The 57,671-nt window shown below is 38.7% G+C and carries 47 protein-coding genes and 3 tRNA genes (2 of these 50 only partly in view); 27 read left to right on the forward strand and 23 right to left on the reverse strand.

Annotated elements, in window-relative coordinates:
* Positions 1-469, reverse strand: partial view of a patatin-like phospholipase family protein gene (locus tag M2419_RS08050; protein ID WP_259254754.1) — the start only. 587 nt of this gene lie to the left of the window's left edge; the window shows 469 of its 1,056 coding nt (coding positions 1-469); the start codon lies at positions 467-469; the stop codon falls past the left edge of the window.
* 461 nt (positions 470-930) lie between these two features.
* Positions 931-2,649 (reverse strand): lysine--tRNA ligase, encoded by a 1,719-nt coding sequence (gene lysS / locus M2419_RS08055; protein ID WP_259254755.1) that lies wholly within the window; start codon positions 2,647-2,649, stop codon positions 931-933.
* Positions 2,650-2,975: 326 nt separating this feature from the next.
* Here lysS and M2419_RS08060 point away from each other — a divergent pair, with 326 nt between their 5' ends.
* Positions 2,976-3,581 carry an RNA polymerase sigma factor gene (locus M2419_RS08060; protein WP_075992756.1) on the forward strand — a complete coding sequence of 202 codons (606 nt, stop codon included), beginning with the start codon at positions 2,976-2,978 and terminating at the stop codon, positions 3,579-3,581.
* Positions 3,582-3,595: 14 nt separating this feature from the next.
* Positions 3,596-4,960, forward strand: a complete 1,365-nt coding sequence (locus M2419_RS08065; RefSeq protein ID WP_259254756.1) for a hypothetical protein — start codon at positions 3,596-3,598, stop codon at positions 4,958-4,960.
* A gap of 80 nt (positions 4,961-5,040) precedes the next feature.
* Here the strand turns inward: M2419_RS08065 and M2419_RS08070 are convergent, their stop codons facing one another.
* The 9 genes from M2419_RS08070 to M2419_RS08110 all read right to left on the reverse strand — a co-directional run bounded on the left by M2419_RS08070 (position 5,041) and on the right by M2419_RS08110 (position 14,520).
* Complete coding sequence (locus M2419_RS08070; protein WP_153844589.1) at positions 5,041-5,652, reverse strand: HAD family phosphatase; 612 nt, start codon at positions 5,650-5,652, stop codon at positions 5,041-5,043.
* A gap of 131 nt (positions 5,653-5,783) precedes the next feature.
* On the reverse strand, positions 5,784-8,954 hold the full coding sequence (locus tag M2419_RS08075) for an efflux RND transporter permease subunit (RefSeq protein ID WP_153844588.1): 3,171 nt from the start codon (positions 8,952-8,954) through the stop codon (positions 5,784-5,786).
* A 38-nt stretch (positions 8,955-8,992) separates the two neighbouring features.
* Positions 8,993-10,150: an efflux RND transporter periplasmic adaptor subunit gene (locus M2419_RS08080; protein ID WP_075992753.1), complete on the reverse strand. Its 1,158-nt coding sequence runs from the start codon at positions 10,148-10,150 to the stop codon at positions 8,993-8,995.
* Between the two features lie 26 nt (positions 10,151-10,176).
* On the reverse strand, positions 10,177-11,502 hold the full coding sequence (locus tag M2419_RS08085; RefSeq protein WP_153844587.1) for a TolC family protein: 1,326 nt from the start codon (positions 11,500-11,502) through the stop codon (positions 10,177-10,179).
* A gap of 8 nt (positions 11,503-11,510) precedes the next feature.
* Positions 11,511-12,098: a TetR/AcrR family transcriptional regulator gene (locus M2419_RS08090; protein ID WP_158638758.1), complete on the reverse strand. Its 588-nt coding sequence runs from the start codon at positions 12,096-12,098 to the stop codon at positions 11,511-11,513.
* A 291-nt stretch (positions 12,099-12,389) separates the two neighbouring features.
* Positions 12,390-12,809: a cytochrome c gene (locus M2419_RS08095; RefSeq protein WP_153844586.1), complete on the reverse strand. Its 420-nt coding sequence runs from the start codon at positions 12,807-12,809 to the stop codon at positions 12,390-12,392.
* A gap of 1 nt (position 12,810) precedes the next feature.
* Entirely contained in the window at positions 12,811-13,458 is a 648-nt protein-coding gene (locus M2419_RS08100; protein WP_120334303.1) for an SCO family protein, read from the reverse strand.
* 101 nt (positions 13,459-13,559) lie between these two features.
* On the reverse strand, positions 13,560-13,982 hold the full coding sequence (locus tag M2419_RS08105) for a transposase (RefSeq protein ID WP_153844585.1): 423 nt from the start codon (positions 13,980-13,982) through the stop codon (positions 13,560-13,562).
* A gap of 40 nt (positions 13,983-14,022) precedes the next feature.
* Positions 14,023-14,520 (reverse strand): DUF4442 domain-containing protein, encoded by a 498-nt coding sequence (locus M2419_RS08110; RefSeq protein WP_153844584.1) that lies wholly within the window; start codon positions 14,518-14,520, stop codon positions 14,023-14,025.
* 91 nt (positions 14,521-14,611) lie between these two features.
* Here M2419_RS08110 and M2419_RS08115 point away from each other — a divergent pair, with 91 nt between their 5' ends.
* Entirely contained in the window at positions 14,612-15,844 is a 1,233-nt protein-coding gene (locus M2419_RS08115) for an MFS transporter (protein WP_153844583.1), read from the forward strand.
* Positions 15,845-16,088: 244 nt separating this feature from the next.
* On the opposite strand, the gene purN is transcribed toward M2419_RS08115, so the two are convergent.
* Positions 16,089-16,661: a phosphoribosylglycinamide formyltransferase gene (gene purN / locus M2419_RS08120; protein WP_159726569.1), complete on the reverse strand. Its 573-nt coding sequence runs from the start codon at positions 16,659-16,661 to the stop codon at positions 16,089-16,091.
* Between the two features lie 157 nt (positions 16,662-16,818).
* On the opposite strand from purN, the gene M2419_RS08125 reads away from it, so the two are divergent.
* Positions 16,819-17,313 carry a thioredoxin family protein gene (locus M2419_RS08125; RefSeq protein WP_153844581.1) on the forward strand — a complete coding sequence of 165 codons (495 nt, stop codon included), beginning with the start codon at positions 16,819-16,821 and terminating at the stop codon, positions 17,311-17,313.
* 60 nt (positions 17,314-17,373) lie between these two features.
* Here M2419_RS08125 and clpB read toward each other — a convergent pair whose 3' ends face one another.
* On the reverse strand, positions 17,374-19,974 hold the full coding sequence (gene clpB / locus M2419_RS08130; RefSeq protein ID WP_259254757.1) for an ATP-dependent chaperone ClpB: 2,601 nt from the start codon (positions 19,972-19,974) through the stop codon (positions 17,374-17,376).
* 271 nt (positions 19,975-20,245) lie between these two features.
* Here clpB and M2419_RS08135 point away from each other — a divergent pair.
* From M2419_RS08135 to M2419_RS08145, 3 genes are all read left to right on the forward strand, one after another.
* A tRNA-Thr gene (locus M2419_RS08135) sits at positions 20,246-20,318 on the forward strand.
* A gap of 34 nt (positions 20,319-20,352) precedes the next feature.
* Positions 20,353-20,425: transfer RNA gene (locus tag M2419_RS08140), tRNA-Thr, on the forward strand.
* A 33-nt stretch (positions 20,426-20,458) separates the two neighbouring features.
* A tRNA-Thr gene (locus M2419_RS08145) sits at positions 20,459-20,531 on the forward strand.
* Positions 20,532-20,573: 42 nt separating this feature from the next.
* On the opposite strand, the gene M2419_RS08150 is transcribed toward M2419_RS08145, so the two are convergent.
* The 3 genes from M2419_RS08150 to M2419_RS08160 form a co-directional block, all read right to left on the reverse strand.
* Positions 20,574-21,986 (reverse strand): alkaline phosphatase, encoded by a 1,413-nt coding sequence (locus tag M2419_RS08150; RefSeq protein WP_182331968.1) that lies wholly within the window; start codon positions 21,984-21,986, stop codon positions 20,574-20,576.
* Positions 21,987-22,077: 91 nt separating this feature from the next.
* Positions 22,078-22,731, reverse strand: a complete 654-nt coding sequence (locus M2419_RS08155) for an NAD(P)H-binding protein (RefSeq protein WP_153844579.1) — start codon at positions 22,729-22,731, stop codon at positions 22,078-22,080.
* 84 nt (positions 22,732-22,815) lie between these two features.
* Complete coding sequence (locus M2419_RS08160; protein ID WP_153844578.1) at positions 22,816-23,058, reverse strand: hypothetical protein; 243 nt, start codon at positions 23,056-23,058, stop codon at positions 22,816-22,818.
* Positions 23,059-23,266: 208 nt separating this feature from the next.
* Between M2419_RS08160 and M2419_RS08165 the strand changes: the two genes are divergently transcribed.
* Complete coding sequence (locus M2419_RS08165) at positions 23,267-23,452, forward strand: hypothetical protein (RefSeq protein WP_046673540.1); 186 nt, start codon at positions 23,267-23,269, stop codon at positions 23,450-23,452.
* Between the two features lie 51 nt (positions 23,453-23,503).
* Here the strand turns inward: M2419_RS08165 and M2419_RS08170 are convergent, their stop codons facing one another.
* Complete coding sequence (locus tag M2419_RS08170) at positions 23,504-23,956, reverse strand: Lrp/AsnC family transcriptional regulator (RefSeq protein ID WP_153844577.1); 453 nt, start codon at positions 23,954-23,956, stop codon at positions 23,504-23,506.
* A 122-nt stretch (positions 23,957-24,078) separates the two neighbouring features.
* On the opposite strand from M2419_RS08170, the gene rocD reads away from it, so the two are divergent.
* From rocD to M2419_RS08200, 6 genes are all read left to right on the forward strand, one after another.
* The gene (rocD, locus tag M2419_RS08175; protein WP_153844576.1) at positions 24,079-25,338 is read left to right on the forward strand and encodes an ornithine--oxo-acid transaminase; all 1,260 of its coding nucleotides are present in this window, start codon (positions 24,079-24,081) and stop codon (positions 25,336-25,338) included.
* Positions 25,339-25,341: 3 nt separating this feature from the next.
* Positions 25,342-26,307 (forward strand): arginase, encoded by a 966-nt coding sequence (locus tag M2419_RS08180; protein WP_153844575.1) that lies wholly within the window; start codon positions 25,342-25,344, stop codon positions 26,305-26,307.
* A gap of 202 nt (positions 26,308-26,509) precedes the next feature.
* On the forward strand, positions 26,510-28,132 hold the full coding sequence (locus M2419_RS08185; protein WP_153844574.1) for a tetratricopeptide repeat protein: 1,623 nt from the start codon (positions 26,510-26,512) through the stop codon (positions 28,130-28,132).
* Between the two features lie 206 nt (positions 28,133-28,338).
* Positions 28,339-31,125, forward strand: a complete 2,787-nt coding sequence (locus M2419_RS08190) for a TonB-dependent receptor (RefSeq protein WP_153844573.1) — start codon at positions 28,339-28,341, stop codon at positions 31,123-31,125.
* A 150-nt stretch (positions 31,126-31,275) separates the two neighbouring features.
* Positions 31,276-32,538 (forward strand): right-handed parallel beta-helix repeat-containing protein, encoded by a 1,263-nt coding sequence (locus tag M2419_RS08195; protein WP_153844572.1) that lies wholly within the window; start codon positions 31,276-31,278, stop codon positions 32,536-32,538.
* Positions 32,539-32,551: 13 nt separating this feature from the next.
* Positions 32,552-33,622 carry a phytase gene (locus tag M2419_RS08200; RefSeq protein ID WP_153844571.1) on the forward strand — a complete coding sequence of 357 codons (1,071 nt, stop codon included), beginning with the start codon at positions 32,552-32,554 and terminating at the stop codon, positions 33,620-33,622.
* 97 nt (positions 33,623-33,719) lie between these two features.
* On the opposite strand, the gene M2419_RS08205 is transcribed toward M2419_RS08200, so the two are convergent.
* Entirely contained in the window at positions 33,720-35,747 is a 2,028-nt protein-coding gene (locus M2419_RS08205; protein ID WP_182331974.1) for an ATP-binding protein, read from the reverse strand.
* A 341-nt stretch (positions 35,748-36,088) separates the two neighbouring features.
* Between M2419_RS08205 and M2419_RS08210 the strand changes: the two genes are divergently transcribed.
* Entirely contained in the window at positions 36,089-36,757 is a 669-nt protein-coding gene (locus M2419_RS08210) for a response regulator transcription factor (protein ID WP_153844569.1), read from the forward strand.
* A 64-nt stretch (positions 36,758-36,821) separates the two neighbouring features.
* On the opposite strand, the gene lgt is transcribed toward M2419_RS08210, so the two are convergent.
* On the reverse strand, positions 36,822-37,640 hold the full coding sequence (gene lgt, locus M2419_RS08215) for a prolipoprotein diacylglyceryl transferase (RefSeq protein ID WP_259254759.1): 819 nt from the start codon (positions 37,638-37,640) through the stop codon (positions 36,822-36,824).
* 506 nt (positions 37,641-38,146) lie between these two features.
* Here lgt and M2419_RS08220 point away from each other — a divergent pair.
* The 6 genes from M2419_RS08220 to M2419_RS08245 all read left to right on the forward strand — a co-directional run bounded on the left by M2419_RS08220 (position 38,147) and on the right by M2419_RS08245 (position 47,325).
* A complete protein-coding gene (locus tag M2419_RS08220) occupies positions 38,147-40,024 on the forward strand; it encodes a sensor histidine kinase (RefSeq protein WP_159726595.1) in 1,878 nt (625 codons plus the stop codon).
* A gap of 12 nt (positions 40,025-40,036) precedes the next feature.
* Complete coding sequence (locus M2419_RS08225) at positions 40,037-40,771, forward strand: LytTR family DNA-binding domain-containing protein (RefSeq protein ID WP_159726597.1); 735 nt, start codon at positions 40,037-40,039, stop codon at positions 40,769-40,771.
* A 124-nt stretch (positions 40,772-40,895) separates the two neighbouring features.
* Entirely contained in the window at positions 40,896-41,636 is a 741-nt protein-coding gene (locus M2419_RS08230; RefSeq protein ID WP_259254760.1) for an ImuA family protein, read from the forward strand.
* 2 nt (positions 41,637-41,638) lie between these two features.
* Entirely contained in the window at positions 41,639-43,138 is a 1,500-nt protein-coding gene (locus M2419_RS08235) for a DNA polymerase Y family protein (RefSeq protein WP_153848551.1), read from the forward strand.
* A 9-nt stretch (positions 43,139-43,147) separates the two neighbouring features.
* A complete protein-coding gene (locus M2419_RS08240; protein ID WP_153848550.1) occupies positions 43,148-46,288 on the forward strand; it encodes an error-prone DNA polymerase in 3,141 nt (1,046 codons plus the stop codon).
* 89 nt (positions 46,289-46,377) lie between these two features.
* Positions 46,378-47,325 (forward strand): hypothetical protein, encoded by a 948-nt coding sequence (locus tag M2419_RS08245; RefSeq protein ID WP_259254761.1) that lies wholly within the window; start codon positions 46,378-46,380, stop codon positions 47,323-47,325.
* Positions 47,326-47,384: 59 nt separating this feature from the next.
* On the opposite strand, the gene M2419_RS08250 is transcribed toward M2419_RS08245, so the two are convergent.
* Positions 47,385-48,788: an MFS transporter gene (locus tag M2419_RS08250; RefSeq protein ID WP_259254762.1), complete on the reverse strand. Its 1,404-nt coding sequence runs from the start codon at positions 48,786-48,788 to the stop codon at positions 47,385-47,387.
* A 118-nt stretch (positions 48,789-48,906) separates the two neighbouring features.
* Here M2419_RS08250 and M2419_RS08255 point away from each other — a divergent pair, with 118 nt between their 5' ends.
* Entirely contained in the window at positions 48,907-49,245 is a 339-nt protein-coding gene (locus tag M2419_RS08255; RefSeq protein WP_083663640.1) for a helix-turn-helix domain-containing protein, read from the forward strand.
* 4 nt (positions 49,246-49,249) lie between these two features.
* Here the strand turns inward: M2419_RS08255 and M2419_RS08260 are convergent, their stop codons facing one another.
* Together M2419_RS08260 and M2419_RS08265 are read right to left on the reverse strand one after the other, a co-directional pair.
* Positions 49,250-50,161: a DMT family transporter gene (locus M2419_RS08260; RefSeq protein WP_259254763.1), complete on the reverse strand. Its 912-nt coding sequence runs from the start codon at positions 50,159-50,161 to the stop codon at positions 49,250-49,252.
* Between the two features lie 35 nt (positions 50,162-50,196).
* Entirely contained in the window at positions 50,197-51,189 is a 993-nt protein-coding gene (locus M2419_RS08265) for a 2-hydroxyacid dehydrogenase (protein ID WP_259254764.1), read from the reverse strand.
* Between the two features lie 178 nt (positions 51,190-51,367).
* Between M2419_RS08265 and M2419_RS08270 the strand changes: the two genes are divergently transcribed.
* The 4 genes from M2419_RS08270 to M2419_RS08285 all read left to right on the forward strand — a co-directional run bounded on the left by M2419_RS08270 (position 51,368) and on the right by M2419_RS08285 (position 56,272).
* Positions 51,368-52,447, forward strand: a complete 1,080-nt coding sequence (locus M2419_RS08270; RefSeq protein WP_153848545.1) for a nitronate monooxygenase family protein — start codon at positions 51,368-51,370, stop codon at positions 52,445-52,447.
* Between the two features lie 167 nt (positions 52,448-52,614).
* Positions 52,615-52,995: a PleD family two-component system response regulator gene (locus M2419_RS08275; protein WP_153848544.1), complete on the forward strand. Its 381-nt coding sequence runs from the start codon at positions 52,615-52,617 to the stop codon at positions 52,993-52,995.
* Positions 52,996-53,247: 252 nt separating this feature from the next.
* On the forward strand, positions 53,248-55,428 hold the full coding sequence (locus tag M2419_RS08280; RefSeq protein ID WP_259254765.1) for a DUF4838 domain-containing protein: 2,181 nt from the start codon (positions 53,248-53,250) through the stop codon (positions 55,426-55,428).
* 127 nt (positions 55,429-55,555) lie between these two features.
* Entirely contained in the window at positions 55,556-56,272 is a 717-nt protein-coding gene (locus M2419_RS08285) for an MIP family channel protein (protein ID WP_153848542.1), read from the forward strand.
* 94 nt (positions 56,273-56,366) lie between these two features.
* Here the strand turns inward: M2419_RS08285 and M2419_RS08290 are convergent, their stop codons facing one another.
* Complete coding sequence (locus M2419_RS08290) at positions 56,367-57,392, reverse strand: low specificity L-threonine aldolase (RefSeq protein WP_153848541.1); 1,026 nt, start codon at positions 57,390-57,392, stop codon at positions 56,367-56,369.
* A 260-nt stretch (positions 57,393-57,652) separates the two neighbouring features.
* On the opposite strand from M2419_RS08290, the gene M2419_RS08295 reads away from it, so the two are divergent.
* Positions 57,653-57,671, forward strand: the 5' portion of a protein-coding gene (locus tag M2419_RS08295; RefSeq protein WP_200845516.1) for a VOC family protein. The gene runs 500 nt beyond the window's last position; the window shows 19 of its 519 coding nt (coding positions 1-19); its start codon is at positions 57,653-57,655; its stop codon lies off the right edge, out of view.

A 57,671-nucleotide genomic window follows, 5' to 3' on the forward strand; every position in this document is an offset into this window, starting at 1 on the left:
CATGCGTAATTGCCTTTTGTTGTCTAAAAAAATGATTCTTCCGTAATTCAATGTTATACGCAGTGATGATACAGGGTTTGATAAGATGGCTCAATCGTGCATTTTGAAAATACTCATCCAAAACGTCTGATAATGTATTTGACGAGTAGAGCTCGCTGACAAGACCAAATCCACCTAAAAAACGCCGCCATTTGGAAGCGTTGAAAATTTCAGTGCCATGATTAACAAATAGATTTAAGGCATCTCGCGCAGAAAATTTCGGATGGGCGGGATTACCTTCTTCCGGATACAAAAGAATGCTAGTCAGAATTCCGCCGCTGCTTGTACCTGCAATAAAGTCAAAGTAGGAGGCAATCCGTGCATTGGGATCCATGGTCTGCTTTTGTAACTTCTCTTCTAGAGCGACGAGAACCATTGCCGGAATAATACCCCGGATACCACCACCATCAAGCGCGAGAATATTCTTCATATGCTAAAAACTGATTTAGTTAACGATATGTAAATATAATAAATGTCTACAATTGGCAGGAGTCATATATTGGTGACAATTGTGTCATATATCCTGTGATTAAAAGCTATTCAATATTTTTCGTAGATCACCTTGGTCAGCATATCACTATCTTCTTACTAGATTCTAGACTAATAGAGAGCTAGCAGTACTTTTATAGGGGTATAACAGGGGGTTAACTTGGGTTTACCCCTGTTATACCCCTGTTAACCCCCTGTTAACCCCGAGTAATACCCCTGTTAATATAGAGGCTGATGAGCTGATTATACAAATCTGATAGGATCGGAGATACTACAGAAAGGAATCTCGGGGTTTGTGGGTCGTATTGGACCATTGTAAACATTTTTACAAGATCACTTTAAACAAAAAAAGCTGCCTCAAATTTTATTGAGGCAGCTTTTTTAGCTAGCATAGATGCCGATTTAATTGAACCAAGCAAATACTTCGTCTTTCGTTGGCATATTGATATCTAGTTTCATTTTTTTACGCATACCACCAAGGTCATTAAAAACCTTGTTCGGATTCGCTTCTTTTAAAGCTTCAATGGTTGTAAAGCCCATTTTTTGTAAGGCAGGAACCCAAGCTGCAGGAATACCTTGTTCCTCATAATCTTTCACTTCTGCTACTTTGGCGACTTTTTCAGGTCTCATTTGTGGGAAGAAAAGAACTTCTTGGATTGACGCATTATCGGTCAAGAACATGATTAAACGGTCCATACCGATTCCAAGTCCAGAGGTCGGCGGCATTCCATATTCCAATGAACGAAGGAAATCCTGATCAATAAACATGGCTTCATCATCACCTTTTTCAGAAAGGCGCAATTGATCTTCAAATCGTTCACGTTGATCAATTGGATCATTAAGCTCTGAATAGGCATTGGCAATCTCTTTTCCGCAAACCATCAGCTCAAAACGCTCGGTTAAATCAGGATTATCTCTGTGCTTCTTCGTTAAAGGAGACATTTCTTTTGGATAATCTGTAATGAATGTTGGTTGGATGTAGTTTCCTTCACATTTTGCGCCGAAAATTTCATCGATCAATTTGCCTTTACCCATGGTTTCGTTTACGTCGATGCCCATTCCTTTGGCAGCAATACGGATTTCGTCTTCAGATTTTCCAGTAATATCAAATCCAGTGAATTCCTTAATGGAATCTGTCATCGATATCCGTTTATACGGTGCTCTAAAGTCAATTTTATGTTCTCCGAAGGTAGCTTCAGTCGTACCGTTCACAGCCAACGCACAATGTTCTAACAGACGTTCTGTAAAGTCCATCATCCAGTTGTAGTCTTTATAGGCTACATAAATTTCCATTGCGGTGAACTCTGGATTGTGGGTACGGTCCATTCCTTCATTACGGAAGTTTTTAGAAAATTCGTATACACCATCAAATCCACCAACGATTAGTCTTTTTAAATAAAGCTCGTTGGCGATACGAAGATATAATGGAATATCTAAAGCATTATGGTGTGTAATAAACGGACGTGCTGCAGCACCGCCTGGAATGGATTGTAGGACAGGTGTTTCTACTTCCATATACCCCGCGTCGTTAAAGAACTGACGCATCGCATTGAAAAGCTTTGTACGTTTGATAAATATGTCTTTGTTAGTTGGATTTACGATCAAATCTACATAACGCATTCTATAGCGTTGCTCTGGATCTGTAAAGGCATCAAAAGTTTTACCTTCTGCAGATTTAACGACAGGTAGGGGACGTAGCGATTTGGATAAAACGGTAAGTTCTTCTACGTGTACTGCAATAGCCTCGGTTTGTGTTGTGAAGACATAGCCTTTGATACCAACGATATCTCCGATATCCAATAGCTTTTTGAAAACGACATTGTATAGGTCTTTATTCTCATCAGGACATACATCGTCACGCTTAATATAAGCTTGAATACGTCCGGTAGAGTCTTGAATTTCAAAGAATGAAGCACTACCCATCACACGACGACTCATGATACGTCCAGCAATGGTAATGTTCTTATAATTCAATTTATCTCTATCGTAATTTTCTAAAATATCAGCAGCATGTGCATTGACGACAAATTCGTTTGCTGGAAATGGATCAATTCCCATATCCAACAACGATTGCATCGCTTGTCTTCTAAGTTGTTCCTGTTCGGATAATACAGTACTCATTCGGTATGAATAATATTTAAAATGTGAAAATCACGCAAAAATAGCCATTTTTTTCAATTCTTTTTATGGATTTTTTTTGAAAACGCTGTAGCGAAAGGAAATGGCATTCCGTTATATGGGATAAAAATAGTTAAATAGTGATATTATTACAAGGGGACATTCGACTATTTGATTTTGAGTTTTATAATTTTAATTTCGTTATCTCCTCGAAAAAAACGTTCATAATGAAGGGGAGAATTCGATAGATTGTTTACATGGCATGTGTTATTGATTGCATATGAAAGGCAATTTGTCTAAGTTTGAAACTTAATAATTAAATGGTTTAAGTGGGTATAATTCGGTCATATTTTTATAACAAGAAGCTATCATCTTTACATGATGCCTTAGAGCGTTGCTTGCGCGATCGTGAAGACGGCAAGGCTTTCGTTTATAAGAAGTATTATGGTTATCTCATGGCTATTATTATTCGTTATGTAAAACAGGATGTGGACGCGGAAGAGCTCGTGAATGAAAGCTTTGTTCGGGTATTTCGAAAATTGGAATCATTTAATAGGGATATTGAAGATGAAAATCTCGAAAAATCGTTTAGAGCCTGGATAGGACGAATTGCTGCCAATATTTCGATTGATTTTTTACGAAGTAAAAAGCAGTTTTATTCGGTTGAAGATTTGGGAGAAGGGGATATGCATACACCGGCAGTACAATTGGACAGTCGACTGGAAGTCAATGAGATTATGCGTCTGCTCGATCAGCTCCCTGAAATTCAAAAAACTATTTTTAATCTCTATGAAATTGAGGGGTATTCACATGATGAAATTGCCCAGATGCTTAACATACCAGATAGTACGTCAAGGACTTATCTGACTAGAGCGAAACAAAAACTTAGAAAATTATACTTGGATTATACAGGCGTAGTTCAAGAAATAAGATAAATATTGTTGTTACGATGAAAGACAATAAGAAAAAGGAATTGATAGAAGAAATCATTGGACAATTAAAAGACCATGAACTACCTTATAAAGAAGGTTCCTGGGAGAAATTTGCCTCAAATTATGGCGTTTCAGCACATCGTTCCTCTAATTGGAAGTATTGGAGTGCTGCTGCGGCTGTGTTATTGTGTTTTGGTGTAGGATATTGGGGGCTAAAGACGAATGTGGAGACTGATATACCTGCTGTCGTTTTAACACATCTGTCGGAACGCGAAGATGTGTTAGGTGATCATAAGGATTTAAAAGAATCGATACAGCTGTCGTTATCAGATGTTACGGGCGATAGGATTGTGAGTGCAGAGGTATTATCGGCGAAGAAGCCCTATACCTATTCTGTGCCAGCGGACCATTCAACTGAAAATTTGGACAATCACCACTTGGTATTGAGTACTGGGCAATTAATGCGGGGCCACGATGTGGCTGTATCAGCCGATTTAAGAAGGCTGCAGTCCATGCAATTGAAAAATAATTCATTTTCAGCGCAGGTTGGTTTAACGGAAAGTGAAGTGGAACGAGTAAGCGCTTCAACAAATACCACTGTGACGAATAGTAGTGCCGTTATTGCTTCGACCAATTCAGGGTTTATGTCGCCTGTTAATCAAACGCAACGCGATGCTGCAAAACTATCACAATTGTATGCTGCGCAACAAGGGGGGGCAAGGAATAGTGTTGTACACACGAACGTTAACCAAGATAAGAAATGGGAAATGGGCGCTTTTGTATCACCTGCCTCTACGTCAGAAAGTATAACGCTGGGGGGCGGGGTCGCACTAGCCTATAATATTTCGAGTAAGGTAAGTCTTCGCTCAGGAGCTTCTATTCAACATTATGGAGCTATTTCGGGTAATTCACCCATTACTCCTGCAATGGGATCAAATTCTCTTAATGCAGATGCGCCAAATTATATTTCTCAATCGAATTTGAATAATTCCTTTGCGATGCGGGTAGCAGATGCAAAAGATGCAAAGAGTAATGAACGGGTTTCAGGTAAAATCTTAACAGTTGATATCCCATTGGATGTTAGATACGCGATCAACAAGAATTTCTATACCTCAGTCGGTGTATCCTATGTTGGTGTATTGGATCAGGAACGGGCAACGATCTATGAAACAAATAATACGGAGTACAGACAAAAATCCCAAGACAAAAATGTCGATGATAAAGGTGTGAACGGCTTTATTAATTTTTCAGTTGGTCGGAAACAGAAAGTTGGAAAATTATCCATTTCTGTAGAGCCTTATTATAAAGCTCCAATCGGAAATTTGAAATCATCCGATTTGAACTATAGCAACGGGGGAGTGAAAATAATTACTAGTTTTTAAAGAGTATAATGCTATAAAAAAGCCGCAGTAAGCTTGAAGTTTACTGCGGCTTTTTTTTATAGTCTGCAAATCGGGGTTTATTAAATTTCATCAACGCGAACCCAACCCATCCCTGCGGCTTTCGCACCTTCAACTCCTGGGATCCCGTCTTCGTAGACCAGGCATCTTTCCGGAGCAATATTCAATTGAGCAGCTGCCAAAAGAAAGGGTTGTGGTGAAGGTTTTCCCTCCGCTGTATCTCCAGCACAAACCAGTGTTTCCAAATCATCCCACACACCAATGGTGGTTAAGGTCATGGATAAGGTTGTTCTGGTTCCTCCTGAAACGGCAGCGATATGTTTTTTACCTTTCTGATATTTTAGATGTTCAACAACGTAATCTACAGGCTTAGTCTTGAAGACATATTCGTCTCGAAAAATGGTAGACTTTAGTGTGGAAAATTCTTGATAATCGAAATCTACCCCATAGCGTTTGCTGATTTCCTCTGCAACAGCAACAGTGGGCCATCCGGCAGTTTCATCAATCAAATTGACGTCCAACTCGACCCCATATTGTTGAGCTGCGGCCTTATACGATTGCTTGTGTGCGTCCATATTATCTGCCAGGGTACCATCGACATCAAATAATAGTGCGTCATAGGATTCGGCAAGAAGGTTTAGTAATTCAAATTTTCGTTGTGATTCAGGTGACATATACTTTTAATAGTGAGCGGTAAAAATAAAAAAATATAATTGGACGAGCAAAAAAGAAGCCTTCCCCTTGTTACAAGGAAAGGCTTCTTGCTGTTAGCTCCGTGTGGATTCTTCACAGAGGCAGCGTATAATTAGTGTGAACTTAAATTTTTCGCTTTCTCTTCATCGAAATTAGCTTCTAATTCAGCCAATTTTTTCTTACCGTATGCCATACGTGTAATCACAACGAATAGCACTGGAACGATAAAGATCGCTAGGAGTGTGGCTGCAGTCATACCACCAAATACCGTCCAACCGATTGTTTGGCGAGAAATTGCTCCAGCTCCATGGGATAGCATCAATGGAATAATCCCCAAGATGAAGGCAAAGGACGTCATGATAATTGGGCGTAAACGCAATTTTACAGCATCTAATGTCGCTTCATAAAGGTTCATCCCGATATCAACCCGTTCCTTAGCAAACTCAACGATTAGAATCGCATTCTTAGCAGCAAGTCCAATGATGGTGACCAGACCAATCTGTGCATAGATGTTATTATCCAATGTAGGGATTAATGTTAAGGTTAATATAGCCCCAAATACACCTAGTGGTACAGATAACAAAATGGAGAAAGGTACAGACCAACTTTCGTATAAGGCAGCCAATAGTAAGAACACAAATAGGATACACAAAGCAAAAATTTGAATGGTCTTTGACCCGGATTGCATCTCTTGAAGAGATAGACCGGAGAACTGATAGTCAAAACCTTCTGGCAATGTTTGTGCAGCCACTTCTTGCAAAGCTTTCAATGCATCTCCTGATGAGAAACCGGGAGCCGAACTACCATTGATCTCGATACTTCTAAAGATATTGTAGTGGTTGATGATTGAAGGCATTGTCATTAATTCATACTTGACCAGTGTACCCATCGGTACAGGGTTCCCTGAAACATTGTTGACATACAATTTGTTGATGTCTTCAATATTCATACGGTACGGAATATCAGCTTGTGTCACGACACGGTAGCTACGACCATACTTTGTAAAGTCATTGACATAGCTACTTCCCAAATAGGATGATATTGTCGAATAAATACTTGAGATAGGTACCCCCATACGTTTTGCCTGTTCACGATTGACTTCCAATTTGTAGTTTGGAGAATTGGTATTAAACATCGTGTAGGCCATTCCAATTTCTGGACGTTGGTTGGCAGCCATCAAGAATTTACCTACTGTTGCTTCGAAATCTTTGATATTTACAGTTTGTAAATCCTGTACCTGCATAGAGAAACCACCAGATGTACCTAGACCCGGAATTGCCGGTGGTGTTACCGCCAATACCCTTGCTTTGGTATAACCCATGTATTTACCCATAATCATTCCCGCGATATCGTTTGCAGTACGTGTACGGGTTTCCCAAGGCTTAAGAGAAACGAACACTGTTGCACCATTGGATTTAAACGCGCGGTTTAGGATATTGATACCAGAAATTGCGGTAACATACTTGATTTCAGGAAAAGTCTTGTGTAGATCGGCTTCAATCTCTTTAAGGACTTCATTTGTACGTGCGGAAGAAGAGCCTTCCGGTAAAGTAATACCTGCAAAAAATGCACCACCATCTTCCGAAGGAATAAATCCTGTCGGTTTGGTTGTAAACATCCAACCTGTTCCGATAAAAATACACAACAGAATGATCAATACAAGTGGTGCTTTTTTGATCGCTTGTTTTACACCATTGGAGTATCTGATGGTCACCTTTTCAAACCATACATTAAATTTGTAGAAAAATTTATTCAAACCTTTGGCACCTTCATGTACTGCTGTTGGTTTTAATAAAATCGAACATAATGCTGGAGTTAACGAAAGTGCAATAAATGCCGACAACATAACGGACACAGCGATCGTGATGGCAAATTGTTGGTACAATTTACCGACCATTCCAGGGATAAAACCTACTGGAACGAATACGGCAGCCAAAATTAATGCAATTGCAATAACCGGAGCGGTGATATCGCCCATGGCGCGACGTGTCGCTTCTTTAGCATCCAGTTTATAATGGTCGATATAATGCTGGACAGCTTCCACCACAACGATGGCATCATCCACCACAATACCGATGGCCAATACAAAGGCAAGCATGGTCAGGTTGTTGACCGAAAAGCCAAACATCAGGAAGAAGATGAATGTACCGATGATGGATACCGGAATTGCCAATACGGGGATTAATGTTGCCCTCCAGCTTTGAAGGAAGAAAAATACCACTACTGTTACCAGGATCAATGCTTCAACTAGGGTATGGATAACCGAAGAAATTGAGGCATTTACTACCGAAACTGTCTCGTAACTGATTGTATAATCTACGTCAGTTGGAAAAGATTTCTTTAATTTTTCTAAAGCAGCGACGATACCGTCTGCAGACTCTACAGCGTTTCCTCCCGGGGTCTGGTTAATCATCATCGCAGATGAGGTCATACCATTTACCGTAGATGATGTACCATAATTAAATTGACCTAATTCAACACGTGCAACATCCTTTAAAAGTACGATAGATCCATCTTTGTTGGTTTTTACAACGATGTTTTCAAAGTCTTCCGGATTTGAAAGGTCACTATCGGTAATGATTGGATATTCAAATACTGTCGAAGACTCTTGTGGACGTCCACCAACACTACCACCAGGTATACGGGAGTTTTGTTCCGCAATTGCTGTTGATACATCGGCCGGAGTCATGCTTAGATTAGCTAATTTGTTTGCGTCTAGCCATACACGCATTGAAAACGGCTGCCCAAAAGCGGTTACGTCACCGACACCTTTCACACGTAAGAGCGCGTCTTTAACGTATAAGTTGTTGTAATTGGCCAAGAAATTTTCATCTCTCGTTCCTTTTGGTGAAGTTAAGGCAACCAACATCAGGATATCGTTATTGGCTTTACGGGTCGTAATTCCCAGACGTCTCACAGCTTCGGGGAGGGCTGGTTCAGCAATTCCCACGCGGTTTTGTACGTCTAAGGTCGCAATATCGATATCCGTACCTACTTCAAATGTCACCGTAATTGTTGCTTGACCATTTGACGTACTATTGGACGACATATAAATCATGCCAGGTGTACCATTGATCTGACTCTCGATAAGAGTTGTCACGGTTTGTTCAACCGTCTGTGCATCAGCTCCGGTGTAATTGGCCGTAACCGTTACTGTTGGAGGTGCAATAGAAGGATACTGGCTAATTGGCAACGTGGATACTGCAATGATCCCGATAATTGAAATCAATATCGAAATAACGATTGCGGTAACTGGCCTCTTAATAAATACTTCTGAAATCATTCTATATCTTTTAGATTCTCTTTAAAAAATTAATGGTGTTATTTTCCTTGAGGTGCTCCTTTCGCAGCCTGTTGGGCAGCGACAGCAGCATCAACTACTTTAACTCCATTTTGGACATTCATGGTACCGTCGACGATAATCTTTTCACCGTCTTTGACACCTTCTTTAATCACAATTTTATCACCAGCTTTAATACCCAATTTTACTTGACGTATTTCGGCTTTACTGCTATCATTCACAGCATAGAGGTTAAATACCCCGAGCTGTTCAAAGACAGCTTTGTAAGGCACAACAACTTCTTCTGTAGCCGAGGTTGTTGATACATTCATCGTAATATTCATACCAGCCCGCAATTCGTTGGCATTGTTCGGGAAAGTAGCACGCACTTTGATTGTTCCGGTAGCAGGGTCAACTGCGCGGTCAATGGTTGTGATCGTTCCTTTTCCTTCATAAGTACTTCCATTTGGCAATAAAAGAGAAAGGTCCGAAGATGAATGGCTGCTTTGCAATTGGGTAAATTTGGCAATATCCTTTTCATTTACCTGAAACTCAACAGCAATTGGGCTAGTTGAAGACAAGGTATTTAAAAGGGTCGTACCAGGGTTAACCAAGGCTCCCAAACGTACCTGTGATATCCCTACAGTACCACTGAAAGGAGCGCGAATCGTCGAACGTGATAAGTTTGTATTTGCAGTGACCAATGCCGCACGAGCCGACTCTACCTGTGCCTGAGAAGCCGCTACATTTGATACTGCATTGTCAAAAACCTGCTTTGCAATCGCATCTTTATCGGCCAATGTTTGGTAACGTGCTAAATCTCTTTTTTGTCGGTCCAAATCAGTTTGTGCGACCTGTAAGCTTGCTTTAGCTTGTTGGACAGCTGCGTTGTAGCGCGTTCCATCAATTTCATAAAGAGCTTGTCCTGCGGAAACTACTGCACCGTCAGAAACATATATTTTTGTGATATAGCCGCTTACTTCCGCATATAGATCTGCTTCGTTCAACGGTTTGACTGTTGCTGGATAACTGATTGTACCTGTAACAGTCTCATGTGATGCGACACCAAAGCTGACAGGGACAACTTTTTCAGCCTGAGCCTGTGCTGCACCTTGCTTTTTTGCATCTTTATTTCCACAAGAGGTCCATACTAATGCCGTCCCAAGGAAGAAAGCGAATAATAATTGTCTTTTATTCATGATTTGTATTAGTTTCCGTTTATTGATTAATTTGTGTGGATTGCCCCAACTGCTTTCTGAACATCCAATTTACTTGATAATAGCGCGTAAAGAGAGTTCAAATAATTGAGCTGTGTTGTTTTGAGATCAGTCTCTGCTGTCATTAAATCGAGATAAGTTTTGATACCTTCGTCATATTGAAGTTTGATTGTCTCGTATACTTCTTTGGAGAGATCCACATTTTCTTTAGCTGTTTTCCAGTCATTTAAATTCGCATTATAGGTTGCCTTTGCCAACGAATATTCTGTGTTAATGCTGTTTTCTAAATTTTTGATGTCCCAGTCAATTCTTTCTTCCTGCAATCTGGATTTATTGATTTGTTTTTTACGTTTAAATCCGTCGAAAATTGAAAAAGAAACATTTAGGCCAGCTACTGAACCCGGGAAATTGTCGGAATAAAGCTTACTGAATTTATCATTTCTATAGTTGAATGCGTAATTATAAAAAGCACTTACGCTCGGTAAATATGTCCATTTATAATACTGTGTGCTCAACTGTTGAATCTTTTTCGATGTTTCCAATTGTTGGAATTCAATTCGATTAGAGATAGTCATTCCTGCAGTTGTATCAAGTAGAATCTCTGATTCCATACTGCTATTATCAAATGAAAGCGTCAAATTTTTGCTTTTATCCAAAGCTAGCAATTGTTTAAGGTATTCGTATTTATATTTACGAAGCTCAACCGTTCTTTTCTCGTCCGCATTCGAATTTGCCAAAGCAATTTGCGCTCTCTTATAGTCGGTTTTATCAACTAAACCCACATCATATTGTGACTTTGCATCTTTCAATTGTTTTTGGAGGCGAGCGATATTTTCGCGTACAATCTTGATCTGCTCTTCCGAGGTCAGGATGTCATAATAAGCTTTACTTACCTCTACAACAGCTGTTATTTTTTTGTTCTCCGTATTTTGTTTATTACCGAGACGTACGAGCTCAGCGGCTTTTTTCGCTTGCATTAGCTCAGGATTGAGGATCTGTTGGTCTGCTTGAAGCGTTAAGGCACTCGCATTGTTCTGCCCCATTTTGATATTATTTCCGCCAATATTTGCTAATGGAACAATGACATTATAATTATAACTTCCTTTTAGACCCAATTGTGGGTACCAACCTGAAAGGGAGATGTCGATATCTTTTTCACCGATGGCCTCGTCCAATTGTGCTTGTTTTACAGAGATTTGATTACGTAAGGCGTAATCAATCAGCTGCTGAAGTGTTGCATTTGCCGGCAAGTTTTCAGATTGCTGTTGTGCAAATCCTGTATTACTCAAAAGCGACAGGGCCGCCAAGGAATAAACGATTTTATTAAACTTCATATATGTAATTAATTATTTTTTTCTCTATTAATAGCTCCATCCCAAATAATCCCAATTAAATCTTCTACATTCTGTTCAGAGAATTTGAGATCTTTAAATTTGATACTGTGAACAGTCGATAAGGCTACACCAATATAACTGGCCACCAAAAGATGGACGTCTACCTGTTTCAATATTTTTCGATCAATGCCTTCCTGTAAAAAATCAACTACTTTATTTTGTCCACCTACAGGTTCTTGTATCTCAGCTTTGTTTTTCTCGTAATAAGGAGACGAAAAAAACTGTTCAAAAAAACTGAAGATATGCCCATTTTCTAAATAGAACTTGACAAAGTTGCGCCAGATATGAATAAAGGAATCTTTATAATCGAAATCATCTTTTATACCATCAAAAATATAATCATTCAGTAATGTTCTACAATGTTTGAACAGTGCAAAGATTAGGTCATCTTTTGATGGAAAATAATGGTAGATAGTTCCTATTGCTACATCAGAATCTTGTGCGATTTTGCTCATCGGCGTTCCATGGAAGCCGTTTGTTTGTATAAGTTTTAGTGTGCTGGCAAGTACTGCCGCAATTTTTTCATTGGAATTCATCAATCGAACGTTCATTCGGTTGCAAAATTAACGATTAATTTGGATCCAAAATGTCAGAATATTGTTATAAATCAATAAATATAAAACTATTTGAATCAATAATACAATAAGGAAAAAAAGGTGAAATTGTTTTCAACTTTTTATTTTTTTTGATGGATGGAGGGGAGGTACCTTCAAGAAGGTCAAGGTTGTAGCGTGGGTTTCGCTAGCAAATTGGCCTGAAGATCTTTATTAAAGGAGGTGGAGCGGTTGCATAGAAAAAGCGTTGGTTTTATAAAACCAACGCTTTTTCTATTTACAGTTTTTTAAATTTTTCTCCACTTCTTCCAGAGGATATAGATTCTTCCCTTTATTGATCTTGGTATTGATATATGTTAATACATAAGCGATATCAATTGCGGAAAGATTTGAAGCGGGCATGGTATTATTAAACTTTTTGCCTGCTACTTCAAGTTCTCCTGAAGTCCCGTTCTTGATAATGCAAGCAAGATCTTGACGATGGGTTTGCAGAAAGGTGGTATCGGTTAGGGGAGGATAGAGATTCCCCAATCCTTCACCTTTCTCTCCGTGGCAATTTTGGCAATGTGTCCGGTATACCTTTTGACCATTAACAGCATATTGTGCCGTTTTGATATCGACTTCATGCTGACAGCCTATCAAGATGGATAGAATAACCCCGATCGTTATACCTGTTGTTAAGAGAATGCGCATGTTATTTTTTAGCCCCACTCAAGAGTAAAGGTAAATCGTTCATCAATTTTTTTACTTGCTCATCGTTTGTGCCGTCGTAGGCACCCCGAATTCTTTTATCCTTGTCTATTAAGACAAGGTACCCTTGATGATCGTAACCTCCAGGTGCATTTTTATCTTCAGCGGTATAAACCAGGTATTGATTGGCTAGACCATATATTTCTGCTTTAGTCCCCGAAACAAATTGCCAGTGATTATTGGTTACGCCCAATTTATTGGCATAATCTTTCAGTACGTAGGGTTGATCGTATTTAAAGTCTATACTATGGGACAGGAAACGAACTTCTTCATTATCCTTATATTGCTGGTATATCTTTAATAGGTTGCGATTCATCGTCGGACAGATACTTGGACAATGGGTAAAGAAGAAGTTGGCGATATATACTTTACCCTCAAAATCTTTGTCTGAAATCATTGTACTATCCTGATTGAGCAGTTTAAAAGGCGGAATAGTATGATAGACTGTATCTACGATTTGTTTTCCATCAACTGTTTTTTCTACAGCTTCTCTTTCGCCATAGATGGGTAAGCTTGTCTGGCTATTGTTTTTACAGGAAAATAAACCGAGTAAAAGGCCAGTTGCGCAGTAAAATTTAGTTATGGATCTCATGTGTTTAATAGTTTTGTTTGTTAAGCTTGATCCCATCTTTTTGATTAACAATTTAATGTTACTTGCAAAATTGGAGGGCTTAGTTATTTGAATTTTTAGATTTAAAAATTCTTTAATTTGTCTTGGCTTTCTTTAGAAACACTATCAAATATCTTTTTCATATCACTTACTTTTTGAAGCTCTGTTTCAAAATATTTAACATCTGTTGAATCGGGGTTATATCCTTTCATCCAGTCCATCATATGGTCTGTAGCGCTTTCTAAATTAGCTTTCAATGTACCTAGCTCTTTTCTTGTTAAATTGGTATCTAAATCAGCCTTAGCTATTTTTAGGTTTTTTAAATTTGCCAAAATGGAATCTATCTTAACAGCATCGCGGTCGAAATGAGCGATTTGAGGCATGATTTCATCATGTATCTTAATTGTTGAATCTTGCAAGGCTTTTACACCTGTTGCACCATTTCCCTGAGTTCCACATGCTGCTATTGCCAAGGATGCGATAGCTACAAACGCGATTTTATTCATGTTTCTTATTTTTTGGTAATTGGACAAATATATTAATTTCTTATGGCTCAATATTTCGATTTCTGGAAGGGAATGTAAAATTCAAGTCACGAATATACGTTTCACAGCGCACCGTGGCACAGAGGTCGCCAGACTTATCTTTAATTTCCAAGGTAAAATCCTTTACTACTTTGCCTTTTGTTCGAATAATATGGGCACATTCTTCAAGGATTTCCTCGGAGAGTTGCACAGAATATTCCACGCTGGTTTTGCCAGGTTTCTTAAAAATGATCTGTGATGATTTTAACCAGGCCACCGTTTTCTTAAATCCAATCTTTTGAAGATACTGATCAATGAGGATAGGGAAGATAGGATCTGCTGCAGAAAAGATCGTTCCTCCAAATAATGTTTTGTTGGTATTGATATTGAATGGTGTCTTATAAATTTTTACTTTGGCGCCTTGGAAGCCCGGGCTAATTTTTTTAACCCAGATTCCCTGAAATAGAAATGGTGGGTAAATACGTAATAGCCATGTTAAGGCAAGTGGACTATATCTCATGATACAAAAATAAAACAATGTGTCGGATTATTTTTCGAAATCTTGGTTTTATAGCTTCACTATGGTATTTTTACAGATCAAAAAACCTAAAATGTCAACAATAAAAGAAAAACAATCCAGTAGAAAAGTATGGTTACTGGTTATGATTGCGTCATTGGGCTATTTCGTCGATATCTACGATTTGATTATTTTCTCCATAGTCCGTATTCAGTCCTTCACTGATATTGGCGTCCCTGCGGAAGAAATGCGGATAAAAGGTGAATTTGTGCTCAATATGCAAATGGGCGGTTTGCTGTTGGGTGGAATTCTCTGGGGGATTATAGGGGATAAATTTGGACGTTTAAAAGTGCTTTTTGGATCGATTCTTTTATACTCTGTAGCGAATATTGCAAATGGTTTTGTTCATGATGTGCTTATGTATGGTATTATTCGTTTTATAGCGGGAGTTGGTTTGGCCGGAGAACTGGGGGCGGGAATTACCTTGGTTTCTGAAAGCATGCATAAATCAAAACGTGGTTATGGGACCATGTTGGTTGCCGGTGTCGGTGTTTTAGGCGCTATATTGGCCTATTTTGTCTCGGAAGAATTTGACTGGCGGACGGCCTACTTTGTCGGTGGTGGAATGGGCTTGCTGTTGCTACTGTTGCGCATTGGCTCTTTTGAATCAGGACTCTTTAAGGATCAAGATAAATCGGATATTGTGAAAGGGGATATCCGTATGCTTTTTACAAATAAAAGCCGGTTAAAACGGTATGTCAACTGTCTATGCATTGGTCTTCCAATCTGGTTTGTTGTTGGTGTTTTGGTTACACAGGCTCCGGAAATAGGCAAAGCCTTGGGGGCTACAGGTACACTGAGTGCTGGTCAAGGGGTGATGTTTACCTATATCGGTATTTCTATCGGGGATGTATTGGCGGGGATATTTGCGCAGGTTTTAAAATCCCGCAAAAAAGTTGTGTTTATATGTCAATTAATTATCATTGGAAGTTCACTATGGTATTTATTGAGTGATGGTATTACAGCGACAAAGTTTTTAAGTCTTGCCTTTATAATGGGCTTAGGAGTGGGGTATTGGGCAACTTTTGTAACTATTTCTGCCGAGCAATTTGGTACAAATCTCAGAGCAACTGTTGCAACGACGGCTCCCAACTTCGTGCGCGGTGCGCTTATTCCGTCAACGATGCTATATGGACTTCTAGTAAATGCATTTGGAATCGTGCCAGCGGCAATTACAATGGTTTTAGTTCTTTCAGGTATAGCAATTTATTCGTTGACCCAGTTAGAAGAAAGCTTTGATAAAGATTTAGATTACCTGGAGGAGTAGTCAATAAATGGCTATTTTTTTCGACCCGGACATTTTTTACAGCGTTTGCCTTCTTTATATTTTTTGCAACACTTTTTAAAGCAGGCACAGGAAAAGTCAGAAAAAGGGTTCATAGCCGTATTTCGAAACTGAAACAACCCGGCTTTGTTTTCTGACTCATCTAGCTCCAACACAGATTCAATAACTTCGTTCATGAAGCAAAGTTACAATTTGTTTAAAACAATTCTAAATAATAGAGTTGTTTTTACATTTTTTTGATAAGATTTTCAATTACTTTAGGGAAGTACTGATGTTCGAGTTGCTGCCCTTTAAATTTAATAATGTCTAAAGTATCATTGGGATCGACTTTGAATCGTGCTTGGTATATAATTTCCCCCTCGTCGAAATGCTCATTTGCGAAGTGGATCGTTATCCCGTGTTCTTCTTCCTTATTGGCCAAAACGGCCTTGTGTACATGGTCACCATACATCCCTTTGCCACCATATTTTGGTAGGAGAGCAGGGTGTATATTTATAATCTGATTCGGAAAAGCTTTCAGAAGGTTATTGGGAACAAGCCAAAGAAAACCCGCCAAAACAATCAGATCAATATTTAAGTTTTTAAGAATATTGACAACGTTGTCTGTTTTATAAAATTCGTCGCGATCAAATATATGTGCAGGTATTTCAAAATTGTCGGCTCGCTGAATAACGTAAGCATCAGGGTTATTGGATAAAATCAAGGCAACCTCAGCTTCATCTGAATACTTGAAATGTTCCATTATTTTTTGAGCATTGGACCCTGAACCTGAAGCAAAAATAGCAATTCGTTTTTTCACGATTAATAAGTATTAATAGATTTGATCGATTTAAAAATTAGCCCAAACTTACGGATTTTTTGTAAAAAAACTAAAATAATAGTTGACTGAAGCGCATTTTTAAGTATTATTGATTAAAATTAATTGAATAGTCACTGTTGGTTTAAATTTCTTTAACATGAGGTTCCTTTATTCCCTATTTTTTGTAAGTGTATTTTTTTTATTTCAACCTGTCTTTGCACAGGCACCCAAAACACTTCCATCGTTTACTTTTGAGGAGGTCTATCAGGCTAACAAGTTTAATTCGGACAAGCTTCCAAAATCGGGATATATTGTGTTGGATTTTTACGACCCGGGTTGTGGCCATTGCCAGAAAATGGGGGCTGGTATCGCACAGCACTTGTCCAAATTCAAGAATGTATCCTTCTATTTTATCTCCATGAATGACAAGCCTTATGTCGATGGATTTATTAATATGCATGCGAAGGCATTGAAAAGTGCCCCAAATGTGAAATTCTTGTTTGATGCTGGAACTCAATTTATTGAGAAATTTAAGCCAAGCAATTATCCTTCGCTCTATATCTATGATGCAAAAACTAAAGTATTGGTACAGCATCTGGACGGGGAAGACGATGTAAACAAGTTGTTAAAAGCTTTAGGTATTACAGGTTAAATGTCTAAAATTAATGATAAAAAGAGAACGTCCGATAGTCATATCGGACGTTCAGCTTTTTTATTGTTCTTGTTTATTGATGAACACAAATTTACCGTCGAATACATCTAGACGAATAATCGAATCGCGATTTACTTTTCCGGATAAAATTTCCTTTGATAGTTCATTTAAAATTCGTTTTTGAATAACACGTTTTAATGGCCTAGCCCCATAAATAGGATCGTAACCAAGTTGTGCCAGCCAATCCATTGCTTCATCAGAAGCTGTAATAAATATATTTTGTTCGGCCAGCTGTTTCTGAACATGTGCAAATTGTAAACGAACAATATCTCCAATTTCGTCTCGACTTAATGGCGTAAACATAATCACTTCATCGATACGGTTCAAAAACTCGGGACGAATCGACTGTTTTAAAAGATCGAAGACCTCATTGCGTGTTTTGGCGATAATTTCATCCCTATTATCATCGGTCAGATGACTGAAATTCTCCTGTATAATGGTCGACCCCGTATTGGAGGTCATAATGATAATGGTGTTTTTGAAGTTTACCGTACGACCTTTGTTGTCTGTAAGATGGCCATCATCCAATACCTGCAATAGGATATTGAATACATCGGGATGAGCTTTTTCAATTTCATCTAACAAAACAACAGAATAGGGTCTTCTACGGACTGCTTCAGTCAATTGTCCGCCTTCATCATAGCCGACATATCCCGGAGGCGCTCCGATTAAACGAGACACTGCGTGTCGTTCTTGATATTCCGACATATCAATACGAACCATGGATTGTTCGTCGTCAAATAAGAACTCGGCAAGTGCTTTTGCAAGTTCGGTTTTTCCGACTCCGGTAGTCCCCAAAAATATGAACGATCCTATTGGCCTTTTCGCATCATTTAATCCAGCGCGTGATCGACGAATGGCATCAGAAATAGCTTCTATTGCTTCATCCTGACCGGCGACACGTTTATGAAGCTCTTCCTCAAGATTCAATAATTTTTCGCGTTCTGATTGAATCATTTTGCTCACAGGTATTCCCGTCCATTTTGCAACAACATCGGCAATGTCTTCCGAAGTAACTTCTTCTTTGAGCATACGCTTGATCTCTTGTTTTTCAGCGAGTTCAGCCTTTAGTTTGTCAACTTTTTCTTGCGCTTCTTTAATCCGTCCATAACGAAGCTCTGCTACCTTTCCATAGTCTCCGGAACGTTCAGCCTGCTCCGCTTCGAGTTTGTAGTTTTCAATATTCTCAATCTCTTGATTAACATTGTCAACAAGACTCTTTTCTTCTTGCCAGGATGCTCTCAACGTATCTCTTTCTGCCGATAGATTGGCGATACTTTCCGAAAGTTCTGCGACTTTTTTGTCGTCATTTTCACGTTTCAAAGCTTCACGCTCGATCTCCAATTGCATGATACGACGTTCAAGCTCATCGACAGCTTCCGGTACAGAGTCCATTTCAAGGCGTAATTTGGATGCTGCCTCATCAATTAAATCAATCGCTTTATCTGGTAGAAAACGATCGGAAATATAGCGCTGTGATAATTCCACGGCGGCAATGATAGACTCATCCAGAATGCGTACCTTATGGTGTGTTTCGTAGCGTTCTTTTAGGCCACGGAGAATAGAAATAGCATCTTGTGTGTCGGGTTCTTCAACCATGACTTTCTGGAACCTGCGTTCCAATGCTTTATCTTTCTCAAAATATTTTTGATATTCGTTTAAGGTTGTCGCTCCAATTGCACGGAGCTCACCTCTAGCTAAAGCCGGTTTGAGGATATTAGCCGCATCCATGGCACCTTCACCACCTCCAGCACCCACCAGTGTATGGATTTCGTCGATAAAGAGTATAATGTCTCCATTGGAATCGGTAACTTCTTTTACAACCGCTTTTAAACGTTCTTCAAATTCCCCTTTATATTTGGCGCCGGCAACCAAAGCGCCCATATCTAAGGAAAATACAATCTTAGATTTTAAGTTTTCAGGTGCGTCGCCTTTTATAATTCGGTAAGCAATACCTTCCGCAATAGCCGTTTTACCAACCCCAGGTTCACCGACGAGTATGGGGTTGTTTTTGGTACGACGGGAGAGTATCTGCATCACACGTCGAATTTCCTCATCACGGCCGATAACAGGATCCAATTTGCCGGATTCGGCATATTCATTTAAATTTCGAGCATATTTCCCCAAAGCGTTGTAGGTGGCTTCAGCATTTTGATCTGTTACCCGACTGTTTCCGCGCAATTCTTTTATGGCGGTCTTTAAGTCTTTTTCTGTAACGCCCTGTGACTTAAGTAATGTTGAGGTCTTATCAGAAGTTGCCAGGATACCCAATAGTAAATGCTCTACCGAGACAAATTCATCATTGAATTCTTTGAGATAGCCCTGTGCTTTCTGAAGTGCATTGTTGGCATCACTACTTAAATAAATATTGCTGCCACTAACCTTCGGAAAACCTTCAATTTGTTTGTCAAGTTCAGTACCGAGATAGCTGAGGTTGACATTTAACTTTTTTAATAAGTGGCTGACAACATTTTCATCCACTGTAAGTAAAGCTTTTAAAATATGCGCTGTCTCAATGGCCTGTTGTTGATGGCCTGCCGCAATTTCGGAAGCTTTTTGTATAGCCTCTTGGGCTTTAATTGTATAGTTGTTAAAATTCATTTTTATTGTCTTATTTAAAGTTTCGTTGATACATATTGGTTATAACAATTGATGTGCCATTCAGGTTTTAGGCCATACTTCGGAAAAAATGGCAATATTTTTTATTGAATCATGACAAATTTTCAGTTATTAAAAATAATGCGCTTGATTTTTAAATAATTGGCTTAGCAGGGTAGAAAATTCTTGAAATCGACTTGCATTTTTGGTTTAAGCTTTCGATATTTGCAGCATCTTAAAACGGTCAGACGTTGTAAGATTGAAAAGAAGTAACGCCTCTTTAGCTCAGCTGGTAGAGCAACTGACTTGTAATCAGTAGGTCATTGGTTCGATTCCGATAAGAGGCTCTTTTAAGCAACATGCATTAAACTTCTTTAAAAAGCCTCTTTAGCTCAGCTGGTAGAGCAACTGACTTGTAATCAGTAGGTCATTGGTTCGATTCCGATAAGAGGCTCTTTGAGCGACACTCATTAAAATTCATTTGAAAGCCTCTTTAGCTCAGCTGGTAGAGCAACTGACTTGTAATCAGTAGGTCATTGGTTCGATTCCGATAAGAGGCTCATAAAAAAGATCCCCAAGATTTCTTGGGGATCTTTTTTTGTTTAGTCTAAACTAAGTTTTGCTGCTGTAGCGATTTTCTTTGGTATATCTGTGTTATCCATTTTCTGATTGAATTGTTCGGAGCCAACACCGATGGCATATACTGGTGCATAGGCGGCAGAATGGTTGTTAGAGGCCCAGCTTATTGATCCCATCCGATTTAAGATTGAAATACTCAATGCGGCAATCTTGTCGTCGCTTGCGTAAAGGCTTTTTGCGGTTTCATTTTGATGATCGACAAAGCTTTTTTGATAGGCAGCTTCTAAAGCACTACGATCAGTTTCATGGATTGTAATTTTGGAAAACAAACCTGTTTGAGCAGCAATGAGATTCTTGAGATCGTCCCATGTTGCATTTGGATTATTCTTACGAAGGTTGCCAATTGCGTTCGAAAGTTCTGCATGCGAGATTTTTTGGTGGGACAAGAATTTTGTTTTCAGCGAAGAACTTCCATTACCGACACCTAATCCGCCCGTTTCATGGTCCGCTGTAACGACTATAAGTGTTTCATTTGGGAACTTTTTATAAAAATCATAGGCAAGTTGTGCAGAGGTATTGAAATCCAACACTTCCTGAATCGTTGTAGCTGCATCATTTGCATGGCATGCCCAATCAATTTTTCCACCTTCAATCATTAAAAAGAAACCATTTGTATTGTCTTGATGCAATGAAGTGATAGCTGCAGATGTGATATCCGCCAATTTTAAATCACTTGGCTTTTGGTCTATAGCATATTTAAGGGCATCTATGGGGCCGCCATCTGAATTCATCAATATGATCTTATCTGATTTATTTGGTAGTTGTGCATAAGCATCTTTTCCTTTAAGCACTTTATAGCCGGCTTTTTCTAATATGGGGAAAAGCGATGGCGCCTTTTTATGATCAAATGTTGTTTCGGGTTTGAGAAAATTGGACCCGCCAAAAAAATCAAAATTGGAAGTGACAATTTCTTTGCCGATTTCGTAATACATGTCGCGGTCTGCTTGGTGCGCATAAAATGAAGCCGGGGTAGCGTGGTCTATGCTGACGCTTGTAATAATACCGACTTTTTTCCCTTTTTGCTTCGCGGCATAAGCTATACTCTTATAGGGGACTGTTCCTGTACTGTCCATACCGATAACACCATTTTTGGTTTTTTTTCCAACGGCTAATGCGGTACCTCCGGCGCCAGAGTCCGTTACACCATTGGACAGTGAATGTGTGGAGACAAATCCAACGTGAGGAAATTGAGTAAACACAAGTGGGATCGGGTTATCTTTATGCTGTACTTCAGCTTGATGAATTTCAGTGAGATTAACTTGGTTGAGCCCCATGCCATCACCAATTAAGTAAAAGATGTATTTTGCTTCTTGGCCAAAAGAGGGGAAAACATGTACAAAAACGAGGAGGAACAGAAATAAAACGTGTTTTTTCATTTGAATAGTTGTTATTTTAAAAAAACACAAATTAAAGCCTTAGGATTAGCTTACTGTTAATTCAATATTATGAATTGTTTTTTTAGTTGTTTCAACTAGTTTCTGCAGTTAATTCCTTGATATCTTTAACGGTTACTGTATGGATACCTGTTGTATAGTTATTGATTGCCTGTAACATTGCCATAGCAACTTGTGCTACTGAAAGTGGTTCATATGATTTGAATAATCCTATCGTATTAAAGATACGAAGGGCAGTAAGGGCAGTTTTTTCACCGAAGCGATCTGTATTTGGTCGGATTAATCCTCCAGGCTGGAAAATAATAAGCCGATTGAAATCAAGTGCTTTAACATCTTGTTCAAGGCTTCCTTTCATGCGGTTATAAAAAATTTTTGATGCAGGATCCGCAAGAACAGCCGATAATAAGAGAAACGTAGGAAAACCATTTTTTTTGGCCATTGCCGCAAATTGCAAATTAAGATCATGATCTATTTTCCATTGTGCCTCTTTACTGCCTGCGTCTTTTAATGTGGTGCCAAGGCAGGAAATTGCGACATCGCCCTGTATCACTTGCTCAAAATCTGTTAGATTTTCGAAATCTACGACAACCTGTTTCAATTTAATGTGCTCCTCAAACGAGACACGTCTTAAAAGCACAACGATTTCCGTAATTTCCTTAGATTTTAACATCAATTGAACGAGTGCCCTTCCTGTAGCGCCAGAACCGCCTATTAAAACTACCTTCATTATTCCCTTACTTATTTTCTTTACCAATTATCTTGAATTAATTGCTTTACTGAGAGTTATTTGCCCAGATGATTGAGCATATAATTAATCTTTATAATTAGGCTTGCCAGGAGTAAAGCGAACAATAGATTGATCCAATCTGAGTGTATCTGCTACAGTGATTAGATCTTCTTCGACAATAAAATTTTGATCAATAGCGGTTTTTATTGTTGTAAAATCCTCTTGATCGGCATCCTGAAAATAGAGGAGGGATTGAATCGTAGATACAGCCACCAGTTCGAGTAATTCATCTTCACCTTCAAATCCAACATAGAAAAAATCTGCCATAATAATGATATTTGATGTTGTACGAATATACTTTTTTTATTTTTAAAATTTGTCAATTAGCACGAAAACTTCTTGAAGAGCGATAGTCACTATGTCAAAAAGTTGTTGAAATTTTAGTTTCTTTGAAACAGTTTTGGGTAGCCATAGTAAAATATATTATATTTGATATAGTCATTTTAAAGATAATTAACAATAAGTTTTAATAACGATGGATAAAGAGCAGATACAAAATTGGTTAGATAATGGGTATGATATACTTCATCATGGAAGACCAGTGAAGGTTGAAGGTGATTTGTGGGACTACATCGACGGATTGGGAAGCTATGAAAATGTATATGTTTTGCGCGAATTGATCTACTGGACAGAAGAAGAATTGGCAAATATTGGTAAGTAGTGTGGGGATCCTGAAATAGATGTTCAGGATCCCATGTATGTTTTTCTTGTACTAGAATATAATATTACGTTTGAAAGCACAGCCTAATTCAATCAGGGAATCTGTTTTTGCGATTCCCCGAATACTATCGATTTTTTCATAGAGTAATTGTCGCATATGTTCGTGGTTCTTAGCAATAATTTTTACATATAGCGTGTAATTGCCCGTAATATAATAGCATTCTGTAACTTCTGGTATTTTCTTAAGTTCTTCAATAATTCGGCTCGAGTCATGATCTTTTTCTAAACTTAGCCCCGTAAAAGCACCCCAATCATAGCCTAGCTTTTTTTCATTTAATACAGGCTTTATACCGGCCAGTATCCCTTGTTCCGTTAATCGGTTGATTCGTTGATGGATCATCGTATTGGATACGCCCATAGCTGTTGCTATTGCAGAATAGGCCATCCGTCCATCTTCGTCTAAATATTTTAAAATCTGTAGATCAAAATCATCGATACTATTCATTATATAAAGTGGTTTAAAAGTTAATTTTAATATTTTTACGCTAATTTAGTGTTAAATTTTATTTTTAAACCAATAAAAAAGTAAATATTGTATATTTGTTATTATTTGAAAAAATCTGAATTATGAGTACAGTAGCTAAACATGGTAAGGGCGAGATGTTCATTGCCAAAGAAGAAAAATATGGAGCGCACAATTATCATCCTCTTCCGGTCGTCTTGGAAAGAGCTGAAGGAGTGATGGTGTGGGATGTTGATGGAAAGTCTTATTTTGATTTCTTGTCTGCATATTCTGCTGTCAATCAAGGACACTGCCATCCGCGGATTATACATGCTTTAAAAGAGCAAGCCGCAAAATTGACACTTACATCGAGAGCATTTTATAATAATAAATTGGGCGATTTTGAAGAAATGCTTTGTCAGTTATTTGGATTTGATAAGGCTTTGGTGATGAATTCGGGAGTTGAAGCGGTAGAAACGGCAATGAAGCTTTGTCGTAAATGGGCCTATCAGGTGAAAGGTGTAGCGGCCAATCAAGCGAAAATTGTCTTTGCCAAGGACAATTTCCATGGTAGAACAATCTCTGTTATATCGGCATCCAATGATAGTACTGCAACACATGAATTTGGCCCCTTTTTAGATGGCATAGTACTCGTTCCCTATAATGACGTTGATGCGCTAGAACAATTATTCATAGCAGATAAAAATATCGCCGGTTTTATCGTTGAGCCGATTCAAGGCGAAGCGGGTATTGTCGTTCCCGACGAGGATTATCTAATGCGAGTGAGACAATTATGTACAAAATACAACGTATTGTTTATTGCAGACGAAATCCAAACCGGTATTGCTCGGACGGGAAGTATGTTGGCGTCCTATGATATTGATGATACGGAAAGTCAAAGCAAACCAGATGTTCTGATTTTAGGAAAAGCTTTATCGGGCGGTGTATTGCCGGTATCGGCAGTGTTGGCAAATGATTCCATAATGTTGTGCATTAAACCGGGCGAACATGGTTCTACCTATGGCGGGAATCCATTAGCCTGTGCAGTAGCTATGGAAGCGCTAAATGTGGTGCGGGATGAAAATTTGACTCAACGGGCGTTTCAGATGGGTGCATTGTTTTTGGATGGATTGCGTCAGATTGCTGCTAAGTGCACGTTAATTACAGAAGTGCGAGGAAAGGGGCTCTTGACAGCCATTGTAATTGATGCGGATGAAGAAAGTGATTTGGCATGGAGTATTTGTCTCAAATTTAAAGAAAATGGACTTTTAGCGAAGCCTACACATGGTAACAAAATTCGATTGGCTCCGCCGTTGGTTATTACAAAAGAGCAAGTCGAGACTTGCTTAGGGATTATTGAGCGATCGTTGACTAATTTGAAATAGTGTATGGAGAAAATGATTGAATTGATCAAAAACAGATCGGACATCGGAGCAGGGACTAGGGGTTCAGATCTGGGCATCGACGCCATCGAGATAGCTGCAATTAATAAAGGAAGTCAGTATTTCATTAATTATCCATTTGTTGATGTGCCGACACGAAATAGCTCCATTTATCAAAATGATAATCATCCTTTTGCGAAACATATTCAGCAGATTTATGAACAATGCAAACAAGTGGCTTCTACTGTTGAAGATAGCTTATCTTCCGGCAATTTTCCACTGGTGTTTTCAGGGGATCATTCCTCCGCAATGGGGACGATCAGTGGTATAAAGTCCGCTTATCCCGATAAACAACTCGGTGTGATCTGGGTAGATGCACATGCCGATATTCATTCTCCGCACACAACCCCCTCTGGTAATATGCATGGAATGCCTTTAGCGGCGATGTTGAATGAGGATAATATGCCATGTAAAATCAATGAAATAGACGAATCGACACAAGAATTTTGGAATAAACTAAAACGAATAGCTGGCCCAGTAGGTAAAATACAATCCAATCATTTGATTTATTTTGGTGTAAGGGATACGGAAGAACCGGAAGATCTGGTCATTGAACGACTTGGCATTAAGAACTATCGTGTGGAAGATACGAGACAGCGAGGAATAACCGATTGTGTGGCTGAGGCATTGAAAATCCTAGAAGCATGTGATATGGTTTATATCTCTTTTGATGTGGATAGCATGGATAGTGAATTGATCTCGGATGGAACGGGAACACCAGTACCTAAGGGTTTTTTGCCAAGGGAGATTGTGTTGATTTTAGAAGAGATCATCCGATCTGGAAAGGTAATTTGTTTTGAAATTGTTGAAGTTAATCCGTTATTGGACAATAAAGGTAATAAAATGGCAGAGGTGGCATTTGATATATTAGAACGGATCACCCCGCTTATTGAATTTAAATCGGTTAATTAACCAGTTTTGAGATTGTCTATTAAAAAAGCCCTTTTATTGATGATACACATCAATAAAAGGGCTTTTTTAATAGCATATCGTTGAGCTTGGTGGATAAAAATAAGGCAGCCTTCCTTATGTTAAAACTCGTGTTGCTTTATGTGATTTAATATTGTGTTAACATGTTTCATGTACATTTGCAATTCGATTATTTACGTTAAATATGAGGATTTCTGATAAAATTATTTTGTTTCTACTTTTTTTTATACAGCTTTTTTTGTGGCACCCAGGTACTGCGCAGGTTGAATCCTTTAAGGATATTAGGGGGTTAAGTCAAAACCATCCTGATTCTGCAATTATGCTCGTCAAAAAACGTTATGCAAAAGCTGTTACGGATAAAGATCTATTGTTACAAGCCAATTGTTTACAGGCGATTGGATGGTTATGTGTCAATCAGGGACATTATGGACAGGCGCAGGACTACTATTTTCAAGCCGATCGACTCTATACGCAATTAAATTCAAAGCAGCATCTTGCTTCGAATTGGAGTGATATCGGGGAACTCAATATTTTCAATAAACAACATGATGTAGCGAAAGTTTATTTTAACAAGGCGCTACATTCTTTCCGAACAGAAGGGGATAAAATTGGAGAGGCAGGTACATTAGGGAATATTGGTCATTTATTTGAAAAGGAAGCTAACTACGACTCCGCCTTTGTCTATCAGAATCTTGCTTTGTCCATTTATAGCAGTGTGGGTAATAAAAATGGAGAAGCCAAGATCCATGAAAATTTGGGCAGTATTTATGAAGACCTGGCAAGGTATGACAGCGCTTTTCTTCATTTTGAAAAAGCAAGTAAGCTCTATACGGAAACAAAAGACAATTATGGAAAAATTGTGGTCATCAATAATATGGGCGATATCTTTAGAAAGACCAATAAATATCTGGAAAGTATCAAATTGACACAATTGGCTTATCAGATGGCGGAAAATTTGAGTGATGTGTATCAAATGGCTGCTACGACAAAAGATTTGAGTAGAACATACGCCTTGCGTGGCCAAATGGATAGCGCATATTTTTATGCCGAAAAGAGCCGTAAGTTGGTGCTTGAACTGTATAGCGTAGATGGTGCTCGACATACAGCTTTTTTTCAGGCGCTCTACGATATGAACCAAAAAGCTGAGGAGATTGAAAAATTACAGGTGACAAAAAGAATCAACTTAATCATGCTGTGGGGTACAATTGTGGTTTTAATTTTGTTAATTGTATTATCCTATGTATTGTATAGTCGCCAGAAAATTAAGATCAAAAATCAGATCGCCGAATCGCGAAAACAGGAGGCCGAACGTGAGTTGACAGAAATTGCGCTTAAAAACCAATTGCTTGAAGATAAGCAGCTCAAACAGGAGCTGTCGATCAAGCAGAAAGAATTGACATCCCATACTCTAAACCTGATCCGTAACAATCAATTTTTGGAAGAACTTCGTGATGAATTAAAGGGAATGGTTAAGGACGAACGCAGGGATCAAAAACGACAAATGCAGAAGTTGGTGTTGCAGATCAATGAAAATATCACACAGGGCATCCATTGGAAAGAATTTATGGGAACTTTCGAAAAGGTGCATCACAGCTTTTTTGAAAAACTTATTCAACGATTTCCAGATTTGACGGCCGCAGATATGCGATTAATAGCATTGCTTAAAATAAATTTGAATAATATCGAGATTGCCGTCCTATTGGGCATATCACAAGATAGCCTTCGTGTTGCCAGACATCGATTGCGAAAAAAATTAAGATTGGAACAAGGAGAGGATCTAGCGGGTTATCTCGTTGGTATTTCATAATTTTTTAACATAGGAGTAATAGAATGTTAATGGCGTGTAATTTGTTTTTAAACTACTGTTTATTAGTGTTTTAAATATTTCTGTTTCCTTGCTGTATAGTTCTCTTTTTACCTTGTTTCCTTGTTGTAACGCTAGATATTTTGTGTGATTAAAATTGGCTGCCATCTTTGCGACAACAATCAAAGATTCATAATAATCTAAGCAAAATGAAAAACTTTTTAACGGTATTACTTGCCTCCAGTATTTCGGTCAGCGCTGCTTATGCGACCAAAATCAAAGGTAAGGTATTGGATGGTCAAACTGGTGAAGCTATTGCTGGTGCAACAGTATTCTTGGAACAGAGTGGGCTATCGACCAAAACACAATTGGATGGTTCGTTTGAATTCAAAGGATTATCTGCAGGTGTGGATAGGGTTCATATCAAGCATATGGCCTATGCCGAATTAATTAAAGAAATCGAAATTCAAAAAGAAAATACACCTCATTTTATTTTTCAGCTGACGTCTACCGAACAGACATTAATGGAAGTAACCATAAAAGGACGCCGGAATGGGGGGGATGATGATCCTAGTGCAAGGCGTTTGGAAAAGAATGCGTCACAAATTATGAATGTTGTTTCGGCGCGTGCAATAGAGATTTCCCCGGATATCACCGTTGCAAATGTTGTACAGCGTGTTTCGGGTGTATCTATAGAAAGAAATTCGAATGGCGAGGGACAATATGCTATTCTGAGGGGGATGGACAAACGTTACAATACCACTTTAGTGAATGGTGTAAAGGTTCCAAGTCCGGATAATAAATACCGTTATGTGCCTTTGGATTTATTTCCTTCAGATATGTTGGAACGCTTAGAAGTCTACAAGTCGCTAACACCAAATATGGAAGCCGATGCGGTGGGTGGAGTTGTCAATATGGTTATGAAATCGGCACCGACTAAATTATTGCTGCAGGCAAATTTGGCAACAGGTTACAGTCAACGTTATTTTAATCGTGATTTTGGAAGCTTTTCAACAGGCGGAACTTCGGCAAAATCTCCCTACGAACTGAATGGGAAGAATTACAATGCAACCGCTGCTGATTTTAATAAGGGTGCGTTAGATTACACCTATAAAAAGCCCCTTCCAGACCTTGTCGGCAATCTGACAATAGGAAATCGGTATTTGGATGATAAATTGGGCGTTATTTTGGGCGCGAGCTATCAAAATTTACATCGAGGTAGTCGTTCTATTTTCTACAAATCGGCTGTCGTTGGCGTAAATCCCAATGCAGTAATTACTGAGCAGAGTGATCGTCAATATGATGAACAGCAACAACGCTTAGGTTTGCATAACAAGATCGATTATCGATTTAATCCAAATCATCGGATTAGCTTTTATCAAATGTATGTGAATTTAAATAACATGCAATTGCGCGATGCCGTAAATACGATATACAATGGTCAGTATGATCCCAGCATTGGTAAAGCCGAACTGACCTATGTGACAAGAAGCCGAAAAACGCAGCAACAAATTTACAATGGTACCTTACAGGGCGATCATCATTTTTTAGATAATCGTTTGAATGTCCGTTGGTCAGGAGTACTCTCTTCGGCCCGCAATCAATTGCCTCAAAATACGATGATCAGTTTGGATGGAGTAGAAGAAAATTTTGAACGTAAAAGGACTTCTCTCGTCAACAAATCTCCTGTAACTTATCGTTGGGAGCGAAATACGGATAATGATCGTGCAGGCTATTGGGATGTAGCCTATAAAGTTCCAATGGAAAACAGTAAGCTGGAACTATCGACCGGTGGTTTGTATCGTGATAAACAGCGTAGTAGTTTTTACAATAACTACAACTTATCACCAGCTTCTGCAGAAGAGGCAAAGTATAAATATGGCGTGGATTTTCAGCGGTATACCGATCTTAACCTGACCGTTACCAACCCTACTGGAGCTGTCGCAAATCCATTAACTTACGACGCCGGTGAGAAGACAACAGCATTGTACGGCATGTTCAATTATGAGAATGACAAATGGCAGATGATCGGTGGTATCCGGATGGAGCATACCAATCAGAATTATAAATTATTGTTTCCTGCAGGAGAAAAAAGACCAGAGGGATCCCAAATTTATACAGAGTGGCTGCCAAGTTTGACCATGAAATATCATTTGGACGAAAAACAACAGCTTCATGCGGCCTATTATCGTGCGTTAAACCGACCTGGATTTTATGAAATTGTACCCTCAAGTGTGATTAATGAAGAGTTTTTGGAAAAAGGAAATCCAGATTTAAAACACGCCTTAGCAGATAACTTTGATTTAAGGTATGAATTATTCCCAGAAGCTTCCTCTCAATTTCTTGTAGGTATGTTTTACAAGAAAATCAAAAATCCAATTGAATATACCTTTCAACCGGATGAGGTTCGTAAACAGGATGTATACTACACCCCCGGTAATTTTGGTAACGCCAACAACTTTGGTCTCGAGGTTGATTATATCAAGTATATCCAGAAATTTGGTGTTAAGGCCAATTATACCTATACACATTCACGTATAACGACCTCCAAGATGTCGCGTCGAATCAACGAAACCACTCAGGACCCTGAAGCGATTATCGTGGATCAAACTAGACCGTTATATGGGCAGGCAGCGCATATAGCCAATCTATCACTACTTTACAAAGATGCTAATAATGGCTGGGAAGGACAGTTAGCCGGATCTTATACCGGCTCACGAATCAACACAGTGTCGCAATTTTTGAACGATGATTTATGGCAAAAAGGATTTGTTCAGTTAGATGCTTCGATTGAGAAGAAGTTTAGAGCAGGTTGGGCCATTTTTGCCAAAGCCAACAACATCTTGAACACACCAATGGAATTGTATGTGAAAGGAACAAATCCCGAAAATGAGAAGATTGCTGAAAAGCTTATTGAAGGCGGAAATACTTTGATTAGAAAGGATTTGTATGGACAGAACTATATCCTTGGTTTACGTTATTCGTTTAGTAAATAATAGACCCGCGTAAAACAGGGCATGTTTTAATCTGAACATGTGCGACGTGAAATAACAACAGTTTGTTTCGGTGAAGCTTTCACTTTTTTGGAAAGCCAATGTTTTGGATAAGTGAAATCTGCTTCATCATTAAAAATTAAATATATACAGATGAAAAATAAATGTATTTTATCGTTTCTAGCGTTTTTTATAGTGGTGCTAAGTGCCTGTGAAAAAGCAAATATAGATGTTGATACTTCTGATGCTGACGGAAGTGCTATAGGTGAGGTTTCCGGTGTGTGGAGCAAAGGAAGTGTGCAGCATATTAAGGGAGATATTATTATTCCCGAAGGTAAGAGCCTAACAATTGAGGAAGGCGTAACCGTATTGATGGATTCCGTCAATAAGCCTGAAATTGTTGTTTTGGGTAATTTGTACGCACTAGGTACAGCCGAAAATCCTGTAAAGTTTACGGTTGAAGATGGGTATAAGACGAAGACGAATGAATTTGGCAAGTTATGGGGAGGAATTTTAGCCGCTCCAAGCTGTCAGGAACTTGTTTTGGACAATACCATCATTGAGTATGGTGGCGCAATTACTTCGGATGCGTCGACTTCTGTAAAAATGGGCTTGTATAAAAAAGTGTCTGGTGAGGCTTTGCCAGCGTTGTGGTTCTCAAATTCAGACGGAAAACTAGTTGTTCAAAATAGTACTGTAAGTCATTTTCACGAAGACTGCACGTATATTGAAGGTGGAAAAATCATTTTCGCTAACAATCGTTTCTTTTCTAATGGGGTGACAGGTGGAGAAGCGATGAATTTCAAATCCGGATGTCTTGCAGATGTTGCTTATAACCTAGTGTATAGTGTAAATACCAATGCATTAAAACTATCCAACTCGGGAGACCGTACACCTCAGGCTTATATTATTGTTTATAATAATACCATGCTCAATACAGGGTGGCGCAGACCTACAGCCAAAGGAGGTTCCATATGGTTAGAAGCCTCTGTCAGAGCAGAAATTTATAATAATCTTTTTGCAAATACACGGTTTGGAGTCAAGCGTGATCCTAAAAAACCAGAAGATAACCGTTCTGTGTCAGGTAATAATTGGTATTATGGCTACGGTCAATTGACTGTAGATCAGTTTCAGGTCGGTAAAAATGATATTGTAGGCGGTAGTAATGATGTTAGAGGTAAAGTGGCAGGGGAGAATAATCCTAAATTTGTTTCTTATCCTTTAGAAACATCGGTTGACAATTACGTATTTGATTCAACCTGGGATTTTCATCTTCAGGGGAATTCACCTGCATTAAAGGCCGGTACTTTGGCTTTTAAACCCCATTTTACGAGTGGCCTGGTGATGTCAAACGGGCTAACATATAATTCCCCTCAGCCTGCAGCTTATGTTGGGGCATTTGGTTCCAAATTCTAATTTACTTCATATAATGACAAATTTAAAAACAATACTAACACTAACTTTGGGAGCATCAACCCTGCTTCAAATAGCATGCAAAAATGCGCAAACAAATACGGTAAACTCAGTTAAACCCGTTATTGTGACCGATGCTGTACGTTATGATTCGGATGATCCTGCAATTTGGATCAATAAGAGCGATCCGAGCAAGAGTCTGATTATAGCAACGGATAAAGATGCCGATGGAGCTTTATTCGTGTACGATTTACAGGGTAAAACGGTCAAAGAAAAAGTGGTTTCCAATTTAAAACGACCAAACAATGTTGATGTAGCGTACGGTTTGGTATTGGGGGGGAAACCTGTCGATATCGCTGTCACAACAGAGCGTATGACCCATAAATTGCGTATTTTTTCACTACCTGACATGAAGCCGATCGATCAAGGGGGATTAGATATGTTTGTTGGTGAAACTGAACCTGAATTTAGGGATCTGATGGGGATTGCCCTATATACTTCTCCAAAAGGAGAGATCTATGCTATTGTTGGGCGAAAAAATGGACCAAAAGAAGGCTATTTGGGACAATATTTATTGGAGGATAATGGTTCTGGTTCAGTAAAAGCTACATTGGTTCGCAAATTTGGTTCATTTAGTGGAAAGAAAGAGATTGAGGCAATAGCGGTGGACAATGAGCTTGGGTATATTTACTATTCGGACGAACAGGTTGGCGTAAAACAATACTATGCGGATCCAGCAAAGGGAAACCAACAGTTGGCATTATTTGCTACAGCAGGTTTTAAAGAAGATCATGAAGGTATTTCGATTTATAAAGTGACCGACAGTACTGGATATATCTTGGTGTCGGACCAGGGTGCAAATCGTTTTCAGGTTTTTAGTCGGGAAGGAACCAAAAGCAATCCTTTCGAACATAAATATCTGAAGACTGTGCCGGTTATGGCAACACAAAGTGATGGTTCAGAAACTACCTCTTTTAATTTAAATGAAACCTTCAAACATGGCTTGTTTGTTGTTATGAGTGACGATAAAACATTCCATTATTATCGATGGGAAGATATTGCCGGAGCCGATTTGAAAAAGAAATAGGTGACGAATTAATATTTCAGCAACAGTTGTGATTTGATTCGCAACTGTTGCTTTTTTTGCTATCGGAAATTTTATCAGTGGTAATTAGCGCAGTTATTTATACACTGACCGGAATTTTAAACCAAAAGGTTGACCCTTGGCCGATCTGGCTGTCGACACCAATTTCTCCTTGATGTTTTTGAATAATTTCTTTGCAAATAAACAGTCCTATGCCAAATCCCGAAGCATAACGATCCGTATCGTCATTTACACGATAGAATTTATTGAATATTTGTTTCTGATCCTTATGATTGATGCCTCTTCCTTGGTCTTTGATCTCGACTTCAAAATAACCTGAATGTATGGCCACATGCATGGTAATTGTTGAATTACTGGGCGAATATTTAATGGCATTATCCATGAAGTTGATTAACACTTGTTCGATTTTATCACGATCGGCGATAATCTCCAAATTCGAATCTATTGCTCCTGAATAATGAATGAAGTGCTTTACAGATTTTAAAGAATAGATATTTTGAATATAATCGAGTAAAGAACAAACGTTAAATGTCTTTTTGCGAAGTACTAACTTACCCTCATTTAATTGAGTAACATTTAAAAAGCCGTCGATTAAACCGCGCATGCGCGTTGCTTGCTCATTAGATTGGTGGAGATATTGCATGCGCTTTTCGGTGCTCAGTGTACCTTCTTTGGCCTGTAGTAATTGGATATAGGCAATTAGTGAGGTTAAAGGTGTTTTGAGTTCATGACTTGCGATACTAATAAAGTCTAGTTTTTTCCTTTCTTCTTCCTTGTCATTGGTGCTGTCTATTATAGCGCCGTAGATCATGTGTCTTGTCGTATCCGATTCCAATTGACTTCCGCCTATTGACCTTAACCATTTTATCTTACCCGTTTTTTTATCTTTTATTTCACATTGACAATCGAAAGGAGATTGTTTGTGTGTTACTTCCTGAAAAACATGATGGATGATGTTTCTATACTGAGGCAGGATTTGGTCAAAAAAGTTAGATTCTTTTATTTTGTCATACTGATCGAAGCCAAATAATTCACGGCAACGATCATTGAGTTCCATTTTCTTGGTTTCCATGTCAATAGAAAAGATACCGATACCGGCGGCTTCTACGATCATTCTAAACTGTTGATCTCTTTTGGCGATAAGTTGATTAATTGCTTCAAGTTTTTCATGCTCCTGATGCTGGATTGTAATATCTATAGCGGTGCCTGCAAACCATTCGGGCTGTTGATCTTGGTCAAAGTATACTCTTCCTTTACAGTGCAACCACCGTAATTGAAGATCTTGTGCTCCAATGGTTCTAAATTGTACGTCATAAACACCTTTGTTCTGGTAAGCCAGTGATTTTTTGACTTCTTGATCGATTCTATTCCTATCTTCTGGATGAATATATTTGAGTACCTCATTGTATGGAACATATTCACCTTTAGCAAAACCAAAGAGTTCTCGAGTCCGTTCATCCCAATTGACCATATAATTTTTACAATTTAAATTCCATGTTCCCATCTCGGCTGACTGTAAAGCAAAATGGTAATGTTCTTCACTTTCTATGATTTTCTTGAGTGCATCCTTAAGTTTTTCATTGAGATCTTCGGTATGTTTAGGTGATAAGGTGTAATTATTTGTAGGGATTTTGTAATGGTTTCCTGCTACTGTATATTTTTGAGTTAATAAATCTTGTAGCAGTTTTCGTTCAATGGTGTTTTTTTCTTGCGTTTGTGGGTGGTTGTCTTCATTTTCAGGTATCAGTCTAATTTGATTAAATATGCCATAAATTTCACCCTTTTCATTGATGAGCGGATGATATTCAAAAGTGTGCGTATAACCTAGTAAAGACTGTTTTTCGGTTTTGAGCTTAATCTTTATCTTTTCGATAACCGCAGTTTTTCCGTTTATCCAAGCATTTTTCAAGAGGGGGGTATATGGCGTTAAATCTTCTCGTTGAAGACAGTTTTCAAGACATTGCCCAATAATGCGCTGATCACAATTCCAGAGTTTTAACATGTTAGTGCTTGCATAAGAAATACGGAGATCTGCGCTATCATAAATTGCGCAAGCATCCAATGAAGAAGAGAGAACGGCTAAAATATCTTTATCTGAACAAATCATAACATATCAAAAATTAAGTGTTGATTAAAGCGATATCACGTATAGCTTGATTTAATAACATACAAATATTGTTCCTTTTCTCATGGGTTTTCGTTCTATCGAAAAATGACAGGAGTTGTCGGTCGGTATGAGGTCCTCTATTTTATTTTCCATTTCATCCTGAGGGCTGTTTAATATGGAGTCATGATATCAATAGTACAGTGAGTAGAAATTCGTATCTTTATTTTGTTTATGCAGTCTGTTTCTTTTTTATTCCAAATCGGAAAATACAATACACCATCATTGTCGTATATGGTTGGAAGAAAATAGAATTGAAAGTTTTTATTTAAATGCTATAGAAGATGAATACGGTTAATATACTATTGGTTGAAGATCACATGGTCGTACGGAATGGTATTAAACTACTTTTAGAATCCCAAGGAGAATTTGCGGTGATAGGCGAGGCATCTGATGGTACGGAAGCGCTGTCTATATTGGCAAATGGTTTAGCTCCCGATATTATCTTAACTGATATAAGTATGGAGCATATGGACGGGATGGAGCTTTTAAAAATCATCAGTCAAAAATATCCATTGGTCAAAGTTGTGATATTATCCATGCTAAGTCAAATTCATTATGTTGTTGAAGGTTTTGAACATGGACTTTCAGGCTATCTGTTGAAAAATGTAGGTTATAATGAATTACTTTTTGGATTAAAGCATGTCGCTGAAGGTGGGCGGTATATGAGTGAAGAAATTAGCTTAGCCTTACTTGAACAAGTTTCTTCGGGTCAAGTTTATACGGATGCTGGCTCGAATACTATCCTAGATTTGGAAATAAGCGAACGTGAGCTAGACGTATTGGAATTGATCGCGGACGGGTTTACAAATCTAGAAATTGCAGATAAAATCTTTTTGAGTAAGCGTACTGTTGAAGGATATCGGCAGAACTTGATTGATAAAACAGGAGTGAAGAATACTGCGGAATTAGTAAAATATGCTTTTCAACATGGCTTATTAAAAAAATCATGATAACTATTTCTGTTCCTCGCGGCCATGTCACAGAGGATGATCTTTGAAAGTACTGCGCATCCCGTTACTTTAATTTTGGTATTTTTTCTTGAAAACGGTTGAAAATAAATAGACCAGCTCCAATAATAATAAATGGTATGCTAAGTAGCTGTCCCATATTGATGAATAGGGAGTCTTCAAAATGCTCTTGATTGATTTTCAAAAACTCATCCAAAAATCTGAACGAAAACAGCAAAACCAACAGCAAGGCGAAATAGTTTCCATTGTTACGTCGAAGCTCTTTTTCTTTCCACAAACGATATAACAATACGAATAATAGGAGACAAAATAATGCTTCATAAAGCTGTGCCGGATGCCGGGGTATCGTATCGATATGGGTAAACACAAAAGCCCAAGGTAAACTACTTGCTGTGCCAATCATTTCAGAGTTCATTAAGTTACCAAGACGAATGCAAGCCCCTGCTATAGGGACGACCAAAGCAACCCGATCTGCCACCCAAAGAAAAGGAAGCTGCTGTTTTTTTGCAAATAAATAGATCGCAATCAGGATACCTATCCCTCCGCCATGGCTTGCCAGCCCACCTTCCCAAATGGCCATTATTTTTAAGGGATGATCTAGGTAATAACTGGGGTCATAAAATAATACATGCCCTAGTCTAGCTCCGATAACGGTACCCAAAACGATGTAAATAGTTAGCTGATCTAAAAACTCGATTGGCCGACCTTCTTTCTTAAATAATGAACCTAATATCTTATAGCATAATACAATGCCCAATAACCAAAATAGCCCGTACCAGCGAACTGGATGGTCAATAATTGGAATAACAAAGATATCACTATCTATATTCCAGTTTATGTAAGTTAAGATTAGATTATTTACCATATTACGTTTTAGCGTGATGCTCCATAGTATAGGTATGTGGTTGGGATATTTCGTTACACATTTTGATGAAAAAACATGAAATTCTCTTTATTGATGCAAATATTGAGTCATATACTGCGATTATTAACTATGAAGTTTTCGTTGTTTGACCAATTTGTATGTTTGTGGGGAGTAAAAGGAAACTAACTATAACCGAGTTCAATAATTGCGACCGGTGTTTTTATTGGAGAAGAATATTAGCATAAGTATCAGCCGGGTTAAATACTTTTGAAAGTATATATTGTTTTTTTGATAATATTCCGATATTCGACAATAGATAACATAATATGGACAGCACCTTGCGTATTTCTTTTAATAGCGGTTTACATCTTGTGAAAGCTTATCATAATTAATGAACGAGGTTATGGAAAAATATAGGCACCTTCATGTAAATTTAAACAGATAGTTATATTCTGATGATACGAAATTTGACAAGATTTACTTTTTATTTTTTATCTCTCGTGCTCATGGCACAGTTACTCTCTTGTCATCAAAGTGGCCAACAGGCGTCTAAAAATAATACGCATATCGAAGATAATTCACTTGATTTAACCTATCAGGATACATTATTAAAATTTCTCGCTTTACAAGATTTTAGGGATCAATCTATTATAGCAAAGAAGACAACAGTATTTGCTCAGGACAAGCATTTTAATAATTCTGGTTATAATTGGATTTTTTTGGCGTATAACTATTTGTTGGACGATAAAATTGATTCAATAGAAATTGCGCTGAAAAACCTTGATGGGAGAAAATTGTCTCCGGATTTGCTTGTTCTGAAGGATTACTTTAAAATAAGCGCTAATTTTAGTTTTAATGATGTGACTACTATTGGCATCATGGAGCAAATTATCGATGCTAAAGAATATGCGTTAGAAAATAAGAGTAGGTTTAGCTTTCTTTTTTTCAATCTATTGGCAAATGCAAATTATCGTCGAGCTGACTATAACCAGGCGCTCAAAGATAACGAGTCATGGTATCATTATCATCCCAACAGATCCGACGCCCATGTTGCGCAAGCCTATCAGGAGATCAAATTTATGCAGTATATTGAACTGCATGATTTTGAGAAGTTAAAAGCAACACTGGATAGCTGCAAGTACTATGCGAATAAAACGGCTGATTCTGCAATCATTATGCGCATGTATAATTTACAGGCGCAGTATTTCTTTAGCATAGGGAATAGTCGAAAAGCGGTAGAGGCATCCCAAAAATATTTTAATTATTTATCTTCAAGCAAGGCGCTCAATGCCTATGCGTATGCGAATTTGGCAAAAAATTTTTTGAATAATCATCAAATTGACTCGGCGATCTACTATTTTAATGCTGGATTGCAGTTTATCAAAACACATAAAGGCAAGCAAAATAAATTATTCTATTACCAGAATCTACAAGTAGCACACGCATTAAAAGGAGATTATGAACGGGCTTATTTTACCTTGGATTCGGCCTATCAGGATTATAAAAATAGCACAAAAAGTATTGAAAATGAACGTATCAATGAGATCAATACACGGTATGAAACTGAAAAAAAGGATCAGGCTATTAAGCTTTTAAAAACAACAAATGCATTCAACCATAAGATTATGGTCCAACAGCGCTGGATTTTTGTTATTTTATTTGCGCTGATCTTTAGCATTGCATTCTTCATTTATTACCGGAATAAACAAAAGCTATTGAAAAATATTAATCAGCGTATAGTTGCCGAAAATAGACAATTAATTTTAGAGCAGAAGACGCGACAAAACCAGCTTAATCCCCATTTTATTTATAATGCTATAGCTAATTTGCAAGGTTTGATCAGTAGTGAGCAAAAAGCAAAGGCAAATCAGTACCTCATCTTATTGTCCCGTCAAATTCGTGATATACTCGAATTAAATAGGGAAGAGTATATTTCTTTGGATCAAGAAATTAAATCATTAAAGAATTATATACTTTTACAGCAGATGCGCTATCAAGATGTATTTGATTTTGAAATTGAGAGCGGTAACTTGGATGTTGATGATGTCATGATTCCTCCTATGTTGATTCAGCCTTTTGTTGAAAACGCTATTGAACATGCTTTCAAAAATTTGAATTATCGTGGACAATTGCAAATTCTTTTTAATCAGGAAGCAGATCAATTGCATATTGTTATCAGTGACAATGGCTGGGGAATGCAATCTTATCAGAAAAATAATGCACACAAGACCTCTCTTTCACAAGTTATCACGAAAGAGCGCCTTGAGCTTTTGTTTAATGATCCTCAGCAAAAAGCAAGGATTGAAATAAAGCCCAATTATAGAGAAGATAAAAGTGGATATCGCGTAGAACTCTATATCCCACTCGTTTTATATTTTAATTAAATACGTGAAATTATGAAAGTTTATATTCTTGAAGATGAGTATAATATCTATTTGTACATTAAGTCTTTATTGGATGCTATTCCTTATGTCCAGATCGTTGGTTATAGTCCATCAATCGCCCAGGCAGAACGTGAGTTACTTGTATCTAATCCAGATCTTATTTTAGCTGATATTCAATTGAAAGATGGATCAAGCTTATCCTTCCTCTCAGAGCTGAAATTGGACATAAACACAATCTTTATAACCGCATTTAACCAATATGCTATAGAAGCCCTTAATATAGGCGCTATTGCCTATTTATTAAAGCCTTTGGTTCCGGAACAATTTATAGAGGCTATTGAAAAATGCTATAAGAAAAATACAGAGTTTAGATTCAATAGCATGCAACTAAGTATGGCCGAAAGCTATCTGAAGTCACCAGTTAGACCTAAGAAAATAGCACTACGTACATTTGAATACACCCAAATTGTGAATATCGATGATATTCTTTATTGTCAAGGAGATAAGGGCTATACCACATTTTATATTAAAGACAATAAACCGATGATGGTTTCGAAAGTCCTCAAACATTTTGAAACTATGCTTCCTGAATCCGAATTTATTCGTTGTCATCAATCTTATTTAATCAATGCAAACTATATAAAAAAATATTTCAAGGATGGGCAGATAGAAATGTCCGATGGTAAAATGATTCCTGTTGCAACAAGAAAAAAAGATGTCATCCAGCAATTCTTGAATGATATATAAGGCTTGAAGTAACAAAGGCTCTACGATTCGAAGTAGCGTTGTTTTTACTAAAAAACATAGCGCTCTCTTTTATTGCTAAAATAATTAGTATTATATTTGTATGTAATATTAAATAAGAGGGGCTATGATGTTAGAAGATAAACAGGCTTTGATCAGCAAACTTAAAAAGGACTTGCTTGCCTGGCAAGGGGTACCTCAAAGGTCAAATGATGCAAGCACGATGGGTTTGGGGCCATTGGAGAAAGCTTTTCCGAATGGAATTTTTCCTAAAGGGGTAATACACGAGTTTGTGAGCTTTAACCGCATGGATAGTGCTGCATCCTGTGGGTTTATTGGTGGTCTTCTTGGAAAACTTATGCAAGCTGATGGGATTTGTCTTTGGATAGGCTCCGTTCAAACGGTATTTCCAGCGGCAATCAGATCATTTGGGGTTAATCCAGCATCGATTGTTTTTGTTTCTATGAAACGGGAGAAGGATGTGTTATGGGCGATGGAAGAAGCGTTGAAATGTCATGGCATAACAGCCGTGTTGGCCGAAATACATCAGCTGGATTTTGTTCAGTCGAGGCGCCTTCAACTTGCCGTAGAAAAAAGCCGGGTTACCGGGTTTATACTTCAACATAGCCCAAAGATCTTGTTGGCGACGAGTTGTGCGGCACGTTGGAAAGTCACTTCTTTACCTAGTCAATCGGATGATGGATTGCCCGGTATCGGCTATCCCTGTTGGGATGTAGAGCTGCTCAAGGTAAGGAATGGTAGTCCAGCTAAAGAGCAAATAACCTGGTCTCCACAAGGATTTAAAACATTTTCTAAAAAGGAGATACAGGTAAAAGACTGGAATTATAACTACCAAAATCTTGGCTAGTCATGAAAAAAAGATTTGCCTCACTTTGGTTTCCTCATCTGAAAACAGATTGGCTCACTGTTTGCAAACCACATTTGCAAAATATTCCCTTTGTATTGTCCATCGCTGCTCAAGGAAGATTAATCGTCAGTGGGAGTAACTCATTAGCGGAGCAAGTGGGGGTGCATTCAGGTATGGCCATAGCGGATGCACGGGCATTTATTCCATCACTTAAAATAATCAATGAGCAAGCTGGATTGGCTGAAAAGTTACTCCATTCGATAGCAGAGTGGTGCATCAGGTATACACCACAGGTTGCATTAGATACGCCCGACGGTATCATCCTGGATATTAGTGGTTGTGCTCATCTTTGGGGCGGGGAGGCGGCCTACTTAACAAGTATTGTCTCTAAATTTAAACAACATGGTTATGAGGTACGTATGGGGATTGCTGATACCATTGGGGCCGCATGGGCGGTAGCACATTTTGGACACGAAGATATCATTATAAATGAACTGGCGCAGTCGGAAACGCTTCTTCCATTAAGTCCTGCTGCATTACGACTGGAAGATGTTCAATTGAAGCGGTTACAATCGCTTGGATTACGGTCAATCGGAAGTTTTGCAAAAATGCAACGTTCAGTGTTGCGTAGAAGATTTGGCGATAGTTTACTGCTCCGACTGGACCAGGCCATGGGATTGGAAGATGAATTTGTTATTTCTATAAAACCTGTCTTACCCTATGAAGAACGTTTACCTTGTTTGGAGCCTATCTGTACAGCAAATGGTATTGAACTGGCTTTGGAAGATTTATTAAACAAGTTGTGTAAGCGTTTGTCGGGGGAGGGTAAAGGGTTACGTGCAGCCGAATTGAATTGTCATCGCGTGGACGGAAAGATAGAGACCATTACTATTGAGACTAATCGTGCTACTGCTCAGGTTAAACATATCCTTCAATTATTTGTCCTAAAGATTCCGCAAATTGAACCGGCATTGGGTATTGAATTATTTACCTTGGGAGTATCCAAAGTTGAGACGGCAGATCCTGTTCAGGAAAATCTTTGGAATAATAGAATTAGTCTCAAAAACCCGACGGTTACCGAACTTTTAGATCGCTTGAAAAGTAGGGACGCCAATTGTGAGATTTCACGCTACGTTCCATCTGCGCACTACTGGCCCGAACGATCCATGAAAATAGCGGCTACAATGGATGAGGTTGCAACTGTTGACTGGCAAACTGCACGACCACGTCCAACACGACTATTGAAGATCCCTGAACGTATTATAGTCACAGCACCCATACCCGACTATCCACCCATACTGTTCCGTTATAAGGGAGATACCTATACTATAAGGAAAGCAGATGGCCCCGAACGTATTGAACGCGAATGGTGGATTGATCCTGGTGAACATCGGGATTACTATGCAGTGGAAGATATGGAAGGTCGGCGTTTTTGGTTATATCGCGCAGGGCATTATGACGGACAGGCAGATCAATGGTTTTTACATGGTTTTTTTGCATAAGGTTAGTGTATGGTATATTGTGAATTACAGATAACAAGTAATTTTAGTTTTCTCGAAGGTGCTTCTCATCCGGAAGAACTGATTGAGCAAGCGGCGCGATTGGGGTATAATTCTGTTGCAGTAACTGACCGTAATAGCCTTGCTGGAATCGTCCGTGCACATATGGCTGCAAAAAAAGCCGGTATACGACTGATTCCTGCTTGTCGTTTAGATTTACAGGATGGGCCCAGTTTATTGGCATACCCGACAGATAAAGAGGCTTATGGGCGGCTTTCAACATTGTTAACTGTCGGAAACCTAAGGACGGAAAAAGGAAAATGCGAATTGTACAAAAATGATGTGTTTCAATATGCTGAGGGGATTATATTCATTATTTGTCCACCTGAAAAATTAGTGGTCGGTTTTGAGCTTGAGCAGTCATTTACAGCGTTTGTACAGGAATGTCAACAGCGTCTACAGGGTTGTTTTAATCTAGGAATAAAAAAACTCTATCGTGGTGATGATGCTAAATTATTGTTTAGAATAAATCAGTTGGGCGAACACCTGGCCATCCCGCTTGTTGTACTTGGTGATGTATATTATCATGTACCGGAAAGGCGTGAATTGCAGGATATTTTAACCTGTATTCGTGAAAAATGTACGATACATACGGCTGGATTTAATTTACATCCCAATGCAGAGCGCTATCTAAAATCAATAACTGAAGTTGAACGATTGTTTAGACTGTACCCTGAAGCTGTAGAACAGAGTGTAAAAATTGCCAATGCTTGTCGTTTTTCCTTAGATGATTTGAAATACATCTATCCAGATGAATTATCATCTCATGGTCGGACTACACAGGAAGAATTAAGTTATTTAACTTGGGAAGGTGCCAGTAAACGATTTAACGGAGATATCCCGGATGCAATTCGCGAAACGATTCAAATGGAACTGGATTTTATCGAACGCAAAAATTATGCTTCTTATTTTTTGACGGTGTATGATTATGTTCGATTTGCGAAGGAAAAGGGAATTTTATGCCAAGGGCGTGGATCTGCAGCAAATTCAACCGTATGTTACTGCTTAGGTATTACTTCTGTTGACCCGTCAAAATACAGGCTTTTATTTGCGCGATTTATGTCCGATGCACGAGATGAACCACCAGATATAGACGTCGACTTTGAACATGAGCGCCGTGAGGAAGTCATCCAGTATATTTATGAAAAATATGGACGCAATCGTGCTGCTATCGTAGCAACTGTCACACAGGTACGCTCCAAAGGGGCTATACGTGATGTTGGCAAGGCGATGGGGCTTTCCATGGATGCTGTAGGGCGTTTAGCAGGGGTCGTGAGTAGCCATTGGGACGATTATATCAATTTAGAACGTTTGGTTGAACAGGGCTTTAATCCGGATGACCAACATTTGCGAAAAGTTCTCGAATTGACGCATCAGTATATTGGCTTTCCACGTCAATTGGGGCAGCATACAGGCGGGTTTGTTATTACGCAAGGTAATTTGCATGAGCTTTGTCCCTTAATAAATGCCCGCATGGATAATCGGACAAATCTCGAATGGAATAAAGATGATCTTGAAGCACTCGGCTTTCTAAAGGTTGATGTACTTGCTTTGGGGATGTTGACATGTATCCGCAAAGCTTTTGATCTCGCTAAAAAGCATTATGGAAAAGAGCTTACCCTGGCCGATATTGGGGCAGAGGACGATCCAAAGGTTTACGATATGATCTGTCATGCAGATACTCTAGGTGTATTCCAGATCGAAAGCCGGGCACAGATGTCGATGTTGCCGCGATTAAAACCACGGGAGTTTTATGACCTGGTCATTGAAGTAGCTATCGTTCGGCCTGGACCGATACAAGGTGATATGGTGCATCCCTATTTGCGCCGTCGAAATAAAGAGGAAGCTGTTGATTATCCCAGCACAGAGATCCAAACCATTCTTGAAAAAACCTTGGGGGTTCCTCTTTTTCAGGAGCAGGCCATGGAAATAGCCATAGTCGCTGCCGGATTTACTCCTGCTGAAGCCGACGAATTGCGCCGCAGCATGGCTACATTTAAAGCGAAAGGACAGGTATCTGCTTTTTACAAAAAAATGGTCGATGGTATGGTAAAGAAAAACTATACGGAAGAATTTGCCATTAGAGTTTTTAAGCAATTGGAAGGTTTTGGTAGTTACGGTTTTCCAGAGAGTCACGCAGCGTCTTTTGCATTACTGGTGTATGTATCCTCATGGCTTAAGTATTATTATCCCGATATTTTTGCGGCATCCTTACTCAATAGTCAGCCCATGGGCTTTTATCAACCTGCTCAAATTGTAATTGATGCACAGAAACATGGCGTAAAAGTACGTCCTATTGATATCAATCATTCTTCATGGGACAATACTTTAGAGGGAGAAATTGGAAAACCGCATGCTCTTCGATTAGGTTTACGTCAGATCAAAGGATTCTCAATGGAAGAGGCCGTTGTGTTGACTCAAGGTCGGCAGTCTGCCTATTCATCCATTACTGGTATGATGGATGTTGGACTATCTCTTATTGCGTTAGAGAAATTAGCTGATGCAGATGCCTTTACATCATTAGGTGTTGATCGTCGGCAAGCGCTTTGGGAAATTACAGCATTGGGTGATCGGCCGATTGCATTATTTGAAGGTCAAACGTCTGAAAGTGCCATGGAGGGGCAAATCGAATTACCTTTGTTAACCAAAAGCCAGCATGTGGTAGCAGATTATGCACGGACTTCACTATCCATTAAAGCACATCCAGTGAGTTTCTTGCGCGGAAAGCTCGATCTTCTCCATGTAGTGCCCACAGCAAAATTGGGCTTGATAAAAAATGATATGCCAGTGAAAGTATGTGGGTTGATTACTGTTAGACAACGCCCAGGAACCTCCAAAGGTGTTTTATTTATCACCATTGAAGATGATACTGGTTTTTCAAATATTGTCGTTTGGAGTAATGTGTTTGAAAAATATCGAAAAGAAATCCTCCGGGCAAAACTCCTTATGGTCGCGGGTAAAATTCAGGTTGAAGGTGAAGTTATTCATGTGATCGCACAACGCTGCTTTGATATGTCGGGTTTGTTAAAAGATCTGACCACAGAAGGAGATCATGCTGCGGATATTTTTCATAAGGGAAGAAATTTTCATTGATCTCTCATTTATTAATCTCATTTTTGAAGTAGAATGCTTTTACTTCGCGTAGGTAGCAAAGCATTCTAATCTATAGGAAATTAAAAGATATGACCAAAAATATTCTCGTCAATACGATCGAAATTGATAAAGCAACTATTCGTGAATTCATTAAACAGGGTGATGTAAATGCTGCTATTGATCTGATTGCCACCCAGGCAAATGTAAAGTATAAAACTGCTCGGGATATTGTGGAGATGTTTAAAGAAGACCATATTGATCTTTTTGATGGTAAAGACCTGTTTTTGGCTGATTATGATCTGCTTGAACATCGCGGCGATTCTCAGGAAGCAGATCACAAAGGATCTTCTTTTTTGGAAGTAGAAACAAATGAGCGTGGCCGAACTAGTATTTGGAAGGCACTTTTTATCTTTTCTGTCCTTGCCTTGCTGGCTTTCGTTATCTTAAATTACGTTGTGGGTTTTAATCAAATAGGGCATCATATCTCAGAACTTACGCAGCTATTCGATAAAAATGAAGGTTCAGCTGCCGCTGGTGCCGATACATCCAAACAAAATATCGCATTAAGTACTGGTGTCACCCGGGCGGGCGATGTTGAAGACCTCCATCCTGTAGATACAAATCTCTTACCATTGGATGTGAGGCAGGCCGAAATAGCGCGAATATATCGGGCTCAGTTCGATCAATTGAAACCAGCAAAACATTCACCAACGGATGAAGATGCACAGATCGCTCTAATTCACCTCACAAATGGGCGGTTGACCGATGTTATTATTCAGCAAAAATTAACTGTAAAAATAGGGAAGTGTTATGAAAATTCGACCATGAAAGATAAGGGTACTTGCGTGAGTTGTATGATATTACTTTACAACAGGGAGAAGAAAAACTGGCAAGAAGCTCCCAATGGGGAGAATTTCCTGCGCAATGCCTATGATTTTTATCTGGCCAGCGGTTCAGACCTATGGGAAGCTAGCCCGCTGAGCATCCGTATTCCTTATGACTACGCTTTAGTAGACAAGTATAAGGCAGCAAATTAGCTACATTAATCCTTAGAGAAAGCTTGATAGCCCCAGCGAAATCCTGAACGAATTACCTGCTATTTTACTTTTTGTGAAGGTAAATAAGCTATTGAACATACGACGAATAAGAGTAATATGACCGATAGTGCGATCGAGTAGCCATAGGCCGAAGAGATATCTTGCCAAATAAGAAATTTAGTCTCTTTCTGATGGAGGAATATACCGACAATAAAAGCGATCCCTAAGCATATAGATAGTTGTTGTACAGTGAGATAGAGGGCAGATCCTACGGAAATTAGTTTTTCGTTAAGGTCTTTTAATGCGAGTGTCATTAATGCCGGCAGTACACTACCGCAGCCAATACCATAAAAAAAGAAGAGGGCGTGTATTTGGTAGCTATCTATGATCATCGTATTGAAAACGAAAAGATGAGAAAGTAACCCCAAAATCATTATTCCTAATCCATATAAGACAATGATCTTTCCGTGGCGTTGTATTAACTTGCTTACAATAACACTTGCCAATACGTAACCAATACCTTGAAAAACAAAGGCAATTCCTGTCATTGTTGCCGTATAATTCTTTTGATTTTGAAGGTAATTGGAGTTAATAATAAAATAAGCATCCTGCACCATATAATAGGCTAATGCCGCTAGAAGGCCTAAATTGAAAACCCGATTATTAAATAAGGAGAAATTGAGTAGACTAGAACGGCCCGTTTGTTCTAATTTCCGTTGTTTTTTTAGAAATAACAGGACGAGAACAATTGCTGTTCCCAATAGCAGTAATGACCAGAGTGGCCATTTCAACTCAGGTCCCATGATTAAAGGGAAAATTATTCCCATTAAAAGGATAAACAACGTTATCATGGGGATAAAAGAGATCTTGGATTTTCCACTAACTTGGTCACTAAATGTATAACGATAGACAGCAAAGCAGGTAAGTATCCCAATGGGAACATTGATTAAAAAAATAAGACGCCAACTTTCATTTATCCAAGTCTGATCCGGGAGAATTCCGCCCAATAATTGACCTATTACTGAGGCAATACCTGCTATGCTTCCATAAATGCCCAAAGCCATCGATCGCTTCTCCGGATTTTCAAAAAGTAAAGTGATCAATGCGATGCCCTGTGGAACCATAAGTCCAGAGCTAATCCCCTGAATCAATCTTCCGGCCAATAAAATGTAAAGATTATCGGCTAAGCCACATAAAAGGGAAGCTACAGTAAAACAAGCCATCCCAATTAAATATAATTTCTTCTTTCCATAATGATTTCCGGCATTCCCAGCATTGATTAGAAGACTTGCATACCCAATAATATAAAGTATTATAATCCATTGCGTATCACTGTTTCGTAGATGTAGTCCATGTTGAATTGTGGGAAGGGAAACATTAATAATAAAGAGATCTATGACGAAAAGAAATATACCAGTTGAAAGGAGGAAAATATGAAGTAAATCTTTAATTTGAAAGCGCATATAGAAAGTTTTTAATAATTTTATGGTTAAAAATAGCTTGGATATTTTTTACAATCAAGTAGTTATAAATTATGTACTTGGTATGTTTTTATGAACTAATGGTCAGTATGAGGTGATTATGAATGAAAAAAAAAGTGAAAATTTTGGTGCCTGCTGTGATGTCAATGGGATTTTTAAGATAATAGGTGGAAAATGGAAAGTTTTGCTCATCAAGGCTGTTGCTAAACAATGCCCCAAAAGATTTGGTGAGCTACGGCGGGAAATGGAAGATCTGGCGCAAACGACATTGACTGTTCAGCTCCGTGAGCTCGAACGCGATGGTATTTTATGTAGACAGATTTACGCTGAATCTCCACCACGCGTGGAATATAAACTCAGCGAATTAGGTAAAACTTTACTGCCGGTCATTGAAAGACTTGATGAATGGTGGTCAGATTACAAACGCGAAAGGGGATAGGCATTTAGCTTATCCCTTTTCGCTCCTCATTTTTGGTGATGCCCAATAAGACGATTGTACCGATGATACAAAAAGTGCCGATCCAGTCTGTTTGTCTAAATGGTGTATTTAACCACAAGACAGCTAATAGGGCTGCCGATAAGGGTTCGGCAGAAGCTAGAAGACTTGTCTTTTGTCCACCAATAAGCTTAACTGCTGTTAGATAAGCATAAAAAGGGATTAGTGTGCCGAAGACTACAATAAAAGCAGTGTAGCTATAGGTATATATATCCCAGATTCCATCAACTTCCCAAGGAGGTTTGACAAAGCAAAAAACGAGACCTCCCAATAGCATTCCCCAACCGATAACTATTGCCGCATTATACTTGTTTAACAAGTGGATTGGTTGTAGTGTATAAAAAGCAAGCGTAACAGCTGACATTAAACCAAAAAATAATGCGAGCGGAGAAATCGACAGAGAACCAAAATTCCCATGTGTGACTAAAAGAAATGTGCCCAGTATAGCTAAAAGTATGGCCAGGCAGGCAACTTTCGAAGGGAATTTTCTCTTGTTCAACGCCATGTAGATTGCGATCAGGACCGGACCTGTATATTGTAGCACTGTTGCGGTAGCAGCGTTGGAATAATTTATGGCGGCAAAATAAGTATATTGGACGGCTAATACACCAAAAATACTGAATAGAAGAAGTGCTAAACTATCTTTACGATGACGCCAAATCTGCCAAATCTCATTTTTCTTGTGTATTCCGGCCAAAAGAAATAATACAATGCCTGTCACAAGCATTCTTACGGTAATAAGCCATTCTACGTTAACTGCCCTTTTCTGAAAAAGAAATTGGCCAAAAGTACCCGATACACCCCAAAGAATAGCCGCCCCGATTGCCAAGAGGAATCCTTTCAAAACATGGTTTTTCATTGTTTTATCCGAAATAAATTTGATACTTAGTCTTGCTATAGCAAGACTTCTGCGTCAGTGCTCCCTTTGGTTGAGAGGTCGGAGATGCTCCGAAGCGTTCTTTGAGAAATTTCTGTTAATGCTTCTGTTGTGAAAAAAGCTTGGTGCGCCGTAACCAAAACATTCGGATAACTCATCAATAATTGTATTGTTTCATCTTCAATAATTGTTGTCGATAAGTCTTTAAAAAACAACTTTTCTTCTTGTTCATAGACGTCAATACCTAATAAGCCAATTTTCCGTTCTTTAAGCGCTTTAATAGCATCATTGGTATTGATTAGATTGCCTCTGCTTGTATTAATAATTGCTACACCATTTTTCATCTTTTCCAATGACTCCCTATTAATGAGATAGTGGTTCTCGGGAGTAAGCGGGCAATGAAGAGAAATAATATCTGATTCTTTGAAGACTTCATCCAACGATCTGTAATTGACACCTTGTGCTGTAAGCTGCTGGTCTGGGTATAAATCATAGGCAATTACATCTGCCCCAAATCCCAATGCGATTTTGATAAAAGCCTTTCCAATTTTTCCAGTACCAATAACGCCAATTTTTTTCTGATGGAGATTAAATCCCAAAAGTCCATTCAATGCAAAATTTTGCTCCCGTACGCGATTATAGGCTTTATGTGTTTTACGATTCAATGTCAATAGCATGGCCATGGTGTGCTCAGCTACCGCTTCAGGGGAATAGGCGGGCACTCGACAAACTTTTATACCAAATTCCCTGGCAGCTTCCAGATCAACGTTATTAAAGCCAGCGCAGCGTAAGGCGATCAGCTCAACACCTTTTTGAGCAAGTACTTCAATAACTTGTCTGTTGAGTTTATCATTGACAAATGCGCAGACTACCTTCTCATCTTCAATAGCATTGACAATGTGTGGACCTAAATGCGTTTCATAAAAATTAAACTGAAAGCCATAGGTGCTGTTTTCTTGCTCAAAGAATAATTTGTCGTATGGTTTTGTCGAAAAGAAAGCGATTTTCATAAAATTGTTTGTTACGTAATAGTATAGTATAAATATACGGTATAAATCGCTTATTTGGAACCGCAATGCAGGATGATTTTCTAGTATTATAGTATAATTTGTTTTAAAATAGCTTAAATTAGAACAATCACATGAAAGCTATTTTAGTTGAATCTTAAGCATATTAATTACTTCCGATATGAAATGGTCAAATCAAATTACACAATTAATAGGTATTGATTATCCGATTATCCAGGCACCCATGTTTGGTGTTACCACACCAGAAATGGTCATTGCAGCATCACGTGCCGGAGCGCTCGGGTCGTTATCGTTGGGTGATCTACCAGCAGAACGCTGTAGTGCGCTTATTCGTTCAACCGCTGCATATGTAAAGAAGCCTTTTGCAGTCAATATTTTTGTAAATCATGTTCCTGAAGTTTCAGCGAATTTGAGGACAGCGTATAATGAAACAAAGGTTTTTGTTGAACAGTTAGCCCTGCAATATGGTTTAGAAGTAGCTTTACCGGAGCTCGATAGCATCCATATTACAGATTACAGGGAACAAATTGACGCGATCATAACCCAACAGTGTAAAGTTGTGAGTTTTACTTTTGGAAATCTGGATGCACAAAGTATAAAACGATTGAAAGACAATGATGTGATGATTATTGGTACATGCACTTCGGTGGCAGAAGCAATTGCTTTGGAAGAAGCTGGTATTGATATGATCTGTGTACAGGGATTAGAAGCTGGGGGACATCGCGGAAGTTTTGAGGAGGCACCTGTTCCTGAGATTGGCGGATTTTCTCTGCTACCACAAGTGAAAGAGCACGTAAACGTTCCGCTTATTTATGCCGGTGGGTTATATAATGCAAGCACGATCCATTCTGCAAAGCTATTAGGTGCCAGTGGTTTTCAGATTGGCAGTTTATTGCTCAAATCTAAAGAAAGCGCACTACTGGACTTTGAGAAAGCGCGTCTTTCTCATGTTCAGGAATCAGATATTGTCTTGACAAGGAGTTTTTCAGGGCGCTATGCCAGAGGTATAAAGAATACATTTATTGAAGCTTTGGACAAGTCGCAATATATCTTACCATATCCCTATCAAAATAAACTCACCGGGGAATTACGAAAAGTAGCCAAAGCCAATAAAAATGTCGATTTTGTAAATATTTGGGCTGGGCAATCGATCCATTCTTACAGTGAACTTTCGACAACAGATATTATGCAAACGTTAATCCGAGAAGTTGAAAATTTGCATACTAGTTTAGTTGTTTAACAATAATATAGAGTCCACCACCTGTCAGTATACTGTCATTTTAATTAAAACCAATAACTAAAATCTTTGTTTAAATTATTTAAATGGTGTTGTAGTGGTTAATCTACAACGAATTTTCTTTTTTTTTCGAACTTTGTATCACTGTGAAAAACTAAAAATCTACGGCTATGGGGAACGAAAAAAAGAGAATTCTTGTTATCGAAGATAATGAGATTCTATTAAGTACAATGCAATTTGTTCTTGTAAGGGAGGGCTATGACCTATTACTTGCCAAATCTGGCAAGGAAGCGCTCTCGTTGGTTTCTGACGAAACCATTGATTTGGTCATAACAGATCTGGCATTACCTTTTGCCAATGGTTACGAAATAATCGATCGCATTCGGAAAAGTAATACGAATAATCAGGTACCTGTTATTATTATTTCCGGTTACCGTGATGATAATAGTATTGTGGAAGGCTTTGAAGTCGGAGCCAATGATTATATTAAAAAGCCTATCTCTCCGTCAGAACTTATATCTCGTGTACGATTAAGAATAGGTCATGCTTAGTAAAACTGAACATATAATCCATTTAATTCGATCTTTTTTTGAATGCGAGGGCTGGCCTATTTAGGAGGTTTTTATCAGGATCAATTAACGCTGGCTGGCAACATCGTATAGACAACTGGGGTTTTACACTCATGGGCGGTTGGAGCTATTACAAAGTTGCTGAAAATAGATTTATGAATCAGTATGACCTAAATCTATCATTAAGGAAATATTTTTAATATGATGTGGAAGTTTATGTTATGTCTATTGTCAATGGTAACGATAGTTCAGGGTAAAGAAAGAATTACATTGGTTAATCAAGGGAAAACGGATTATGTCATTCAAGCGGATGCAAATGATCCTGTTTTACAAAAAGCTGCTGCGGTGATAAACACTTTTACAAAAGAAAGTACAGGTGTAGATTTTGCAATACAAGCGAAAGGCGAGGTCACACATGCCATTATTTTGGAAAAAAGCCCAATAACTAATACGTTTCCTGAAGATAGTTATTCCATACAAGCTGTAGGAAAGAATATTTATATCAAGGGAAGTGGTAAAGGTGTACTATTTGCGGCATATCGTTATGTCAGGGATATTATTGGTGGACGAAAGTGGTATGTAGGTAAAGAAAATACATCTGTTCCAAAATTCACATTCTTAGCAGTGGATTCAGATCTGAAGATTTATTCCAAACCAAATTTTGAGTTTAGAGAGGTTTATTTCCCTGTTGAATTGGATCAGGAGTATATGGATTGGTATGGTTTACATAATTTGGAAGAACGCTGGGGAGATTGGGGGCACACTTTCAGTAAAATATTGCCACCATCAGTTTATTTTAAAGAACATCCTGAGTATTACTCCCTATATGATGGAAAACGCCAACCTATTCAACTTTGTCTATCTAACGAGGACGTTTTTAATCTTACCGTAGCTTATTTTAAACGTAGGATAAGCGAAAACCCCACAGCTACTTATTGGTCTATCGCGGCCAATGACGATATTGGAAGCTGTACTTGCGATCGTTGTCAGGCGATTGATAAACGCGAGGGGGGAGCGCAAGGCTCACTGATTCACTTTGTGAATAGAGTGGCCGCACAATTTCCCGACAAAAAATTTACAACACTGGCGTATTTAGAATCAGCAAACGCCCCAACACACCTCAAGGTTGCCGATAATGTTTCTGTTATATTAAGTAATATCGATGCTTTTAGAAAAAATGACATTGGAAGTGAACCATCAGCAGCAACTTTTCGTAGACAATTAGGAGCTTGGAAAGCTAAAGCCAAACATGTATTTGTATGGGATTATCTGACACAGTTCACCAATTATCTTGCGCCATTTCCGATCCAAGGAACCATGCAGGAAAGTCTACAATATTTGAAAACGCAAGGTGTCGAAGGGGTCTTTTTGCAAGGTGGAGGGGCGACTTATAGTGATATGGCGGAGCTAAATGCCTATATATTGGCTAACCTCGCCTGGGATACGACGCTTTCAGAAGAACAGCTAACCAACGAGTTTATCGAGGGCTATTATGGCAAGGCTGGACCCTTTATTAAAGCATATCTTGCTGAACGAAGAAATCACTTGCCCGGGCCTTCATCAGCTTTATCCATTTACGGAAACCCGATTGATAATAGACATGACTTTTTAAGTCCAGAGGCGATGGATAAGTATAGTACATTATTAGAAAAAGCGGAAATAGCCAGTGAAGGTAGTCCTTTATTGGAATCCCGTGTCAAGCGTATTGGACTTGGGTTGGATTATACCTATTTGCAACAAGCAAGATTTTATGGACCGCATCAACATGGTATATTTGAACAAGAGGGGGAGCGTTGGGTTGTGAGACAAAAGGTGAGTCGTAAAGTAACACAATTTGTTGAAGATGCAAAAAAATTGGGCGTTATAGAGCTTGCCGAAGGTGGTGCATCACCCGATAGTTATGCAAAGGAGTGGTCTGAAATATTCAAAGCCGGGGTTAGAGGAAATAAGGCCTCTGAAGCAAATATTAAGTTGAGATATCCATTTGACCCTTCTTTCCCTGCCAATGGACTAAAAATACTTACAGATAGTGTGCCGGGCTATATGGATTATAGCTATAATTGGTTGCTATGGAACGGGGAGCCGATGGATATTACTTTTGATTTTGAACAGGAAAGGCGAATAGATACCATAACACTTAATTTTCTAAAGGATGCCCGACATTGGATATTTCCACCAAAAGAAATTCGAATTTCGGTATCTATGAATGGAAAAGATTTTCAAGATGTATTTCTCAGTAAGCTTGAATCCGTTGAGGAGGATTACACCTTGGATAAGATACCTTATCAAGTATTATTAAATGACAGTGTTAAAGTGATCCGAGTTTATGCTTCACCTTTGGCAAAACTACCCGAATGGCGGTATCATCCTAAGCGAAAGCCTCTTATAGCCTGTGATGAAATCTGGTTAAATTAATATAGAAAAGCTTATTAACGTTGGTTTTAAAGTGCTGTGGATATTGTTCTACAATAATTTATTTAGCAGTATAATTTTATGCGGAAAATGATTAAATTAGAGTTAACTAAGTTATAAACAGATTCATATGGAAATTAAAACATCTTCAAAATTTATCGCCGAACTAATTGGAACATTTGGTTTGGTGCTTTTTGGTTGCGGTGCAGCTGCTATTGCCGGAGCCAATACGATGGGCGGACTTTCTGGCCTGGGGCTCTTGGGCATTGCTGTTGCTTTCGGCCTATCGGTGGTGGTATTTGCGTACGCGATCGGTGGAATTTCAGGCTGTCATATCAATCCTGCGGTGACGGTGGGTGTATTGTTGGCCGGTAGAATGTCTGTCAAGGATGCTGTCGTATATATTGTCGCTCAGTTTATTGGTGCACTTTTAGGGGCATTTGTCCTTCAGCAGATTTTAAGTGGGCAATTGGCCGGATTTACCGCAGGGGAGTGGGCGTATGGCTCAAACGGTTGGGGTAAAGGATATCAAAACGAGTATGGTACTGCTTCTGCCTTTTTGATTGAAGCCGTGTTAACCTTCATTTTTCTGTTTGTGATACTGGCAACAACCTCGAAGGTAGGCAACAGCACAATGGCTGGGCTTGCAATCGGCTTTACGCTTCTATTGATCCATTTGGTTGCTATTCCTGTAACAGGTACGTCGGTTAATCCTGCTCGTTCATTTGGGCCCGCGATTCTGGCCGGCGGTCAGGCTTTATCGCAGCTTTGGCTCTTTATTGTAGCACCATTAGTAGGGGCAGCTGTAGCAGCAGGCGTATGGAAAGCCCTTGAACCTAAAGACTAGTTTTTTAATTTTATAAGATGCGCCCAATACGTAAGAGATTACCTATTGGGCGCTTTCGTGTATATAAGATTTATTGGCTAGGGCGGAACAATCCCTAGGAATTCAATATATCATTTATAAAGTTAGTAACCTGTTTCTCGTCTGTAGCCCAGGAGGTGATCAAACGAACCGCTGCATAATCTGAATCGATATCCTTCCATATATAAAATTGATAATTTATAAGCAGTGCTTCGATGACCGATTTAGGTAAAATGGGAAAAATCTGATTAGTGGTTGATTCCGTTAGAAAGGAATATCCTTTGTCTTTGATGGCCTTCGCCATACGCATCGCAAGCGAATTAGCTCTTAATGCCAGCTCAAGATACAAATCATCTTGAAATAGCGTTAGAAATTGAATTGAAAGCACTCTGCCTTTGGCGAGCAAGGCGCCTTTCTGTTTGATCGCATAGTCAAAATCTACGGCTAATTCGGGACGGTTAAACACAACTGCCTCACCCAAAAGAGCACCATTTTTTGTTCCTCCAATGTAGAAAACGTCCGTGTATTTAGCGATAGCTGCAAAGGTTAAATCGTTGTTTTCCGCCGTCAAAGCATGACCCAAGCGTGCGCCATCCAAATAAAGTAACAGCTGTTGCTGCTGACAGCATACATATAGCGCTTCCAACTCTGCCAAAGAATATATTGTGCCGATTTCAGTGGAATTAGAAATATAGACTATTCTTGGTTTTACCACATGTGGCGCCAGGGCATGTTCCTTGAGTACCGTAGTAACATCGTTAGGTGTCAATTTTCCATCAGAAGTTTCAACGGTAATGACTTTATGTCCAGTTGCTTCTATAGCACCAGTTTCATTTGCAGATATATGCCCTGTTTTTGCACTGATCACTGCTTCATGGATACGTAAAAGAAAAGATATGACAAGAAGATTTGTTTGTGTGCCACCAGATAAAAAGTGGATAACGGCTTGCTGATTAGCTATCTTTTTCTTCAAAATCGATTTGGCTTCTTTGGAATAGTCATCCTCCCCATAGCCCAATTGCTGTATCAGATTCGTTTCAATAAGCTTATCTAAAATGCGGGGATGTGCCCCTTCTGAATAGTCATTTTTAAAGTTATACATAAATTTATCTATTTAATGCGGATGCTTTATTAAACTCTTTTCCTAGGGTAGGATGTTCGAGTCTTGTGTACGTCAAATGTATACATACAATCTCATTTTTTAACAATCTTAATCTGGAAAAAATTAGGACAAAAGCTATGCGTTTTAAGTACTGATGTTGTAGGATAAGAATGTTTTCTGGAGCACCGTAAATGTTTTGTCAAAACTAATGATTAAATTCGGGAGAGAAGGCAGAATAACTGATTTGTCCTTATTAAATTATGAAAAGAGTCGTATTTG

Origin of the sequence: Sphingobacterium sp. BIGb0116 (genome assembly GCF_024808035.1) — a bacterium.
GTDB classification, from domain to species: domain Bacteria; phylum Bacteroidota; class Bacteroidia; order Sphingobacteriales; family Sphingobacteriaceae; genus Sphingobacterium; species Sphingobacterium paramultivorum.

Coding starts and splice junctions, on each gene's coding strand:
- lysS (WP_259254755.1), bottom strand. CDS start 2,649: ATGAGTACTGTATTATCCGAACAGGAACAACTTAGAAGACAAGCGATG.
- M2419_RS08065 (WP_259254756.1), top strand. CDS start 3,596: ATGAAAGACAATAAGAAAAAGGAATTGATAGAAGAAATCATTGGACAA.
- M2419_RS08070 (WP_153844589.1), bottom strand. CDS start 5,652: ATGTCACCTGAATCACAACGAAAATTTGAATTACTAAACCTTCTTGCC.
- M2419_RS08075 (WP_153844588.1), bottom strand. CDS start 8,954: ATGATTTCAGAAGTATTTATTAAGAGGCCAGTTACCGCAATCGTTATT.
- M2419_RS08080 (WP_075992753.1), bottom strand. CDS start 10,150: ATGAATAAAAGACAATTATTATTCGCTTTCTTCCTTGGGACGGCATTA.
- M2419_RS08085 (WP_153844587.1), bottom strand. CDS start 11,502: ATGAAGTTTAATAAAATCGTTTATTCCTTGGCGGCCCTGTCGCTTTTG.
- M2419_RS08090 (WP_158638758.1), bottom strand. CDS start 12,098: ATGAATTCCAATGAAAAAATTGCGGCAGTACTTGCCAGCACACTAAAA.
- M2419_RS08095 (WP_153844586.1), bottom strand. CDS start 12,809: ATGCGCATTCTCTTAACAACAGGTATAACGATCGGGGTTATTCTATCC.
- M2419_RS08100 (WP_120334303.1), bottom strand. CDS start 13,458: ATGAGATCCATAACTAAATTTTACTGCGCAACTGGCCTTTTACTCGGT.
- M2419_RS08105 (WP_153844585.1), bottom strand. CDS start 13,982: ATGAATAAAATCGCGTTTGTAGCTATCGCATCCTTGGCAATAGCAGCA.
- M2419_RS08110 (WP_153844584.1), bottom strand. CDS start 14,520: ATGAGATATAGTCCACTTGCCTTAACATGGCTATTACGTATTTACCCA.
- M2419_RS08115 (WP_153844583.1), top strand. CDS start 14,612: ATGTCAACAATAAAAGAAAAACAATCCAGTAGAAAAGTATGGTTACTG.
- M2419_RS08125 (WP_153844581.1), top strand. CDS start 16,819: ATGAGGTTCCTTTATTCCCTATTTTTTGTAAGTGTATTTTTTTTATTT.
- clpB (WP_259254757.1), bottom strand. CDS start 19,974: ATGAATTTTAACAACTATACAATTAAAGCCCAAGAGGCTATACAAAAA.
- M2419_RS08150 (WP_182331968.1), bottom strand. CDS start 21,986: ATGAAAAAACACGTTTTATTTCTGTTCCTCCTCGTTTTTGTACATGTT.
- M2419_RS08155 (WP_153844579.1), bottom strand. CDS start 22,731: ATGAAGGTAGTTTTAATAGGCGGTTCTGGCGCTACAGGAAGGGCACTC.
- M2419_RS08160 (WP_153844578.1), bottom strand. CDS start 23,058: ATGGCAGATTTTTTCTATGTTGGATTTGAAGGTGAAGATGAATTACTC.
- M2419_RS08165 (WP_046673540.1), top strand. CDS start 23,267: ATGGATAAAGAGCAGATACAAAATTGGTTAGATAATGGGTATGATATA.
- M2419_RS08170 (WP_153844577.1), bottom strand. CDS start 23,956: ATGAATAGTATCGATGATTTTGATCTACAGATTTTAAAATATTTAGAC.
- rocD (WP_153844576.1), top strand. CDS start 24,079: ATGAGTACAGTAGCTAAACATGGTAAGGGCGAGATGTTCATTGCCAAA.
- M2419_RS08180 (WP_153844575.1), top strand. CDS start 25,342: ATGGAGAAAATGATTGAATTGATCAAAAACAGATCGGACATCGGAGCA.
- M2419_RS08185 (WP_153844574.1), top strand. CDS start 26,510: ATGAGGATTTCTGATAAAATTATTTTGTTTCTACTTTTTTTTATACAG.
- M2419_RS08190 (WP_153844573.1), top strand. CDS start 28,339: ATGAAAAACTTTTTAACGGTATTACTTGCCTCCAGTATTTCGGTCAGC.
- M2419_RS08195 (WP_153844572.1), top strand. CDS start 31,276: ATGAAAAATAAATGTATTTTATCGTTTCTAGCGTTTTTTATAGTGGTG.
- M2419_RS08200 (WP_153844571.1), top strand. CDS start 32,552: ATGACAAATTTAAAAACAATACTAACACTAACTTTGGGAGCATCAACC.
- M2419_RS08205 (WP_182331974.1), bottom strand. CDS start 35,747: ATGATTTGTTCAGATAAAGATATTTTAGCCGTTCTCTCTTCTTCATTG.
- M2419_RS08210 (WP_153844569.1), top strand. CDS start 36,089: ATGAATACGGTTAATATACTATTGGTTGAAGATCACATGGTCGTACGG.
- lgt (WP_259254759.1), bottom strand. CDS start 37,640: ATGGTAAATAATCTAATCTTAACTTACATAAACTGGAATATAGATAGT.
- M2419_RS08220 (WP_159726595.1), top strand. CDS start 38,147: ATGGCACAGTTACTCTCTTGTCATCAAAGTGGCCAACAGGCGTCTAAA.
- M2419_RS08225 (WP_159726597.1), top strand. CDS start 40,037: ATGAAAGTTTATATTCTTGAAGATGAGTATAATATCTATTTGTACATT.
- M2419_RS08230 (WP_259254760.1), top strand. CDS start 40,896: ATGATGTTAGAAGATAAACAGGCTTTGATCAGCAAACTTAAAAAGGAC.
- M2419_RS08235 (WP_153848551.1), top strand. CDS start 41,639: ATGAAAAAAAGATTTGCCTCACTTTGGTTTCCTCATCTGAAAACAGAT.
- M2419_RS08240 (WP_153848550.1), top strand. CDS start 43,148: ATGGTATATTGTGAATTACAGATAACAAGTAATTTTAGTTTTCTCGAA.
- M2419_RS08245 (WP_259254761.1), top strand. CDS start 46,378: ATGACCAAAAATATTCTCGTCAATACGATCGAAATTGATAAAGCAACT.
- M2419_RS08250 (WP_259254762.1), bottom strand. CDS start 48,788: ATGCGCTTTCAAATTAAAGATTTACTTCATATTTTCCTCCTTTCAACT.
- M2419_RS08255 (WP_083663640.1), top strand. CDS start 48,907: ATGAATGAAAAAAAAAGTGAAAATTTTGGTGCCTGCTGTGATGTCAAT.
- M2419_RS08260 (WP_259254763.1), bottom strand. CDS start 50,161: ATGAAAAACCATGTTTTGAAAGGATTCCTCTTGGCAATCGGGGCGGCT.
- M2419_RS08265 (WP_259254764.1), bottom strand. CDS start 51,189: ATGAAAATCGCTTTCTTTTCGACAAAACCATACGACAAATTATTCTTT.
- M2419_RS08270 (WP_153848545.1), top strand. CDS start 51,368: ATGAAATGGTCAAATCAAATTACACAATTAATAGGTATTGATTATCCG.
- M2419_RS08275 (WP_153848544.1), top strand. CDS start 52,615: ATGGGGAACGAAAAAAAGAGAATTCTTGTTATCGAAGATAATGAGATT.
- M2419_RS08280 (WP_259254765.1), top strand. CDS start 53,248: ATGGTAACGATAGTTCAGGGTAAAGAAAGAATTACATTGGTTAATCAA.
- M2419_RS08285 (WP_153848542.1), top strand. CDS start 55,556: ATGGAAATTAAAACATCTTCAAAATTTATCGCCGAACTAATTGGAACA.
- M2419_RS08290 (WP_153848541.1), bottom strand. CDS start 57,392: ATGTATAACTTTAAAAATGACTATTCAGAAGGGGCACATCCCCGCATT.